This window comes from Demequina sp. TMPB413, from assembly GCF_020447105.2.
Taxonomy (GTDB): Bacteria; Actinomycetota; Actinomycetes; order Actinomycetales; family Demequinaceae; genus Demequina.
On the sequence record NZ_CP096184.1, the window covers coordinates 2437443 to 2495113 of the forward strand.

The 57671-nt window shown below is 65.2% G+C and carries 50 protein-coding genes, 2 tRNA genes and 1 pseudogene (2 of these 53 cut by a window edge); 17 read left to right on the top strand and 36 right to left on the bottom strand.

What is annotated here, in order from left to right; genetic code table 11:
- Positions 1 to 536, bottom strand: partial view of a rhomboid family intramembrane serine protease gene (locus LGT36_RS11795; RefSeq protein ID WP_226096228.1) — the 5' portion only. Its footprint begins 85 nt before the window's first position; only the first 536 of its 621 coding nucleotides appear in the window; it begins with the start codon at positions 534 to 536; its stop codon lies beyond the left edge, outside the window.
- Positions 537 to 699: 163 nt separating this feature from the next.
- A complete protein-coding gene (locus tag LGT36_RS11800; RefSeq protein WP_226096230.1) occupies positions 700 to 1239 on the bottom strand; it encodes a peptidylprolyl isomerase in 540 nt (179 codons plus the stop codon).
- A 141-nt stretch (positions 1240 to 1380) separates the two neighbouring features.
- Between LGT36_RS11800 and LGT36_RS11805 the strand changes: the two genes are divergently transcribed.
- The gene (locus tag LGT36_RS11805; protein WP_226096232.1) at positions 1381 to 2424 is read left to right on the top strand and encodes a hypothetical protein; all 1044 of its coding nucleotides are present in this window, start codon (positions 1381 to 1383) and stop codon (positions 2422 to 2424) included.
- A 60-nt stretch (positions 2425 to 2484) separates the two neighbouring features.
- Here the strand turns inward: LGT36_RS11805 and LGT36_RS11810 are convergent, their stop codons facing one another.
- The 3 genes from LGT36_RS11810 to LGT36_RS11820 all read right to left on the bottom strand — a co-directional run bounded on the left by LGT36_RS11810 (position 2485) and on the right by LGT36_RS11820 (position 5170).
- The gene (locus LGT36_RS11810) at positions 2485 to 3096 is read right to left on the bottom strand and encodes a manganese efflux pump MntP family protein (RefSeq protein WP_226096234.1); all 612 of its coding nucleotides are present in this window, start codon (positions 3094 to 3096) and stop codon (positions 2485 to 2487) included.
- 268 nt (positions 3097 to 3364) lie between these two features.
- The gene (locus LGT36_RS11815; protein WP_226096236.1) at positions 3365 to 4297 is read right to left on the bottom strand and encodes an aldo/keto reductase family oxidoreductase; all 933 of its coding nucleotides are present in this window, start codon (positions 4295 to 4297) and stop codon (positions 3365 to 3367) included.
- Between the two features lie 3 nt (positions 4298 to 4300).
- Positions 4301 to 5170 carry an aldo/keto reductase gene (locus LGT36_RS11820; protein ID WP_226096238.1) on the bottom strand — a complete coding sequence of 290 codons (870 nt, stop codon included), beginning with the start codon at positions 5168 to 5170 and terminating at the stop codon, positions 4301 to 4303.
- 103 nt (positions 5171 to 5273) lie between these two features.
- Between LGT36_RS11820 and LGT36_RS11825 the strand changes: the two genes are divergently transcribed.
- Both LGT36_RS11825 and LGT36_RS11830 read left to right on the top strand, forming a co-directional pair.
- Positions 5274 to 6272, top strand: coding sequence for a LysR family transcriptional regulator (locus LGT36_RS11825; RefSeq protein ID WP_226096240.1), 999 nt, complete (start codon positions 5274 to 5276; stop codon positions 6270 to 6272).
- A gap of 87 nt (positions 6273 to 6359) precedes the next feature.
- Entirely contained in the window at positions 6360 to 9365 is a 3006-nt protein-coding gene (locus tag LGT36_RS11830) for an EAL domain-containing protein (protein ID WP_226096241.1), read from the top strand.
- 72 nt (positions 9366 to 9437) lie between these two features.
- Here the strand turns inward: LGT36_RS11830 and LGT36_RS11835 are convergent, their stop codons facing one another.
- Together LGT36_RS11835 and LGT36_RS11840 are read right to left on the bottom strand one after the other, a co-directional pair.
- Positions 9438 to 9704: a DUF6458 family protein gene (locus LGT36_RS11835; RefSeq protein WP_226096242.1), complete on the bottom strand. Its 267-nt coding sequence runs from the start codon at positions 9702 to 9704 to the stop codon at positions 9438 to 9440.
- Positions 9705 to 9799: 95 nt separating this feature from the next.
- Positions 9800 to 9955: a DUF6131 family protein gene (locus LGT36_RS11840; protein WP_226094904.1), complete on the bottom strand. Its 156-nt coding sequence runs from the start codon at positions 9953 to 9955 to the stop codon at positions 9800 to 9802.
- Positions 9956 to 10143: 188 nt separating this feature from the next.
- Between LGT36_RS11840 and LGT36_RS11845 the strand changes: the two genes are divergently transcribed.
- Complete coding sequence (locus LGT36_RS11845; protein WP_226094903.1) at positions 10144 to 10851, top strand: TetR/AcrR family transcriptional regulator C-terminal domain-containing protein; 708 nt, start codon at positions 10144 to 10146, stop codon at positions 10849 to 10851.
- 46 nt (positions 10852 to 10897) lie between these two features.
- Here LGT36_RS11845 and LGT36_RS11850 read toward each other — a convergent pair.
- The 3 genes from LGT36_RS11850 to LGT36_RS11860 all read right to left on the bottom strand — a co-directional run bounded on the left by LGT36_RS11850 (position 10898) and on the right by LGT36_RS11860 (position 12041).
- A tRNA-Ala gene (locus tag LGT36_RS11850) sits at positions 10898 to 10970 on the bottom strand.
- A gap of 65 nt (positions 10971 to 11035) precedes the next feature.
- Positions 11036 to 11112: transfer RNA gene (locus LGT36_RS11855), tRNA-Ile, on the bottom strand.
- Positions 11113 to 11183: 71 nt separating this feature from the next.
- Entirely contained in the window at positions 11184 to 12041 is an 858-nt protein-coding gene (locus LGT36_RS11860) for a DUF3566 domain-containing protein (RefSeq protein ID WP_226094901.1), read from the bottom strand.
- Positions 12042 to 12279: 238 nt separating this feature from the next.
- On the opposite strand from LGT36_RS11860, the gene LGT36_RS14175 reads away from it, so the two are divergent.
- Positions 12280 to 12777, top strand: a complete 498-nt coding sequence (locus tag LGT36_RS14175) for an FAD/NAD(P)-binding oxidoreductase (RefSeq protein WP_255633237.1) — start codon at positions 12280 to 12282, stop codon at positions 12775 to 12777.
- A complete protein-coding gene (locus LGT36_RS14180) occupies positions 12747 to 14729 on the top strand; it encodes a DsrE/DsrF/DrsH-like family protein (RefSeq protein ID WP_255633238.1) in 1983 nt (660 codons plus the stop codon). The genes LGT36_RS14175 and LGT36_RS14180 overlap by 31 nt, the downstream gene beginning before the upstream one ends.
- 365 nt (positions 14730 to 15094) lie before the next feature.
- On the opposite strand, the gene LGT36_RS11875 is transcribed toward LGT36_RS14180, so the two are convergent.
- The 4 genes from LGT36_RS11875 to LGT36_RS11890 all read right to left on the bottom strand — a co-directional run bounded on the left by LGT36_RS11875 (position 15095) and on the right by LGT36_RS11890 (position 20242).
- Entirely contained in the window at positions 15095 to 16537 is a 1443-nt protein-coding gene (locus LGT36_RS11875; protein ID WP_226094735.1) for a SulP family inorganic anion transporter, read from the bottom strand.
- A gap of 614 nt (positions 16538 to 17151) precedes the next feature.
- Positions 17152 to 18663, bottom strand: a complete 1512-nt coding sequence (locus tag LGT36_RS11880; protein WP_226094755.1) for an alpha-N-arabinofuranosidase — start codon at positions 18661 to 18663, stop codon at positions 17152 to 17154.
- Positions 18664 to 18692: 29 nt separating this feature from the next.
- Complete coding sequence (locus LGT36_RS11885; protein WP_226094754.1) at positions 18693 to 19607, bottom strand: carbohydrate ABC transporter permease; 915 nt, start codon at positions 19605 to 19607, stop codon at positions 18693 to 18695.
- On the bottom strand, positions 19604 to 20242 hold the full coding sequence (locus tag LGT36_RS11890) for a carbohydrate ABC transporter permease (RefSeq protein ID WP_226264382.1): 639 nt from the start codon (positions 20240 to 20242) through the stop codon (positions 19604 to 19606). The genes LGT36_RS11885 and LGT36_RS11890 overlap by 4 nt, the downstream gene beginning before the upstream one ends.
- 81 nt (positions 20243 to 20323) lie before the next feature.
- Here LGT36_RS11890 and LGT36_RS11895 point away from each other — a divergent pair.
- A pseudogene (locus LGT36_RS11895) lies at positions 20324 to 21495 on the top strand (IS3 family transposase).
- Between the two features lie 9 nt (positions 21496 to 21504).
- Here the strand turns inward: LGT36_RS11895 and LGT36_RS11900 are convergent.
- The 9 genes from LGT36_RS11900 to dnaA form a co-directional block, all read right to left on the bottom strand.
- Complete coding sequence (locus LGT36_RS11900; RefSeq protein WP_226095003.1) at positions 21505 to 21843, bottom strand: hypothetical protein; 339 nt, start codon at positions 21841 to 21843, stop codon at positions 21505 to 21507.
- A gap of 72 nt (positions 21844 to 21915) precedes the next feature.
- Positions 21916 to 23304, bottom strand: a complete 1389-nt coding sequence (locus LGT36_RS11905; RefSeq protein WP_226095002.1) for an ABC transporter substrate-binding protein — start codon at positions 23302 to 23304, stop codon at positions 21916 to 21918.
- Between the two features lie 264 nt (positions 23305 to 23568).
- The gene (locus LGT36_RS11910; RefSeq protein ID WP_226095001.1) at positions 23569 to 24582 is read right to left on the bottom strand and encodes a LacI family DNA-binding transcriptional regulator; all 1014 of its coding nucleotides are present in this window, start codon (positions 24580 to 24582) and stop codon (positions 23569 to 23571) included.
- 148 nt (positions 24583 to 24730) lie between these two features.
- Entirely contained in the window at positions 24731 to 27337 is a 2607-nt protein-coding gene (gyrA, locus tag LGT36_RS11915; RefSeq protein WP_370634296.1) for a DNA gyrase subunit A, read from the bottom strand.
- Entirely contained in the window at positions 27327 to 29321 is a 1995-nt protein-coding gene (gyrB, locus tag LGT36_RS11920; protein ID WP_226096536.1) for a DNA topoisomerase (ATP-hydrolyzing) subunit B, read from the bottom strand. Before gyrB ends, gyrA begins: the two co-directional genes overlap by 11 nt.
- A gap of 228 nt (positions 29322 to 29549) precedes the next feature.
- Positions 29550 to 30140 carry a DUF721 domain-containing protein gene (locus LGT36_RS11925; RefSeq protein WP_226096535.1) on the bottom strand — a complete coding sequence of 197 codons (591 nt, stop codon included), beginning with the start codon at positions 30138 to 30140 and terminating at the stop codon, positions 29550 to 29552.
- On the bottom strand, positions 30133 to 31332 hold the full coding sequence (gene recF, locus LGT36_RS11930) for a DNA replication/repair protein RecF (protein ID WP_226096534.1): 1200 nt from the start codon (positions 31330 to 31332) through the stop codon (positions 30133 to 30135). The genes LGT36_RS11925 and recF overlap by 8 nt, the downstream gene beginning before the upstream one ends.
- 6 nt (positions 31333 to 31338) lie before the next feature.
- Positions 31339 to 32466: a DNA polymerase III subunit beta gene (gene dnaN, locus LGT36_RS11935; RefSeq protein WP_226096533.1), complete on the bottom strand. Its 1128-nt coding sequence runs from the start codon at positions 32464 to 32466 to the stop codon at positions 31339 to 31341.
- Between the two features lie 383 nt (positions 32467 to 32849).
- The gene (gene dnaA / locus LGT36_RS11940) at positions 32850 to 34241 is read right to left on the bottom strand and encodes a chromosomal replication initiator protein DnaA (protein WP_370634297.1); all 1392 of its coding nucleotides are present in this window, start codon (positions 34239 to 34241) and stop codon (positions 32850 to 32852) included.
- A gap of 226 nt (positions 34242 to 34467) precedes the next feature.
- Between dnaA and rpmH the strand changes: the two genes are divergently transcribed.
- The 8 genes from rpmH to LGT36_RS11980 all read left to right on the top strand — a co-directional run bounded on the left by rpmH (position 34468) and on the right by LGT36_RS11980 (position 40183).
- Positions 34468 to 34605 (top strand): 50S ribosomal protein L34, encoded by a 138-nt coding sequence (gene rpmH, locus LGT36_RS11945; protein ID WP_226096532.1) that lies wholly within the window; start codon positions 34468 to 34470, stop codon positions 34603 to 34605.
- Positions 34605 to 34949, top strand: coding sequence for a ribonuclease P protein component (rnpA, locus tag LGT36_RS11950; RefSeq protein WP_226096531.1), 345 nt, complete (start codon positions 34605 to 34607; stop codon positions 34947 to 34949). Before rpmH ends, rnpA begins: the two co-directional genes overlap by 1 nt.
- Positions 34946 to 35239, top strand: a complete 294-nt coding sequence (gene yidD, locus LGT36_RS11955; protein ID WP_226096530.1) for a membrane protein insertion efficiency factor YidD — start codon at positions 34946 to 34948, stop codon at positions 35237 to 35239. The genes rnpA and yidD overlap by 4 nt, the downstream gene beginning before the upstream one ends.
- A gap of 10 nt (positions 35240 to 35249) precedes the next feature.
- A complete protein-coding gene (yidC, locus tag LGT36_RS11960) occupies positions 35250 to 36305 on the top strand; it encodes a membrane protein insertase YidC (protein ID WP_226096529.1) in 1056 nt (351 codons plus the stop codon).
- Positions 36306 to 36348: 43 nt separating this feature from the next.
- On the top strand, positions 36349 to 36834 hold the full coding sequence (locus LGT36_RS11965) for a R3H domain-containing nucleic acid-binding protein (RefSeq protein ID WP_226096528.1): 486 nt from the start codon (positions 36349 to 36351) through the stop codon (positions 36832 to 36834).
- Between the two features lie 312 nt (positions 36835 to 37146).
- Positions 37147 to 37848 carry a 16S rRNA (guanine(527)-N(7))-methyltransferase RsmG gene (gene rsmG / locus LGT36_RS11970; protein WP_226096527.1) on the top strand — a complete coding sequence of 234 codons (702 nt, stop codon included), beginning with the start codon at positions 37147 to 37149 and terminating at the stop codon, positions 37846 to 37848.
- A 209-nt stretch (positions 37849 to 38057) separates the two neighbouring features.
- Complete coding sequence (locus tag LGT36_RS11975) at positions 38058 to 39143, top strand: ParA family protein (RefSeq protein WP_305881760.1); 1086 nt, start codon at positions 38058 to 38060, stop codon at positions 39141 to 39143.
- The gene (locus LGT36_RS11980; protein WP_226096526.1) at positions 39140 to 40183 is read left to right on the top strand and encodes a ParB/RepB/Spo0J family partition protein; all 1044 of its coding nucleotides are present in this window, start codon (positions 39140 to 39142) and stop codon (positions 40181 to 40183) included. The genes LGT36_RS11975 and LGT36_RS11980 overlap by 4 nt, the downstream gene beginning before the upstream one ends.
- Here the strand turns inward: LGT36_RS11980 and LGT36_RS11985 are convergent.
- The 12 genes from LGT36_RS11985 to LGT36_RS12040 all read right to left on the bottom strand — a co-directional run bounded on the left by LGT36_RS11985 (position 40180) and on the right by LGT36_RS12040 (position 54465).
- A complete protein-coding gene (locus LGT36_RS11985; RefSeq protein WP_226096525.1) occupies positions 40180 to 41112 on the bottom strand; it encodes a D-alanine--D-alanine ligase in 933 nt (310 codons plus the stop codon). The two genes, LGT36_RS11980 and LGT36_RS11985, sit on opposite strands and share 4 nt — an antisense overlap.
- 31 nt (positions 41113 to 41143) lie before the next feature.
- Positions 41144 to 42445 carry a PLP-dependent aminotransferase family protein gene (locus LGT36_RS11990; protein WP_226096524.1) on the bottom strand — a complete coding sequence of 434 codons (1302 nt, stop codon included), beginning with the start codon at positions 42443 to 42445 and terminating at the stop codon, positions 41144 to 41146.
- A 96-nt stretch (positions 42446 to 42541) separates the two neighbouring features.
- Positions 42542 to 43759 carry an ABC transporter permease gene (locus tag LGT36_RS11995; protein ID WP_226096523.1) on the bottom strand — a complete coding sequence of 406 codons (1218 nt, stop codon included), beginning with the start codon at positions 43757 to 43759 and terminating at the stop codon, positions 42542 to 42544.
- 2 nt (positions 43760 to 43761) lie between these two features.
- Positions 43762 to 44535, bottom strand: a complete 774-nt coding sequence (locus LGT36_RS12000; protein ID WP_226096522.1) for an ABC transporter ATP-binding protein — start codon at positions 44533 to 44535, stop codon at positions 43762 to 43764.
- 1 nt (position 44536) lies between these two features.
- A complete protein-coding gene (locus tag LGT36_RS12005; protein ID WP_226096521.1) occupies positions 44537 to 46231 on the bottom strand; it encodes a hypothetical protein in 1695 nt (564 codons plus the stop codon).
- Entirely contained in the window at positions 46228 to 47313 is a 1086-nt protein-coding gene (locus LGT36_RS12010) for a hypothetical protein (RefSeq protein ID WP_226096520.1), read from the bottom strand. Before LGT36_RS12010 ends, LGT36_RS12005 begins: the two co-directional genes overlap by 4 nt.
- A gap of 181 nt (positions 47314 to 47494) precedes the next feature.
- Positions 47495 to 47821 carry a thioredoxin gene (gene trxA, locus LGT36_RS12015; RefSeq protein ID WP_226094565.1) on the bottom strand — a complete coding sequence of 109 codons (327 nt, stop codon included), beginning with the start codon at positions 47819 to 47821 and terminating at the stop codon, positions 47495 to 47497.
- Positions 47818 to 48801, bottom strand: a complete 984-nt coding sequence (trxB, locus tag LGT36_RS12020) for a thioredoxin-disulfide reductase (protein ID WP_226264572.1) — start codon at positions 48799 to 48801, stop codon at positions 47818 to 47820. The genes trxA and trxB overlap by 4 nt, the downstream gene beginning before the upstream one ends.
- An 85-nt stretch (positions 48802 to 48886) precedes the next feature.
- The gene (locus tag LGT36_RS12025; RefSeq protein WP_226095845.1) at positions 48887 to 50215 is read right to left on the bottom strand and encodes a hypothetical protein; all 1329 of its coding nucleotides are present in this window, start codon (positions 50213 to 50215) and stop codon (positions 48887 to 48889) included.
- Positions 50216 to 50241: 26 nt separating this feature from the next.
- On the bottom strand, positions 50242 to 51969 hold the full coding sequence (gene murJ / locus LGT36_RS12030) for a murein biosynthesis integral membrane protein MurJ (protein ID WP_226095847.1): 1728 nt from the start codon (positions 51967 to 51969) through the stop codon (positions 50242 to 50244).
- 22 nt (positions 51970 to 51991) lie between these two features.
- Positions 51992 to 53929, bottom strand: a complete 1938-nt coding sequence (locus tag LGT36_RS12035) for a DUF6049 family protein (protein WP_226095849.1) — start codon at positions 53927 to 53929, stop codon at positions 51992 to 51994.
- On the bottom strand, positions 53926 to 54465 hold the full coding sequence (locus LGT36_RS12040; RefSeq protein ID WP_370634324.1) for an NUDIX hydrolase: 540 nt from the start codon (positions 54463 to 54465) through the stop codon (positions 53926 to 53928). Before LGT36_RS12040 ends, LGT36_RS12035 begins: the two co-directional genes overlap by 4 nt.
- Positions 54466 to 54555: 90 nt before the next feature.
- Between LGT36_RS12040 and LGT36_RS12045 the strand changes: the two genes are divergently transcribed.
- Positions 54556 to 56016, top strand: a complete 1461-nt coding sequence (locus tag LGT36_RS12045) for a CCA tRNA nucleotidyltransferase (RefSeq protein ID WP_226095851.1) — start codon at positions 54556 to 54558, stop codon at positions 56014 to 56016.
- 178 nt (positions 56017 to 56194) lie between these two features.
- Positions 56195 to 57124: a hypothetical protein gene (locus LGT36_RS12050; protein ID WP_226095852.1), complete on the top strand. Its 930-nt coding sequence runs from the start codon at positions 56195 to 56197 to the stop codon at positions 57122 to 57124.
- Positions 57125 to 57234: 110 nt separating this feature from the next.
- On the opposite strand, the gene ald is transcribed toward LGT36_RS12050, so the two are convergent.
- Positions 57235 to 57671, bottom strand: the final stretch of a protein-coding gene (gene ald / locus LGT36_RS12055) for an alanine dehydrogenase (protein WP_226095853.1). It continues 655 nt past the right edge of the window; 437 of the gene's 1092 nt are visible here — the last part of the coding sequence; the start codon falls outside the window, past its right edge; it ends in the stop codon at positions 57235 to 57237.

A 57671-nucleotide genomic window follows, 5' to 3' on the forward strand; every position in this document is an offset into this window, starting at 1 on the left:
ATGTGCCCTTCCCACGAAATGCTGGGCAGGAAGAAGCCGACGGCGAGCCAGATGCCCGCTGTCGCCGCCATGCTCTGCCATGGCAGCTTCAGCTTGTAGAGCAGCAGGCCGTAGGCCCCAAAGAGCCCGAAGACCGCGCCGGACGCTCCCACGTGGAGCGAGTTGGGAGAGGCCAACAGCTGGATTGCCGCTGACCCTCCGAGCAGGGACACCCCGTAAAGGACCCCGAATCGGAGGCGCCCCATCACTTGCTCCAGTTGGCTGCCGAACTGGTAGAGCACGAACATATTCAGGCCGATGTGCCACAGGCTGCCGTGCACAAAGCCGGAGGTCACCCACCGCCACGGCTCTTGTCCGGCCATCGCTGGCCAGAGTCCATACGTCGCTTGCCAACTGAACAGTCCGGCGCCCATGCCATAGACATAGAACGCGACGTTCGCGGCAATGATGCTGATGGTGACGTAGGGGCGTCCCAACGCGCGGGGGAACCCCAGACCGGTGCGCGCGCCACGCGCCGCCTGATTGGCGGCGCGCACGCAATCGACACACATGACGCCGACGGGCGCCGGCACCTGACATTGCGGGCACGTAGGGCGCTCGCAGCGCTGGCACCGCACATAACTGACTCTGTCAGGATGCCGAGGGCACACGGGGGGTGCCGCCTCCGGCGCCCCCTGCGTCGGCTCGCTCACGCGGTGGCTACTCCTCGATCGAGACGCCCGTGATCATCACGTCGTCCTGGGGGCGGTCGCCACGGCCAACGGGCGTGGTGGCGATCTTGTCGACCACTGCGCGCGACTCGTCGTCGATGACCTTGCCAAAGATGGTGTGCGCGCCGGTCAGGTGCGGGGTGGGGCCCACCGTGATGAAGAACTGTGAGCCGTTGGTGCCGCCGGGCTTGCCGGTAATCGGGTTGAGGCGCTTTCCCGCATTCGCCATCGCGAGCAGGTACGGCTCGTTGAAGGCGAGTTCTGGGTGGATCTCGTCGTCAAAGGTGTAGCCGGGGCCGCCGGTACCGGTGCCGAGCGGGCAACCGCCCTGGATCATGAAGCCGTCGATGACGCGGTGGAACACGAGGCCGTCATAGAACGGCTCGTTGCTCGCCTCTCCCGTGGCCGGGTCCTTCCACTCCTTGGCGCCCGTCGCGAGTCCCGTGAAGTTCGCGACAGTGACGGGGGCGTGGTTCGGGAACAGTTCGAGGCGAATGTCACCGGCGGTGGTCTGCAAGGTAGCGATCATGCCGCCATTGTGTCATGCCGACCGCAGCGCATCAGGGCTGGTGCCGTGGTGTTCGCTGGTGGCGCAGGGAACATCCGAGCCTCGCACATCCTTCACCTAAGTGGCAGGATGGAAAGCAGCACCACGACCAAGGAGGCCGCAATGCAGAGACGTTGGGACGAAATCGACGTGGACAAGTACCGCAAGCAAGCATTCGAGGCGGCTGAGTCGGCGCGCGAGGCAGCCGAGCATGCAGCCGACGCCGCGAGCAAGGCCGCCCGGACGGCCAAGCAGTGGGCCGGGCCCCGCGCAGAGCGCGCCAAGGACTGGGCTGCACCCCGCGTGGGAGACGCCAAAGACTGGGCCGCGCCACGAGCGGAGAAGGCCAAGCGCGCCGCTGCTCGCAAGGCAAGCCCCTATGTACACAAGGCGGGCGACACCGCTGGCCACTGGGTGGACGTCGCACGGGGCGCGATCGTTGGAGCTGCGATCCCCGCGGTGGTTTCCGCGATCGACCGTGCTGGCGAAGAGGAGCCCCAGAAGCACGGTGGCGGCGCGTGGGGCAAGGTGCTCGTCCCCGTGCTGGTCGCTGGCGCAGCAGGCGCAGCGCTCGTCATGTGGGCGCGTCGTGATCGCGGTAGGGACGACTGGGCCGGCGACGATGACTGGGAGTTCGCTGGCGACGAAGGCGACTTTCAGGCCAAGCTCCGGCGCGACGTGAACCGGGCTGCCGACTCTGCGGCCGCTGCCGCAAAGAAGGCGGCCACCGCGGTCGCCGCGGCGGCAGGCACCGTGAGCGAGAAGGCGGGTCCCGCCTACGAGAAGGCGCGTGAGACGGCGACGGCAGAGGCGAAGAAGTTCGCCGAGCAGAGCCAGCCTTACGTTGACAAGGCGAAGGACACCGCGGCGAAGGCTCGCGACGCGGCTCAGCCCGTGATCGACAAGGCCAAGGACGCCGCGACTCCTGTGGTGGACCGCGCGAGGTCGACCGCGTCGGCCGAGGCTCAGCGCGTGCGCGACGGTGTCATTACCGCCCGCTCTCGTGCCGCCTCCGGTCTGGCGGACACTCTTGACGACGCCGAAGACGTCTGGGAGGACGACGGGGCGGACGACGCTCCGGCCAAGAAGGCTCCGGCGCGGCGGACCACTACGGCAAAGAAGTCGCCGGCCAAGCCCGCTGTCGCAAAGAAGACAGACACCAAGTAGTTCTTAAGGCGCGGGGAGCGATTCCGATGGGATCGCTCCCCGCGCTTTGTCATGTGTGGCTCATGCGCCGACGAGGTGCTCGATCAGGATCTTCACCCCGATGCCGATCAACACCAGGCCGCCGAAGAGTTCGGCCCACGCGCCGAGATGCCGTCCGGCGTGGTGTCCCAGGCGCACGCCCGCGAGCGAAAGCGCGGCGGTGATCACGGCGATCACCACCGCTGCCTGAGCGATGTTGACGTCGAGCACGGCGAGCGAGATCCCCACCGCAAGAGCGTCAATGCTCGTGGCGACCCCGAGCGTCAGCAGTTCTCGTTTGCGCAGGACGAGCGTGGACGCCTCGGGCCTGGCCGAGTCGGGTGTCGAGGCCTCCGGCGCCGACTGCGCCTCTTCCCGCGAACCCACGCGGGCCTCCCACACCATCTTCGCGCCGATCGCCGTCAGCAGGCCGAAGGCGAGCCAGTGATCGAAGGCCGCGATGGGCCCGGAGAAAGCGGATCCAAGCGCCCAGCCCATCACGGGCATGAGCCCCTGGAAGAGCCCGAACGTCAGCGCGATCGCGAGAGAAGGCGCCCATCGGAAGTGCCGCATCTGGAGGCCCTTGCTGACGGACACCGCAAAGGCGTCGGCCGCGAGGCCCACGGCGGTGAGCAGCAGGATGATGAATGACATGGGTCTCGCCTTCGGTGTCCGGTGGACCGTGCCGAGGCGGGGGTGACGTGGGGTCGCTTCGGCACGGCGTCGTGCCGAAGGTCTCGCTCACCCGGATGAACCGGGAAGCACGCCGGGCGCTATTGAGGCGCCAGTATGTCGACGTACTTCGGGCCCTTGCGGGCCGCCAGGAGCTACTCCCCTTCGTTGGCAGTCATTGTGGCACACGTGCAGTTGAGCAGGCGAGGCCTTTGGGCCCCGCCCGCTCAACCGTCCACGAGAGAGCCGCCTACGGAACGGTGTAACCGGCCGCCCTGAACATCTCGTACCACTCGGCGCGGGTGAGCTCCACGCCTGAGCCCCTGGCGGCGGCGGCCACGCGCTGAGGCGTGGTGGTACCCAGCACCACTTGCCACTTCGCCGGGTGACGCAGGATCCACGCGGTCGCGATCGCGATGGGCTCCACTCCGTACTGTGCCGCGAGGCGGTCGATGACCTCGTTGAGTTGCGCGTACTCGGGGTTGCCCAAGAACACGCCCGTGAAGAATCCCGCCTGGAACGGCGACCAGGCCTGCAGCGCGATGTCGTGCAGGTGGCAGTAGTCGACCGTGCCGTTGTCGCGCGCGATGGACTGATCAAGAGCCTGCATGTTGTTCGCCACGCCGTGCGCCACCGCCGGGGCGTGGGTCACGGACATCTGGATCTGGTTGGCCACGATCGGCACGTTCAGGTGCTTGCGGAGTAAGTCCATCTGGCCAGGCGTCTGGTTGGAGACACCGAAGTGGCGCACCTTGCCTGACGCCTTGAGGTCGTCGAAGGCACGCGCGACCTCCGCAGGCTCCATGAGGGCGTCTGGGCGGTGCAGCAACAGGATGTCGATGTAGTCAGTGCCGAGAGCCTCGAGCGAGCCCTCCACCTGGCCAATGAGCCTTTCGTAGGAGAAGTCGAAGGACGGGTTCTCCTTGACGATGCCGGCCTTGGTCTGGATGACCAGCTGCTCGCGCTGCGAGGAGGTGAGCTGCATCGCCTCAGCAAATCGACGTTCGCAACCGTGATAGCCGTCGCCGTAAACGTCGGCATGGTCCATGAAGGTGATGCCCGCGTCGAGCGCGGTGCCGACCAGTTCGCGGACTTCATCGTCAGTCTTCTCTTGGATGCGCATGAGCCCGAGAATCACCTCGGGCACCACCAGGTCGGTGCCGGGAAGAGTGAATGTCTTCATGCCTTAGGCCTCCAGCACCTTCGACAGCAGAGCAACCTCATCGGCCGTGAGCTCGAGCTCTGGCGCCTGCGCCGAATCGGTGATGGACGCCGGCTTGGAGGCTCCAGGAATCGGGATGACGACGTCGGCGAGTGCCAACTCCCAGGCTAAGGTGAGGCGCTGAGGGGAGACGCCATGAGCGTCGGCGATGTCTTGGAAGGCCTGGTGGCGCTGGCCAACCTCACCGGCGCGGGAGATGCCGCCGAGCGGGCTCCACGGCAGGAACGCGATGTTCATCTCGGCGCACACCTCGAGCTCGGGGTAGCTGGAGACGAACGCGGGAGAGAACTGGTTCTGGACGCTCACCAGGCGGCCGCCCAGCAGGTCGTTTGCCTGGCGGATCTGCTCGGGGTTCGCGTTGGAGATGCCTGCCATCTCGATGACGCCCTCGTCGAGCAACTCCACCACTGCGCCGATCGAGTCCACGTAAGGAACCTTGGGGTCTGGCCGGTGGAACTGGAACAGGCCGATGGCCTCAACGCCGAGTCGCTGGGCGGAGGCCTTCGCGGCGAGCTTCACGTAGTCGGGGTCGCCGTTCTGGGTCCACGTGCCGTCGCCTGGCCGCAAGTGACCAGCCTTGGTGGCGACCAAGATGTGGGAGGTGTCGGAGCCGTATGCGCGCAGCGCCTCGGCGATGAGCGACTCGTTGTGGCCCACCTCGCCCGCCTTCAGGTGGTAGCTGTCGGCGGTGTCGATGAAGGTGACGCCGGCCTCGAGCGCGGCGTGGATCGTGGCGATGGACTGCTCCCTGCCGGGGCGGCCCTCGATGGACATAGGCATTCCGCCAAGGCCAATGGCAGAGACGGAACGATTGCCGATGGTGCGCTCGCGCACGGTGACCTCCAAGAGTGGGATATGGGTTCCCTTTCAGCATAGGAAGCGGTAACTTAGAAGTCCAACGATTGCAATCGATGACTTCCACAACCTGGAGTGCTTAATGGAATTGCGGCAGATGGAGTACCTCGTCACTCTCGCCGACGAGCGCCACTTCACCCGTGCCGCCCAGCTCATGGGGGTGTCGCAGTCCGGCCTGTCTGCGGGAATCCGCGGGCTCGAACAAGAGCTGGGAGCCTCGCTGTTTACGCGGACCACACGCCGCGTCGAACCCACCGACGCCGCGCTCGCCTTGCTTCCCCACGCCCGCGCGCTCCTTAACCAGGCGCGCGCCGCCCGCGACGCCGTCGTCCACGCAACCCACCAGGTCTCGGGGACCCTGCGCGTCGGCACCGAGCAATGCTTGGGCGTGATCGACGCGACCGCGCTGATCGACCGCTTTCACCGCCGCCACCCCCAGGTGGAAATCCAGTTCAGGCAAGCGGGCTCGCACGAGCTCATCGACTCGCTGCGCGCCGACGCCCTAGACGTCGCCTTCGTGGCGGCCGCCGCGCACCTCGGTACCCTGCCCCACCACGCACTTGGCCACGAGGACCTTGTGCTCGTGTGCCCGCCAGAGCACCCGCTTGCCGACGCCGCTGTCGCCTCGTGGGAGCAGCTCGCCGTCGAGGACCACGCCGATTTCGACCCCACGTGGGGGGTGCGGCCGCTCACGGATGCGGCCTTCGAATCGCGCGGGCTCATGCGCCGGGTGCGCTTTCAGGTCAGCGACGTGCACACGCTGCTGGACTTCGTCGACCGTGGCCTTGGTGTCGCGATCGTGCCGCGACACGTGTCCAACAAGCCCCAAGCCGCGCGGCTTGCCGTGGTGGCCATGCCGCACGACTCTCCCCGCTGGGAGGTCTCCGTTGTTCAGTCTCAGCGCGCGGGAGTCGACTCCGCGGCGCCCTACTTACTGGAACTCGTCGCCGACGCGCCTGCGTGCCGGGGAGCGGTCACCGCCGGGGACGAGGCGATCGAAGTGGTACTGCCATATGGCCATGCGGCTCCTCTTCACGACACTCGTTCGCTGTCCCAGGCGGCGGCGCAACCTACGGCATAGTTGACTGCGGGCGCAATGACCAGCGCCGCGTCGGTGGGGGCGAAGGGATGACATGCACGGCCTGACCACGACATCGAGCGCGAGCAGATGACGCGCGCGCTGACCGCCCTTGTCCTCACCCCGAGCCTCGGTGGCGACTTCTTTGGCGACATCCTCACTGGCCTCGCCCGCGCGGTCGTCGGCGCCGGCGGCCGCCTCGTTGTGGTCGAGACGCTTCAGGCGCACGCCCCGCGCGACGAGGCGGGCCTGCCTGGCATGTTTGGCACCCAGGTCGCGTGGTCGCAAGTGGACGGCGTGGTCTCCATTACCACCGCCGTCGGCGCGGACTACCTCGATCGCCTCGAGCGCGCTGGCAAGCCGGTAGTACTGCTGTCGAGTACCCAACTGGCTGACGTCGACGTGCCTGTCGCTCGACCGGACAACCACAGGGGAACCGTCGCCGCCGTTGAGCATCTCATCGAGCACGGCCACACACGCATCGGTTTTGTCGGCAACATCGCTCAACGCGACGTCAAGGACCGCCTCGAGGCTTACACCAGCACGCTCACGGCCCACGGGCTGGCCGCCGACCCTGCCTTGCTATTCCCCACCCCAGACAATGGTGAGACGGGAGGGGCATCGGTGGCAGAGCGCCTCCTGGCCTCCGCGAACCGTCCCACTGCCGTGATGGCCGGCACCGATCGCAATGCGATCGGCCTCATGGGCGCCGTGGCCAAGGCAGGCCTTGAGGTTCCGCGGGACCTGGCGGTCATGTCTTTCGACAACATTGCGGCTGGCGCGTTCGGAACGCCTGCGCTATCCAGCGTCGACCCGCGATTCGACGAGGTCGGCGCGCTCGCCGGTCGCTTGATCCTGGCGAAGATGCGCGGGGACGGGACATCACACATGACCGTCACGCCAGACTCGACCACGCTCGAATTGCGCGAATCGTGCGGCTGCGCCGCGGATGCTCACCGCACCATCTCGCTACGCGACGATCCCCTTGACCCTACGTCTCCCGAGGGCGCGCGCGCCGTGCTCCACCACGTGCTTGCGCGCGAACTCCGGACGGGAAGCGGGGCCGCTGATCGACGCAGCGCGGAGGCGATCTCCGCCATCGTCGACGAGGCCATGGTGGTGCTTGAGGCGGGAGATGCCGCGACCGCGCGGCAGATCTCCACGCTCGCCTCCTCGCTGCGGAACCTCACGTCGCGGCCCAGCACGCTCAGACGCTTCACTGACGCGATGTCGTCGGCGATGCACAACCCTCGCCTTGGCGATGGCGACGGACGCGACGCATCTGCGCCGACAAGGGCCAGCATCGCTGCTGCCCTCTGGAAGGCCCAGGCAGGCGCGTTCCTCCACCAAGCCGAACTGACCGAGGCCGCGATTGCGGAGCAGTACGTCATCGATGCGGGGCTGCTCGCCACAGGCGGAGCAGACCCGCGCACGCTGCGGTGGCTGACCAACACCCACGTGAAGGCCGGCGCCCTCGCCCTGTGGGAAGGCGACCCTGCCGATCGTCGCCTCAGCATCGTCGGCGAGTACCACCGCGACGACGACGCGGCCGCTCTCGTCGGCACCTCGCTGATGAGCGACGAGTTCCCGCCACGGACGCTGATCGTGGAGGCCTCCGCAGCCGGCCGCGAGGTGTGCGTCGTGATGCCAGTGAGCACGCGGGACAGGGACTGGGGACTGCTCGCTCTCGTGGCGGAGATTGACCCCACCACGGCACGCGAGACGTATCAGCACTGGACTGCTCTGCTGTGCGCCGCGCTCGAGTCGCAACGCAGGCAAGAAGAGGTGCGCAGGAGTGCTCTGTTCGATGCTCTCACTGGATTGCCCAATCGTCGGTTGTTCGTCCAACGGCTCGAGCACGCACTGGCGCTGAGGGAGCGCTCCGGGACTCCCTTCGCCGTGCTCTTTCTCGACGTCGACGGCTTCAAGCTGATCAACGACTCACTGGGACACCAGATGGGTGACCGCGTGCTCAAGAGCGTCGCGACCGACATCACCGGCGCCCTACGCGACGTGGACACCGCGGCCCGATTCGGAGGCGACGAGTTTGTGATTCTGCTGCCCGACACCGAGCCCCTTGATGCCGAGGTGGCGGCCAAGCGGGTGCAAGCGGCGTTGGCCACGGCACACGATTTCGATGGCCACAAGATCACCACGCGGGTGAGCATCGGCATCGCCTCAACGGCCGTCGACTACGCGTCTGCCGAGGACGTCTTGAGGGACGCCGATACTGCGATGTATCGCGCGAAGACCACCGAGCCAGGCACTGTCGCCTTCTTTGATGAGGCCATGCATGACACCGCCGTGCGGCGGGCCTCGATGGCGCGCGCCGTGCTGTTGGGCCTTCAGGAGAACCAGTTTGAGGTGCACTATCAACCGATCGTGAACCTCACCACCGGTCGTACTGATCGTTTCGAAGCGCTCTTGCGTTGGCGCCATCCGGAGCGCGGCCTGCTCCACCCAGAGGAGTTCCTTGGCGCGATCGAGGAGACGGCCGACATCATCCAGGTGGGCCACTGGGTGCTGAACGAGGTGTGCCGCAAACTTGCCGCCTGGGGGCCAGGCGTCGACAACGTAAGCATCAACATCTCTGACAAAGAGTTCTGGAGTCAAGATCTGTTGGCCCATGTGATGTCGACCTTGCGCCGCCACAAGCTCGACCCGCATCTGATCACTCTGGAGATCACAGAGGGTGTGCTGATGCGCCGCCCGGAGATGGCCTTGCGGATCATGCACCGGCTCCATGAGGCGGGGCTCAGACTCCACATCGACGACTTCGGGACGGGTTACTCATCGCTGGAGACCCTCCATCGCTTCCCCGTCGAGGCCTTCAAGATTGATCGGTCGTTTATCCAGAGCCTCACCGAGGGCGGCAACAGCGCGGCACTGATCTCGTCACTGGTGCAACTGGGCCAGGCGCTTGGCCTCTCGGTGCTCGCGGAAGGAGTCGAGACCGAGGAGCAACTCGCCTTCCTGCAGAGCCTTGGCTGCGCGACTGGCCAGGGCTACTTGTTCATGCCTGCGGTCACCGCCGACCGGGTCGCCGAGTTGCTGGGACGCGACTTGCACGCTGAGAACTCGCGCATCACTCCGTAGGCCACGACGGGCGGTTGTCAGACGAAAGCGCGCCACCCCGATCGGGTCGGGATGGCGCGCGGCGGGTCCTGGTCAGACGACCGGGGGGGCCGTGGTGTCTTCGGTCACGACGCGAGACGATTGCGAGTCCTGCGCGACCGGTTGACCGCTCCGGGTCTCAGTGACCGTGCGGCGGCGCCGTGGGGCGAACACCAGCAGGGTAAGCGCGAGGCCCACCACACCGGCGATCATCAGGATGATGCCGACCACCTGAATGTCCAGGCCTGCGACCGTCGCATCGACGGCGAAGGCAAGAATGGCGCCTACAGCTAAGAGAAAGATGCTAGATCCGATACCCATGATGTTCCTTTCGTGGGGGAAGCGTTCTCCCGCGGTTACTCATTGAGTGATGGGGAACCGCTCGGACCGTGGGGACCGAGAACGGTGTCGCAGGCCTACCAGTAGTGGCGTCGCCCTCCGACTGCGCGGCCAGTCCCGCCAAGGATCGCCAAGATCAGGCCGACAACGATGAGGATGACGCCGAGGGTCTGCAGCAAGGGGATGGGGGCGATGAGTCCGATGATGAGTAGGACGAGTCCGAGGAGAATCATGCTGACTCCATTCTGTAATGGGGTGGTAGCGCTGCGGCGAGTAGGGGTTGCCCGACACAGTAGGACTACGCTGTAGATTCCATTAGAACCCCGGCGTCGGCCGTTGTCAACACGTAGCGCTACGGCGTGGGTATACGCTGTATTGGAGAACGACCTAGCGCGCATCGAAGAAGCCGGAGGACGACCACATGGCACGCCGCACCGCTCCCGCCGCGACTAGGGCGGCGAGCAAGGGCCGCCAAGAGGTCTTGCGTGCCGCCTTGGAGATCATCGATCAAGACGGCATCGAGGGGCTGTCGATGCGAAGGCTTGGCCGCGCGATCGGTCGGGACCCCATGTCGCTCTATCGACATGCGACCACCAAGGCAGAACTACTCGACGGGGTCGCGGAGCTAGTACTCGCTGATCTGTCCGTCGTGACCACCGATGACGACTGGCCGGCACAGTTGCGAGCCTTTGCGCGAGAGTTCCGGGAGGTCGCCTTGTCGCACCCGAATGCGATCCCACTGCTCGTGACGCGGCCCCTCGCCACGCCGATCGCCCTACGACCGGTGGGCACGTTGCGTCCGCTCGAAGCCATCCTCGAGTTGCTCACCCATGCGGGGTTCTCGCCCGTTGACGCGCTCCACGTGTACCGGTCGTTCTACGGCTTCGTCCAAGGGCACATCCTGAACGAGTTGCAAGAGCTGGTCGAGAATCCAGAGGAGACGGACGACCTGCTGCGCCTTGGCCTACACCGCCTGCCGTTGCGTGACTTCCCGCGGCTACGCAGTCTCGCACCCGCGCTGATGGCGTACGACGGTGCTGCGGAGATGGAACGTGGCCTCGACATGTTGCTCACGGGTCTCAAGGCGCAATTGCATCCGGACGTGCCGCCGATAGAGCTGGAGTTGTGAATGACCGCTGAGGCGGCTGACGGGGCGCTGCCTTTGCGGCAGGGAGTGGAGCCTAGGGGAATCGAACCCCTGACCTCCTGCTTGCAAAGCAGGCGCTCTACCAATTGAGCTAAGGCCCCGGACGGCTGTTGGCCGGGCAATCTGTCACCGCCGCGCCGCCGGCATCGTTGCCAACGCCACGGGGTGGTGGGCCCAGGAGGACTTGAACCTCCGACCTCTTCGTTATCAGCGAAGCGCTCTAACCGCCTGAGCTATGGGCCCGTAACGGCCGAGGCCGCGACGAACAAAGATACCCCACCCACGGGCGGGGATCAAAACGCGCGGACTGGGTCCTAGTCGTCGGTGAGCGTGAGGTACACGCCGCCGACCATGCGCGACACCATGTTGTACAGGAATGCGGCGATCACTGACAGGCCCGAAATCAGCACGACGTTGGTGACGGCCACCAGGAGCGTCGCCGAAATGACCTTCTGGTAGGCAACAAACTGGAGGATGTCGACCTCTTGGTCCTGCGTGAAGAGCTTGAGCACCCACTCTTGCATGAGGTCGAACGTTCCCATGGCGTTGAGCGTCTGCCACAACACGTGAACGGCGACCACGAGCATGATGCCAGCGGCGATCGACAACAAGAAGCCGATCTTGAGCGCCGACCACGGGTCAACGCGCGACAACAGCACGCGCACCTTGCGGGGCGCGCCTGGCGCGACGGGTCCCGACTTGGCATCATCGCTCGACGTGACCTTGTCCTTAGCGGACTTGGTCAGGCGGCCGAGGCCGGCCGTCGCGGACCTCACCTTGTCTTGAGCCGCGCCGACGACGCCGTGGCTGTCCTCTTCCGTTGACTGCGGGGCGCCGGTGTGGGGAGTACCAGTCTGAGGCGTACCCGTCTGGGGGGTGCCGGTCTGAGGCGCGTACGAAGGTCGCGCTGGTGCACCTTCCTGGCGCGGCGCCGCCGGTGCCGTTCCTGGTGGGGCGTAGGACGAAGCCGGACGAGACGGTGCCGTGGTGGAGTGCTGCGACGTGGACGGCTGTCCCGTCGGCTGCGTCCCGGTGACGGGCCGGAAGGCGGTGCGTTGAGGCACCGATCCGCTCGCGGGCATCACGCCTGCTCGTCGCACAGGGGTCTGAGCCGAAACGGGCGGCGCCGAAGGCTGGCCGCCGTTGTTCGGGTTGCGGTCATCCGCGTTCATGCAATCTCCTCCTGGCCCTACGGGCCCACGTCTGACCAAGAGTAACCGAGCAATGCCTCCGGGTCACGCCTAGCCAACGCGCCTGGGGTGTTCTGCGCTCCCGGCGACCATGTCGGGTCCCGGGTGGAGCCGGCCTTTCACGGGGTGAGGAGGGTCCCGGGCAGTGGCAAACGTCCCGCGCGCAGGGCCGCGTCGCTCCTTACTGTGAAGGGGAACCGATACCCCTGGAGGCATTGCCATGAAGCTCGTAGTCGTCGGAGGCGTGGCAGCAGGAGCTTCCACTGCCGCACGCGCCAGAAGGCTCGATGAGTTTGCCGAAATCGTTGTGTTTGAGCGCGGTCACCACGTGTCCTTCGCGAACTGCGGTCTGCCTTACCACGTGGGTGGCGTCATCGCCGATCGTGACCGCCTGTTGCTCCAAACCCCTGAGAGCCTTCGCGAGTCGCTCAACATCGACGTGCGCATCGCGTCAGAGGTGGTCGCGATCGACCGCGAGGCCAAAACGGTCACCGTGCGCGAGGTGGACGGGGACCGCGAGTACACCGAGTCCTACGACAAACTCGCCCTGTGCATGGGCGCCGAGGCTCTGCGCCCCCCTCTGCCGGGAATCGACCACCCTGCCGTCGCCGTCTTGAGGCGCAAAAGGACGGCAAGCGCGGCGTCGTCAGGGCCGTGGTTGTTGGCGCCGGGTACATCGGCCTGGAGATGGCCGAGAACCTTCACCACCGGGGCGTGAAGGTCGACGTGGTCGAGCTATCCGACCAGATCCTTCCCCCCGTCGATCACGAGATCGCCGCCCCCGTCGAGCAGCACCTCACCGCGCGCGGCATCGGCCTCCACTTGTCGACGGCCGCCGCGGCCTTCCAGCCCCTGTCGGACTCCGACGGCGCCGAGCGAGTGACCGTCGAACTCAACTCTGGCGTCAACATTCTTGCCGACCTGGTGATCCTGGCCGCGGGCGTGCGGCCGTCGGTGGGTCTCGCGAAGGACGCCGGGCTTGAGTTGGGCGAACGCGGCGGCATCAAGGTCGACACCCACATGTGCACCTCGGACCCCGACATCTACGCGGCCGGCGACGCCGTCGAAACGCCGCACCCCGTGCTCCCCGGCGCCTACCTCGCTCCTCTTGCAGGGCCTGCCAACCGCGAGGCGCGCGTGGCCGCAGAGAACATCTGTGGGCGCTCCACCGAGTACAAGTCGACTCAAGGCACCAGCATCGTCAAGGTGTTCGACATGGTCGCGGGAGGAACCGGAGCGACCGCCCGGCAACTCGACGCTACTGGCATGGCGTATCGCGTGGTGCACGTGCACCCCAGTGGCCACGCCGGGTACTACCCCGGCACCGCCATGATGCACATCAAGGTGCTGTTCTCCCCGGACGACGGCAGGGTGCTTGGCGCTCAGGCGTGCGGCTTTGACGGCGTGGACAAGCGACTCGATCTGTTCGCGATGGCGATCCGCGCTGGTCTGACGGTGTACGACCTCGAGGAGCAGGAGCTCGCCTACGCGCCCCCCTTCGGTTCGGCCAAAGACCCCGTCAACATGGCCGGTTTTGTCGCCTCGAACGTGCTGCGGGGCGACCTGACGCTCTGGTACTCGCAAGACTTCCCTGCCGCTGTTGATGGCGCCAGGCTCGTAGACGTGCGCACCACCGATGAGTACGACATCTGGCACCTGCCCGGTGCCGAGTGCGTCCCCCTCGCGACGTTCCGTGATGCGATCAAGGATTGGGACCGCTCCGTGCCGGTGCGGCTGTACTGCGCAGTTGGCTTCCGGTCCTACCTGGCGCACAGGATTCTGGTGCAGAACGGCTTCGCCGACGTCGCGACGCTCTCGGGCGGATCGACCACCTTCAAGCACGTCCACGACACGGAGAAGGACGAGTACGAGGCCCAGCCGCCGATGGAGAACTACGCGGAGAAGATCTCGGTGGCTTCGGCCGTTGCGGCGGCCACCGGGCAGTTGACCGACCTCGACTGCACAGGACTCGCATGCCCTGGCCCGATCATGCGACTTGCCGGCGCGATGAAGGCCGCCAGCGTCGGCGACGACATCAGGGTGACCGTGTCCGACCCCGGCTTCGCTCTCGATGCCCCCGCGTGGGCTTCGAAGAACGGCCACTCGCTGGTGGCGATGGAACCCAAGGGCCCCGGCTACGTGGCGACGTTCCGCAAGGGCGGCGTGCACCCCATGTCGATGGGTGGCGGCAAGCCCGCGAGCAACAAGCTGTCGATGGTGGTGTTCTCCGGAGACCTCGACAAGCAGATCGCGGCGTTCATCATCGCGAACGGTGCCCTCGCGATGGGCCAAGAGGTGTCGATGTTCTTCACCTTCTGGGGACTGAACGGCCTGCGGAAGTCCGACCCGCCCAAGCGTCAGAAGAAGATGATGGAGAAGATGTTCGGCGCCATGATGCCGCGCGGGGCCAACAAGCTCACCCTGTCGCAGATGCACATGATGGGCGCTGGCACCGCGATGATCAGAAACGTCATGAAGCAGCACGACGTGCAGACGCTTCCTGAACTGATCGCCGCCGCTCAAGAGGGCGGGGCGCGATTGCTGGGCTGCACCATGACGATGGATCTGCTGGGCATGGCGCAGTCCGACTTGCTCGACGGTGTCGAGTTGGCCGGTGTGGCGACCTTCCTTGGCGACGCCCAAGAGTCAGGGACGTCTTTGTTCATCTAGCGTCAGCGCGGCCTCGGGGAGGGGCCGCCTTCTCGGGGGGTCGGAGCCCCGCGATGGAGGGGGTCGCGGGGCTCCGTCACGTCCTGCGCCCGCCTCGCGTCCGCCCCACCACCCCCCGGTAGTGGCTTGATTTGTACCGCGACACGCCGTGTTGGCGGCCGTGGTGGCTTGATCTGTACCAGCGCCGGTACAAAATTAGCCACACGGCGCTGATTCGGCCGCGCAGCGGTACGAATCAAGCCACTTCGCGGGGCCGGCTGCAGCCTTGGCCTGGCGCGAACGCGGAGCCCACCGCCGCGTCGACCCGGCGCGAACGCGGAGTCCACCGCCGCGTCGACCCGGCCCCGGCGTCGGCCGTGCAAGGGCTAGTGCCCCGCGCCCAGATTCCCCGACATCTTGTCGTGGAAGGCGAGCGAGGCGTCGTTAAGGCCCTCGATGCTCACCGCGGTGCCGTGGCGCTCGTACTTGTAGACGATGCTGTCGAGCGTCGCCACTGTCGAGGCATCCCAGACGTGCGAGTCGGACATGTCGATGATCACGTTCGCCGGGTCGCCCGAGTAGTCAAACTGACTGAACAGGTCGTTGGAGCTCGCGAAGAACAGCTCGCCGGTGACTTTGTACACGCGGGTGTCCCCCTCGATGGGCCCGCCCGTCACGTTCGCGAGGTGAGCCACGCGCCGCGCAAACAACACCGACGCCAACACCACGCCGGCCACCACCCCGTAGGCAAGGTTGTGCGTGAACACCACGACGCCGACGGTGGTGAGCATGACGCTCGTCTCCGACTTCGGCATGCGCTTCAGCGTCGACAACTGGATCGAGTGCCAGTCGAAAGTCGCCCAAGACACGTAGATCATCACCGCGACGAGCGCCGCCATGGGGATGGTCGCCACCACATCGCCGAGGGCGAGGATGAGGACCAGGAGGAAGGCCCCCGCCATGAAGGTCGAGAGCCGTGTGCGTGCCCGTCCGGCCTTCACGTTGATCATGGTTTGGCCGATCATCGCGCAGCCGCCCATGCCGCCAAAGAAGCCGGTGATGATGTTCGCCGCGCCCTGACCCCACGCCTCGCGGGTCTTATCGGAGTGGCTATCGGTGATGTCGTCCACCAGCTTGGCGGTCATGAGCGATTCAAGTAGCCCCACCAACACGACCCCCACGGCGAACGGGAACACAATCTGCAACGTCTCCCATGTGAACGGCACTCCTGGCCACAGCAGCGCAGGCAGTCCTTCCGGCAACTCGCCTTCGTCGCCGACGGTGGGGACGGCCAGCGCGAAGGCGGTCGTGATGACGGTGAGGAGCACGATCGCGACGAGAGGCGCCGGCACGGCACCGGTCAGGCGGGGGAAGAAGGTGATGATCGCGAGCGCCGCCACGACGAGCGGGACCACCATCCACGACACGCCCGTCAGGTGGGGAATCTGCGCCATGAAGATGAGGATGGCGAGTGAGTTCACGAACCCGACCATCACCGAGCGCGGAATGAAGCGCATCAGCGTGGCGACGCCCAGCACCGCGAGCACCACCTGGAGGATGCCGCCGAGGATGATTGCCGCGATCAGGTAGTCGAGCCCGTACTCGCGGGAAAGCGGGGCCACCACCAGCGCGATCGCCGCGGTCGCGGCGCTAATCATGGCGGGCCGGCCACCGAGGAAGGCGATGCTGATCGCCATGGTGAAGCTTGCGAACAGTCCCACCCTCGGGTCAACTCCCGCAATGATCGAGAAGGAGATGGCCTCGGGGATCAGTGCCAACGCCACCACGAGACCCGACAGGATCTCCGTGCGCGCGATCCGAGGGCTCATCCACGCTTGACGCTTCCAGGTGCTTGGGGCCCAGAACTTGCCGTAGGCGTTGGTCACCTCGGGCACGCCGGTGGGGGTGCGCTCCTCGATGCCTGCTGTCACGAGCGCATTGATATCGGCTTCTTGGGCACGGGTGGTGGGAGTCAAGGAGTTCCTTACTGTGGGCGGCGGGGCGCCCGATGGGACGGCAGGCAAGCGCGAGTAGTGCGTCAAAGCGCCAACGCCGGGGCAGAGATCGGGGCGACACACCGCGTGCGGTGGCTCATGGGCAGGGGACAGTGGCGCAGGGGTGACCCGCGCGAAGTTCAGAGGGGAGTCGGCCGACGGTGGCCAGGACTAAGGGTAGCGGACGACGCTGTTGCCGCCCTGGGCCTACCGTGCTCACCGATCGCCGTGGCTGAGTGTGTGCCGTGGCAGGCCACCGCGTGACCCGGTGGCGGCTCAATCTGTACCGGCCCCTGCGCAAGGCGGTACAGATTGAGCCACGACGCGGGAAGTGGTGGCCAAAACCGGTACGAAATAGACCACTTCTGGGGGCGTCGTGATCCGCCGAGGTCAGTGCCGCGCCGACAGTGACGGCGTCAACAATCGCGGTGCGGACAACGACCGCGCCGTCACCCCAGCGCGAGCACCGTCCACGACACGGGCGGAAGCGTGATTGTCACCAGGCCATCGTCCACGACCACGGATTCGTTGTCGGCCAGCCCCACCCGCTCCCGGTCTGTGAGCGTGTTCTTGGCGTAGAAGTCTTCGTCGCTCAGGGTGCGCGCAGAGGAGACCTTCACGTCTCCGAGGCCACGCGCGTCGATCGTGACCTCGGTGCTCGAGTCCTGGCTCCTGTTCACCAAGAACACGGCCGAACTGCCGGACTCCGCGTCGTGGGTCGCGACTGCATCGACCACGTTGACGGTGCCGTAGTCCTTGGTTTCGTACGTGTCGGACGTGAGCTTCAGCGTGAGTGCATCACCCCGCGCCAGACGGGATGTCTCGGCGAATGGGAAGAAGGTCGTCTGACGCCACGCCGGGCCGTTCGGCTCGGTCATGATGGGTGCGATGACGTTGACGAGTTGCGCAAGGCTCGCCGAGGTCACGCGGTCCGCGTGACGCAAAAGCGAGATCATCAAGTTGCCGAAAACCACCGCGTCCGCCACTGAGTAGACGTCCTCGAGGATGCGCGGCGCCTCTGGCCACTCATCGCGGTCGGTCACTTTGTCGGTCGCGTGATAGCGGTCGATGTACCACACGTTCCATTCGTCGAACGAGATATTGATGGTCTTGTCGCTGCCGCGCACTGCCTTCACGTGGTCCGCCGTCGCCACGACGGACTCGATGAAACCGTCCATGTTGACGGCCGACGCCAAAAAGCTGTCGAGGTCGCCGTTCTTCTCCTCGTAGTACGCGTGGCACGAAATGTAGTCCACGTCGTCGTAGGTGTGTTCGAGAACGGTGCGTTCCCACGACCCAAAGGTCGGCATTTGCGCGCTTGAGCTGCCACACACCACGAGTTCGAGGTCCGCGTCGACCTGGCGCATCGCCTTGGCGGTCTGTGACGCAAGTTTGCCGTAGTCATCGGCGGAACTGTGGCCCAACTGCCAGGGGCCATCCATCTCGTTGCCGAGGCACCACATGGAGATCCGGTGCGGTTCAGCGTGACCATTCGCCACCCGCCAGTCCGACAGGCGGGTGCCCGAGGGGATGTTCGCGTACTCGAGAACGTCGAGAGCCTCTTGCACGCCTCGAGTACCCAGGTTGACGGCGTACATGAGCTCGCTGCCAACCTTCTTGACCCACACCGCGAACTCGTCCAGCCCCACCTGATTGGTCTCGGTGGAGTGCCACGCGAGGTCGAGCCTCCGCGGCCGCTGGTCACGCGGTCCGACGCCATCCTCCCAGCGGTAACCCGACACGAAGTTGCCGCCTGGGTACCGGATCGCTGAGACGCCCAACTCCTTCACCAGCGCGATCACATCTTCGCGGAAGCCGTCCTCGTCAGCGTTCGGGTGGCCCGGCTCATAGATTCCGTCGTAGATACACCTCCCGAGGTGCTCGGCGAAGGAGCCGAACAGCCTTCGGTCGATGGGCCCCACAGTGAAGTGGGGGTCAAGGGTCAGGTGCGCTTGCAACATGGTTCGCTTTCAGAGTCTGGTGGAAGGATCTACTTGAGGCTGCCGATGGACAGGCCGCCCTGCCAGTACCGCTGGAGCGACAGGAACGCGATCACCAACGGGATGATAGAGATGAGCGAGCCCATGATGATGATGCTCCACAGCGATGTTCCGCCACCGTTGTTGGCTGACGCAAGGCTCTGCCACAGGCCGATGCCGACCGTGACCGGGTAGAGCTTGGTGTCGGAGAGCATCGCCAGCGGCAGGAAGTAGTTGTTCCAGGTGGCGACAAGCGACAGCAGCAGCACCGTCACCACAGCCGGACGCATGAGCGGTAGCGCCACTTGGAGGAAGGTGCGGAACTCGCCCGCACCGTCGATGGCGGCCGCATCGAGCAGCTCATCCGGCACCACATCGCGGGTAAATACCGTCATGAGGTACACGCCGAAGGGGCTGAGCAGCGACGGCAGGATCACCGCCCAGATCGTGTTGGTCAGCTCGAGTCGCGACAGCATGATGAAGGTCGGGATGACGAGCGCGGTGAGCGGCACCATGACGGTGCCGAGCAGCATGGAGAACGCCAGGCGGCGGCCCTTGAACTTGTACTTGGCGAAGCCGTAGCCCGCGAGTACGCACAGGATCGTCGCGCCGCCGCCGCCTACGACCGCATAGAGCGCCGAGTTGAACAGCCAGCGGGCATAGATGCCTTCGTTGAACGAGAACAGCTGCTGAAGGTTGTTCACGTAGTCGACGTCTTCCGCAAACCACAGGGCGCTTCCACCACTGAAGAGACCAGCGGCGCTCTTGGAGCTGTTCACGACGATCCACCAGAAGGGGATCACGAAGTAGATCAGCAGCGCACCGAGGAAGAAGTGTGGTGCCAAACTGCGGCGGGGGCGACCCTTGCTCGACTTGGCGAAAGGGTCTGCCTTGGTTCCGGCGCGGCGAGAGGTGAGATCGGTCATGACAGGAAGTTCCCTCGCTTACGTGTGAAGAATAGGAAGAGGTAGACGCACACGAACACCACGAACCCAAGCGCGAAGGAAATCGCCGATCCGTAGTTCACGTTGCCCAGCGCGAACGCCTGTTGGAACGCGTACATGTTGGGCGTGAAGTCCTGCCCGATGGAGCCCGCAGCGAGGAACTGCAGCACCTTCGGTTCGGTGAAGAATTGGAGTGTTCCGATCAGAGCAAACACGAGGATCAGCAGCAACGAGTTCGTGATGAGCGGCACCTTGACACGCAGAGTGATCTGGAACGCGCTCGCCCCGTCGATGCGGGCGGCCTCGTACAGCGTCGGGTCGATGCCCTGGAGCGCCGCGAAGATGATGATCATGTAATAGCCGGCCCACTGCCATGTCACGAGATTGAGCAGGCCAAAGAAGATGAGGTCCTTGCTGAGCAGGTCGGGCGGAGTGGCGCCAAAGAGGCCCCATATCTCCGCCATCGGCCCAAAGTTCTTGCTGTAGAGAAAGCCCCACATGATGGTGCCGATGACCACGGGGATGGAGTACGGCAGGAAGATCATGAGCCGCGCGAAGCGGGTGAACTTGTTGACCACGGCATCGAGCACGAGCGCCATCACGAGCGATATGAACATCTGCAACGGAAGGGGCTGGTGCAGTGATTGGTGACAACTGACTTCTGGGATCCGGGCGGGTCCTGGTGGAAGGATGTTGTCATGTCTAGAGCTTTTCCTGAGGAGTTTCGCCGTGACGTGGTCGCGGTCGCGCGGCGCCGTGAGGCGCCGCAGAAACAGATCGCCGAGGACTTCGGGATCTCTCATGCGACGTTGTCGAACTGGTTGCGTCAAGCCGATGTCGAAGACGGTGAGAAGCCAGGGGTGACCCGTGAGCAGGCGCAAGAGGTGCGGGAGCTGCGTCGGCGGAACCGGCTTCTCGAGCAAGAGAATGAGGTGTTGCGTCGTGCGGCAGCGTACTTGTCGCAGGCCAACCTCAGGCTCGGTGGCCACCCAAAATGATCTACCCGCTCGTCCGCGAGTTGGCCGTGGACGGCGTGCCCGTCACGGTGACGTGCCGGGTGCTCAAGATCGCACGTCAACCGTACTACCGGTGGCTCAGTGACCCGGTGACAGCGCTGGAGTGGGTGCAGGCGCATCGGATGAATGCGCTCGTTGATGCTCACCGCGAGGACCCTGAGTTTGGTTACCGGTTCCTTGGCGACGAGGCCGAGGTCGCGGGGTGGCCGATGGCGCGCAGAACCGCGTGGTCACTGTCCGCTCAGGCGGGCCTGGTGTCGGCCACACAGCGACGCAAACGGGGCAAGGCCACCAAGGCCGGCCCGCCCGTGTTCGACGACTTCGTGAGGCGCATCTTCAGGGCCGACCGCCCGAACCAGGTGTGGCTCACGGACATCACGGAACACCAAACGGGTGAAGGCAAGCTCTACCTTTGCGCGGTCAAAGACCTGTATTCCAACCGCATCGTGGGCTACTCGATCGGTGACCGCATGCCAGCCCAGTTGGCCGTGAGCGCCCTGAACAACGCCGTCGCTTCCCGCGGCGACGTCACCGGATGCGTCCTGCATGCCGACCGTGGATCCCAATTCAGGTCCCGGAAGATGGGCCACGCACTGAACCGTCACCACATGGTCGGATCCATGGGTCGCGTCGGCGCTGCCGGGGATAACGCCGCAATGGAATCGTTCTTCAGCCTGCTCCAAAAGAACGTGCTGAACAGGCAACGGTGGGACACCCGCCAAGAGCTCCGCATCGCGATCGTGACCTGGATCGAACGGACCTACCACCGGCGCCGCCGCCAAGACCGGCTCGGACGCTTGACCCCCATCGAGTACGAGACCATCATGAACACACCACTGGCCCTCGCGGCCTAAACCGAACTGTCACCAGTTCCTGCACCAGCCCCGAATGAGCACGAGCGAGAACGTGAGTACGAACTGGACGCCGGACTGGAAGTTTGGATCGGTGAACGCCTTCTCGTAGTTCTCGAACCAGACGAAGCTCGTGCCGCCGATGAGGGCGGAACGGAACAGGCTCAAGTAGAAGGCGTACGCGAGGGGCGCGACCAGGAAGACGAGAAAGACGATGGCGAACGGTGCGACGAAGAGCCAGCCGACGATGCTGTGTCGACGCCTCGCCTGCTTGCGGGTGCGCGCGCGGCGCAGGTTGGGGGCTTTGAGGGCGCGGGAGTCCGTGCCGACGCCTGGTGCTGCGGTACTCATAGCAAGAAGTGTCCTTCGCGATCAAGGGAGGCGTACCGGCCCGGTTTCGGGCCGGTACGCCTCCATTGCCATTTAGTCGGTGATGACGGTGAAGCCCTGCTCCTCCGCGTAGGCGACAGCGGACGCCTGCAGAGCATCAGCAGCCTCATCGCCGGTCATCTCACCAGCGTTGATCGCTCCCAGCACCTCGGTGAACTCCGCGTAGTAGTACGAAGCGAAGGGGCTGTAGGTGAATCCCTCGTAGGCGTTGGCCGCAGGAATGTAGACCTCCTTGTTCGCCTGCTGGCCGGCGAAGAAGCCAACCTCGGCGTTGAGGAACTCATCCGACGTGAGGACGTCCTTGTTGAGCGGGAAGATGATCTGCTCAGTCCATCCCTGCTCAAGCGACTCCGGGTCAGCGTAGATGCCGAAGGCTACCTTGGCGGCCAGCTCGACGTTCTCTGCCTGCTCGGTCACGGAGAATGCGGAACCACCCCAGTTGATAGCGACAGGGTTGTTCGGGTCCCACTGGGGCAGGGGAGCGACGGCGAACAGGCCCTCGTCCTCACCCTGGCCGACACCAGCACCAGTGAGGTAACCGGGCGCCCATGCTGCCGAGAGGTAGGTGGCGTAGTCGCCGCCCACCACACCGGAGATGTACTCAGGCGTGAACTGGTCCTGCGTTCCCACGAGTCCCTGCTCGACGAGGCTGGCCCAGTAGTTGAGCACCTCCTTCGATGCCTGGTCATTGAGGTTGATGGTGATCTCCTCTGGAACCAGCGGGTCGTACTCGAACGGCGTCGCACCATTCTGGATCTGGAGCGCCATCATCGGCGCGGGAACGTTGGCACCCAGGTCACCGAACAATGGGCCGCCAGCGTCCTTGACCTTCTTGGCGGCAGCTTCGTACTCCTCCCAGGTGGTCGGGATCTCGATGTCGTACTCTTCGAAGACGTCCGTGCGGTAGATCATGGCCATCGGGCCACCGTCGACGGGTGCGCCAAACACTGCGTCGCCCACCGAGACATCCTTCCAGGCGCCGACGCTGAAGTTGTCCTTCACGTCCTCGTAGCCGTACTCGCTGATGTCAACCAGGGCGCCTTGCACCACATAGTTCGGGATGCGGTCAGCCTCGAGCATGATGACGTCAGGAGCACCACTTCCGGCGGTAATCGCGGTCTGGAACTTGTCGTACTCCTCGTTGCCCTGGCCGACGTTGGTCCAGCAGATCTGGACGTCGTCGTTCAGGCCGTTGAAGTTGTCGACCACGTCGCCCATGTTCGGGTACCAGCCCCACACGGACACTGTGGGAGCGTCGGGCTTGGGGATGGTGTTGTCGCAGGTGGACGAACCGCCGCCGCCCCCTCCGTCAGTGGCCACTGGGCCGTCGGTGGTGTCTTCGGAGACGGATCCGCTGCACGCTGTGAGCAGCAATGCGACGGCGGCTGACGCAACCGCAGTTGAGACGAGTTGTTTCTTCACGTTGAGTGTTCCCTTCGATGATGCGTTGGACTTCGTTGTCTCTTGAGGGCTAGATGGGGACGCGATTCCCGAGCGCGAGCAGGCACCGCATTGGTGAAGGAACGATGAGCGATCCGGTCAGGCGAGGCGGGGGCCTCCTCCACGACGAATCGCCATTGATCCGACAGCCAGACTGATTGGCTTTTGCAACGTTGTAATTTTGGTGTTACAGGTAGCATCTTGCAGGCAAGGGGAGGGCTTGTCAAGCGTTCCCGTGGCCCGGCTCTAACCAGCAGTGGACTCGCGCACCACGACGCGAAAGGCCGACAACAGCTCGCGCGGTGCAGGGCCCGCTTTGCCTTTCTGCCCGATTCGTTCCATGAGGACATCGATGGCCGTTTCCGCAATCTCGCCTCTACCTGGATCGATGGTTGACAGGCTGGGGATGGAGTAGCGCCCCTCGTCAATGTCGTCGAAACCCACCACGGCGACGTCTTTGGGAATGGCGAGACCTGCTTCCTGCAGCATGCGCATCGCCCCAAGGGCGAGCTCATCATTCATCGCGAACAGGCCGTCAAACTGCGTTCCGGCGTCGAGGAGTCGCTTCATCCCCTCGGCGCCGTTTGCCCTGTGCCACAGGCCCACGTGGACAACGAGTGCCTCATCGAAGGGGATGTCCGCACCAGCGAGCGCCTGTCGGTAGCCCGTATAGCGCAACCCAGCAGAGCCGATCACTTCCCCTTCGTGCGCTCCGATCACGGCGATTCGCCGTCGACCCAGTTCGATCAGGTGCTCAGTCGCCGCTTGCGCGGCTTCGACGTTGCGCATGGTGACGTGGTCGGCAGGGCCGTTGAAGATCCGCTCGCCCAGGAGGACAAGAGGTGTATCGATATCGACAAGCGCAGCGTCGTCGATACCCAACCCCAGCGGGCTGAACAGAAGTCCGTCAATGAGTTGCAACCGCGGCCCCCGCAGTACCTCCAGCTCGCGGTCCCGGTTGCCGCCCGTCTGCTCAATGAGTACTACGAGGCCGCGCTTCTCTGCCGCTTGAATGACCTCGTCCGCAAGTTGGGCGAAGTACGCGAGGCTCAGTTCTGGCACGGCCAGCCCGATGAGTCCCGACCTTCCCGATCGCAGATGACGCGCCGACACGTTCGGCCGATATCCGAGCTCGTCGATCGCGGCCTGGACCCGTATGCGCGTCGGTTCGCTGACGTGTGGGTGGTCGTTGACGACGTTGGACACGGTTTTGAAGGACACGCCCGCCACCTTGGCGACGTCGTGCAAGGTAATGGCCACTCCGCGATCCTCCCTGTTGCGCTGAGACTACAACCTCACCCAACGCCGCAATCCACCGGCGGCGCCGATTGCTGCTGGTACGGATTCAGCCACCAGACGCCGTTTGCGGCGAGATTCGGTACGAATCAAGCCATTTCTTGGGCGCGGTCTAGCTCTCCTCCGGTGCAGCATCGTCGTCGAGCGCGGTGCCGGATTCAACTATTTCGTCCTCAACCACCACGTCCGTATCAACCACGGCGTCGGGGTCAACAGCCTCGTCACCGTCGAGGTGACGCTCCACGTTGCGCGCGACCCCGATGATGCGGTCACCCTTGCCAGGCTTGGCGAAGATCACGCCCATGGTGTCGCGGCCCTTTGCAGGAACCTCATTCACCAAAGACCGCACCACCTTGCCGCCGCTCATGATGACTAGGACCTCGTCGGTCTCTTCGACCAACAGCGCTCCGACCAAGTCCCCGCGCTCCTCTTGGAGTTTGGCCACCTTGATGCCGAGGCCTCCGCGGCCCTGGACGCGATACTCATCGACAGCGGTGCGCTTGGCGTAGCCGCCCTCTGTCACCACAAAGGAGAACGCCCCCTCGGTGACCACGTCGAGTGACAGCAATTCGTCCTCATCGCGGAACTTCATGCCCTTGACGCCGGACGTCGCGCGCCCCATGGGGCGCAGCGCCTCGTCGGTCGCCTCGAACGTGAGCGACAGGCCCTTGCGACTCACCAGCATGAGCTTGTCATCAGGAGCGACCAGCCTCGCGGCCACCAACTCGTCGGGCCGCAACTGGCCGTCGTCACCCTCGACGTCGCGCAGGTTGATGGCGATGAGGCCGCCGCTACGGTTCGAGTCGTAGGAGGTCAGGTCCGTCTTCTTGACCAGGCCGCGCTTGGTCGCGAGCACCAGGTACGGCTTGTCCTCGTACGTGCGCAGGTCCATGACCTGGGCGATCTCTTCGCCCGGCTGGAACGCGAGCATGTTGGCCACGTGCTGGCCCTTGGAGTCGCGTCCGCCCTCTGGCAACTCATATGCCTTGGCGCGGTAGACCCTGCCGAGGTTGGTGAAGAACAGCAACCAGTGGTGGGTGGTCGTGACAAAGAAGTGGTCGACCAGGTCGTCCGTGCGCAGGGTTGCGCCCCGCACGCCCTTGCCGCCGCGGCGCTGAGCCCTGTACTGGTCGGAGCGCGTGCGCTTGGCGTAGCCGCCGCGGGTGATGGTGACCACCACCTCTTCCTCGGCGATGAGGTCCTCCATCGACACCTCGCCGTCGAACGGAGAGATCTCGGTACGCCGGGCGTCGCCGTACTTCCGCACGATCTCGCCGAGCTCCTCGGAGATGATGGTGCGCTGGCGCGACTCCGACGCGAGAATGCCCTGGAGATCGGTGATCTCGGCCATGAGCGCGTTGTAGTCGTCAGTGATCTTCTGGCGCTCGAGGGCAGCGAGACGACGCAGTTGCAGGTTGAGGATTGCCGTCGCCTGGACCTCGTCCACATCGAGCAGTTCCATCAGGCCCGTGCGCGCGGTTTCGACATCTGGCGAGCGACGGATGAGGGCGATGACCTCGTCGAGCGCGTCGAGCGCCTTGAGGTAACCCTGCAAGATGTGGGCTTCGCGCTCGGCCTCTCGCAGGCGGAAAGCGGTACGACGCTGGATCACCTCGACCTGGTGCGTCACCCAGTGGCGCACAAAGCCGTCGAGCGGCAACGTGCGGGGCACGCCGTCGACGATCGCGAGCATGTTGCAACCGAAGGTGTCTTGAAGCTGCGTGTGCTTGTAAAGGTTGTTGAGCACCACCTTCGCGACGGCGTCGCGCTTGAGCACAATCTCGAGGCGCTGGCCCGTGCGACCGGACGACTGGTCGCGGATGTCGGCGATGCCTGCGACCTTGCCGTCCTTGACCAAGTCGGCAATCTTGATCGCGAGGTTATCGGGGTTCACCTGGTACGGAAGTTCGGTGATGACCAGGCACATGCGGCCCTGGACTTCCTCGATATTGACCACGGCGCGCATCGTGATGGAGCCGCGGCCGGTGCGGTATGCCTCTTCGATGCCGCGGCGGCCAAGGATGGTCGCGCCGGTGGGGAAGTCGGGCCCTGGGATGCGCTCCATGAGCGCGTCAAGGAGTTCCTCGCGCGTCGCCTCGGGGTTGTCGAGGTGCCACTGCACGCCCTCGGCTACCTCGCGCAGGTTGTGCGGAGGAATGTTGGTCGCCATGCCGACGGCGATGCCAGCGCTGCCGTTAACCAGCAGGTTGGGGAATCGCGCGGGAAGGATGATCGGCTCTTGTTCGCGGCCGTCGTAGTTATCTTCGAAAGCGACAGTGTCCTTGTCGATGTCGCGGACCATCTCCATGGCCAACGGCGCCATCTTGCACTCGGTGTACCTGGAGGCGGCAGCACCGTCGTTGCCAGGGGAACCGAAGTTTCCCTGACCCTGAATCAGCGGGTAGCGCAGGGACCACGGCTGAACCAAGCGCACCATGGTGTCGTAGATCGCGGAGTCGCCGTGTGGGTGGTACTTACCCATGACGTCGCCGACGACGCGGCTGCACTTCGAAAACGCGCGGTCGGGGCGGTAGCCGCCGTCGAACATCGCGTACAGGACACGGCGGTGGACGGGCTTCAGTCCGTCGCGCACGTCGGGAAGGGCGCGGCCGACGATGACCGACATCGCGTAGTCCATGTAGGACCGCTGCATCTCGGTATTGAGGTCGACGGCCTCGATGCGGCCGTGGTTGATGAGCTCTGGGCTATCAGATGTCAAGGAAACGCACATCCTTCGCATTGCGCTGAATGAAGTTACGGCGGGACTCGACGTCTTCGCCCATCAGGACCGAGAACACTTCGTCGGCCATCGCGGCGTCGTCCATCGTCACCTTGAGCAGGGTGCGAGTCGCGGGGTCCATCGTGGTGACGCGCAGCTCCTCGTGGTCCATCTCGCCCAGACCCTTGTAGCGTTGGATCCCGTTCTCTTTGGGGATCTTCTTGCCCGTTTTGAGACCCTCGGCCAGGAGAACGTCGCGCTCCTTGTCGGTGTACACGTACTCGTGCGGCGAGTTGGACCACTTGATCTTGAACAGCGGCGGCTGTGCCAAGTACACGTAGCCGGCGTCGATCAGCGGGCGCATGTACCTGAACAGCAGCGTGAGCAACAGAGTGCGGATGTGCTGCCCGTCGACATCGGCATCGGCCATCAGCACAATCTTGTGATAGCGCGCCTTGTCGATGTTGAAGTCTTCGCCCATGCCGGCGCCGAACGCCGTGATGAGTCCCTGGACCTCCATGTTGGCGAGCGCCCTGTCCAGGCGCACCCGCTCCACGTTGAGTATCTTGCCGCGAATCGGCATGATCGCCTGGTTGTACGGCTCGCGGCCCTGTTTGGCCGAGCCGCCTGCGGAGTCTCCCTCGACGATGAAGATCTCGCACTCGTCGGGGTTGCGGCTCTGGCAGTCGGACAGTTTTCCTGGCATGCCGCCCGATTCGAGCAGCCCCTTGCGACGGGTTGCCTCGCGGGCCTTGCGTGCCGCCATGCGCGCGGCCGACGCCTGGATCGCCTTGCGGATGACGTCCCTTCCCTCGTTCGGGTGGGAGTCGAACCAGTCGGTGAGCCGCTCGTTGACCGCCTTCTGGACGAACGTCTTGGCGATCGTGTTGCCGAGCTTGGTCTTGGTTTGGCCCTCGAACTGTGGCTCTCCCAGCTTCACGGAGATGACCGCGGTGAGACCCTCGCGCACGTCGTCGCCCGTGAGGTTCTCGTCCTTGTCCTTGAGGATTCCCTTGTCGCGCGCATACCTGTTGACCAAGGAGGTCATGGCGGCACGGAACCCTTCCTCGTGCGCACCGCCCTCGGTGGTAGCGATCGTGTTCGCGTACGTGAAGATCGACTCCGAGTAGGCGTTCGTCCACTGCAACGCCAACTCGACAGAGATCTTGTTCTCGAGGTCTTCCGTTTCGATGCTGATGACCTCTGGGTGCACCAGCTCTGCCTTTTTGGCGTCGTTGAGGTGCTTGACGTAGTCGACCAGGCCGCCGTCGTACTTGTAGGTGACCGTGCGAGAGGTCGGAGCCTCTTCGTCGTCCTCGCCTGCGATGTGCTCCGGGCGCTCGTCCGTGATCGTGATACTCAGGCCCTTGTTGAGGAAGGCCATCTGCTGGAAGCGGGCGCGCAGTGTCTCAAAGTCGAACTCCACCGTCTCGAAGATCTCGGGGTCAGGCCAGAAGGTCTGGGTGGTGCCCGTCTCGGTGGTCGCCTCGCCCTGGACGATAGAGCCCTGGGGCTTGCCGCCGTCGGCGAAGGTCTGGCGCCACACGTGGCCCTGCCGCTTGACCTCGGTCTCGACCTTGCGTGACAAGGCGTTGACCACGGAAATGCCGACGCCGTGGAGACCACCGGACACCGCATAGCCGCTGCCGCCGAACTTTCCACCAGCGTGAAGGATCGTCATGACCACTTCGAGCGTTGGTCGCCCCTCGACGGGGTGCATGTCGACGGGGATGCCGCGCCCGTTGTCGGTCGTGCGCACGCCGCCGTCTTGAAGCAACGTGACGGTAATGGTGTCGCAGTGACCGCCGAGCGCCTCGTCAACGGAGTTGTCGACCACCTCGTAGACGAGGTGGTGCAAACCGCGCTCCCCCGTGGAGCCGATGTACATGCCGGGGCGCTTGCGCACGGCCTCGAGTCCCTCGAGAACCGTGATGTCACTAGCGCCGTATTCAGGCTGAGTCGCCCCTACGTCGGTGTTGGCCACAGATTGCCTTTCCAAGCCCCTCACGCGGCCCGATGTGGCTCGCGTCCTACCTCGGTCCATTCTACGCGCTCTGAGCGGCTTTCAAGGGCGATTCAGGGGGATTCTGGGGAAAGCGGGCCGACGCGCGTTTTTGGGCGTGAGTTCCGGTGGTGGCACTGAGCGGCCCTCAAGTGCCTCGGCACGGGACCTTTCGGCCTTCGCATCGGCTATTGGCGCCGATCGGCCGCCTTAGCCGTACGTGTCGCGTGGGCCGCGGCCCTTCACTCGGCGAGGCCCCTTGACCCAGTGCCGGTCGCTGGGCCCGATGAATCGCAGCTCCTTCACGACCTCGCGGCCGAACTCCTCATTGAGGCGATGCCTCACTTGGCCGGACATCAGTTGCATTTGGGTGGCCCATGCGCTCGAGGAGGCGCGCAGCAGCAGCACGCCGTCTTCGAAGCTGACCGGATCGCAATGGTCAGCGATCTGGTCGCCGATGACCTCGCGCCACCGAGCCGTCACTGCAGCCACCTCGATGTGCTCGGTCCAGCCCATGCGCCGCAGCAGTGCGGTGACGTTGTCGCTCATGGCGCGCGGGTCGCGGCCAGCGCCGAAGGGCATAGGCGAGCCGCCGTCCGCCGCCTCCTTCTTAGCCTCCTTGCGCCGGCGTGCCGCTTGGGGAGAGACCCGTGCGGCGCCCCTCTCGCGGGCGGAAGCCCGCGCGCGCTCCATCGCCTCCCTCGCTTGGGCCGCCGCATCCTTGCGAGGCATTGAGGCGCCCGGCTCATCAGACGGCTGCTCCTGCGGGGCCCTAAGACCCTCGTCTTCCTTGTCACTCATCGCTCACGCTCCCAGGAGTGACGTGAAGCACCCTGTGGCCGCCTGGGTGCTCGCGCAACTGCTCCGGAACGTCTTGCTCGACCGCGGCGGTGATCAACACCTGGCCGGCGCCGGCGACGCGGCCCGCGAGGGCCGCGCGGCGGCCGGAATCCAATTCCGCAAAAACGTCGTCCAGTATCAGCACCGGCTCGCCATCCTCGCCGTCGTCCGAGAGCAATGCGAATGAGCCGAGTCGCAGCGCAAGAGCGCATGACCAGCTCTCGCCGTGACTTGCGTAGCCCTTGGCCGGCAGGTCTCCGATTTTGATGTCAACGTCATCGCGATGAGGGCCCACGAGGCACACGCCGCGCTCGATTTCTTGAGCGCGCCGCTCGGTCATGGCCGCCAGGAGTGCCGCGCCGATGTCAGCGGTAGGAGTGGCGGCAGTAGGCGCGGCGGCTGTTGGCGCGGCGGCCGGCGTTGGAGAAAGGTCCTCTTCCGAGTCTTCTTGCCTGGTAGCAATCTGGGTAGCTGTCGAGTACGCGATCGCACAGTCGCCTTCGCCTGGCGCGACATCCTCGTAGGCTCTACTGACGTGCGGTGCAAGGGCCTCGAGCGCTGCTAGCCGCGCGTGCACGATGCGCGCCCCGAGGTCTGCGAGCTTCTCGTCCCAGATGTCGAGGGTGGACTCGTCAAAGCGCGGCTTGCCGCGCGCTGACTTCAATAGGGAAGAGCGCTGGCGCAACACCCTGTCGTAGTCGGCGAGGTCACCGGCTAGTGGAGGTTGGATGGCGACGCACAGCTCGTCCATGAAGGCGCGCCGTGTGCTGGGATCTCCCTTGACGAGTGCGAGGTCTTCTGGAGCAAACACGACGGTGCGCAGAATGCCGACGACGTCGCGCGGCTTGGCGTTGCCACGGTTCAGTCGGGCCTGGTTCGCCTTCCCAGGAATCATCGTGATCTCGATGGTCAAGGCTCGCTCGCCGCGTTGAACTCTCCCCGAGATGACAGCCCTGGAGGCCCCTGACCTCAGCATCGGCGCATCCGTAGCGACTCGATGTGAAGACAGTGTCGAGAGGTATCGCACCGCTTCGATCACATTGGTCTTGCCGTGTCCGTTGCGCCCTACGAGCGTCGTGACGCCTGGACCGAGCTCGATCTGCGCGGTTTCGTAGGAGCGGAAGTCCGTGAGGTGAAGATGTGTGATGCGCATCGATCGCTAGCCAGCGATACGAATGGGCACCAAGAGATAGCGGAACTCGGAGGCAACTGTGCCTCCTGGCTTGTCGAGTCCGACAAAGTCCACCGGCTTGGTGTCTTGCGTGAAACCGAGCCGCACGTAGGGCGCCCCGAGAGCGCTCAGACCGTCAAGCAAGTACGTGGGATTGAACGCAACGGTGATGTCTCCACCCTCGACCGTCGCTTCGATCGCCTCGGAAGCCTGGGCGTCGTCGCTGTGTCCCGCATCAAGCACTACTTCGCCTTCAGAGAAGGCGAGGCGAACGGCGGCGTTGCGCTCCGCCACGAGTGCAACGCGGCGGGTCGCCTCGATGAGCTCGGTGGTCGAGACGATGGCCGTGATTGCCGAGGAGTCGGGAAAGAGCCTGCGGACCTGGGGATACTCGCCGTCCATGAGCAAGGAGGTGGTGACCAAACCGCCGGCACTGAAACCGATGAGGTCGACCCCTTGACCGGAACTCAGCGCGAGTTGGACCTCGCCTGTGCCGAGCGACTTAGCGGTGTCGGTAAGGGTCTTGGCGCGCACGAGCGCGATCGCTGAAATGTCGGGTGAGCCCGGCTTCCAGGTCAGTTCGCGAAGCGCCAAGCGGTAGCGGTCCGTGGCGAGCAAGGAAATCCGTTCGCCTTCGATCTCCATGCGCACGCCAGTGAGGATCGGGAGGGTCTCGTCCCGTGACGCGGCAGACTGAACCTGCTGGGCGGCAGCGAGCAGCGCCGCGCCATCCACGGTGCCAGACGTATCGGGCATGGTGGGCAGAGCGGGGTACTGATCAACCGGCATGGTGGCGAGCGAGAAGCGCGAGGCGCCGCACGTGACGGAGACCTTGGAGCCCTCGAGTTCGAACTTGACCGGCTTGTGAGGCAAGGCGTTGGAGATCTCACGCAACAGCCGCCCGGATACCAGGACGGCGCCGCCGTCCTCGACGTCGGCCGCGAACTCGCCGCGAGCTGAGACCTCGTAGTCGAAACTGGACAGCTTGACGGTGCCTGCGCCATCGGCCTCGATGAGCACACCAGCCAGCACGGGGACAGGGGGACGATGCGGCACGGCGCGCGCGGTCCACGCAACAGCGTCGTTAAGCACATCCCGATCCACGGAAAACTTCATCGATATCCCCTTTCGGGTCACAGACTACGCCACAGGACCGACGCGTCCAGTCCCGTGGAGATGAGCCTTGGCCTGGCCTCATGAAGGCCCTTGTGTACAAGTAATAGAGAGAGATAGGTAGTAGTCATAGGTGACCCTGAAACTGTGGAGAAATCACAATCTTCCTGCTACGGCAGGTGATGTGACCGTGTATGGGACGTTGAGAGATGTCCACGTTGGTGCTGATGGGCTGTGAACGAACGAGATTGACTCACAAGAACTTGTCGTTCGTACACAGGCTGTCCCTTGTGGATGAGAAGGCGTCCCGAGGATATGCACAGGGTTATCCACATGTGTGAGTCATAGTTTGGGGGGCGGCTAAAACGGACAAATGCCGCTTCGGCTCAGCCGCGTGACTGCTGCTTGATCCGCGCGTGGATTTCGTTGACCTGGTTGTACATCTGACGACGCTGCGCGATCTGGTCTTCGACCTTCTTCACTGCGTACATGACCGTCGTGTGGTCCTTGCCGCCAAAGTGTTCGCCGATCTTGGGTAGCGAGAGATCAGTGAGCTGGCGACACAGGTACATCGCGATCTGACGAGCCGTCACAAATACACGTGATCGCGATGTGCCGGTGAGCTCTTCCATCGTGATCCCGAAGTACTCGGCGGTCTTCCCGATGATGCTCGACGCGGTGATCTCCGAGTCGTCATCGCTGATGAGGTCCTTGAGCACAACCTGAGCGAGGGAGAGATCCACCTGCTGCTTGTTGAGCGCTGCAAAAGCCGTGACCCTGATGAGCGCGCCTTCAAGCTCCCGGATGTTACTCGTGATGTTGGAGGCGATGTACTCGAGCACGTCTGGCGGAGCCTGAACGTCGTCGGCTTGTGCCTTCTTTCGAAGAATGGCGATACGCGTCTCAAGGTCCGGTGGCTGGACGTCCGTCATCAGGCCCCACTCGAAGCGGGTGCGCATGCGCTCCTCGATGCCGTTCAAGTTGCGTGGCGAGACGTCGGACGTGATGACCACGTGCTTGCCAGCGTTGTGCAAGGCATTGAAGGTATGGAAGAACTCCTCAAGAGTCTGTTCCTTGCCTTGCAGAAACTGGATGTCGTCTACGAGCAGTACGTCAACCTCGCGGTACGTGCGCTTGAAGCTGAGCGAACGATCGTCGCGAATCGAGTTAATGAAATCGTTGGTGAACTCCTCTGAGTTCACGTACCTGACCCTGGTCTGAGGCTTGATCTGGCGCGTGTAGTGGCCGATCGCGTGCAGCAAGTGAGTCTTGCCAAGTCCGGAGTCGCCATAGATGAAGAGCGGGTTGTACGTCTTGCCGGGGCTCTCGGCGACCGCCAGGGCCGCGGCGTGGGCGAAGCGATTGGATGATCCAGGAACAAAGGTGTCGAAGGTGTAGCGAGGATTCAGATGAGGGTCTTCCACCGCAGGCGCCACAGGCGCTGCCGATGGCCTTCGCTCACGGGACGGCTGAGCGGGCTCTTCGTCGGGAAGGGCCGGCGGCGTGATGGACGAGTCGACCGTAACGGCAATGCGGATATCGAGGTCGAGAACTTCGCTGAGAGCCTCAGTGATGGGCGCCCGCAGTGTCGACTCGATGTAGCTCTTGGTGAACTCTTCCGACACGGCGAGGAAGACATTGTCCTCAACCACGGCGAGCGGCTTGATCAGGCGCAAGAAAGATCGCTGTTGCGCGGTGGTGGAATCATCGGAGTACAGTCGGCTGACGGCGCGAGACCAGACATCTTCAATGCTGTTCACGGACTCGTCCTTTGCCACGCGGTACCCCCCTTTCCACAGTCTTGTACACAGCCGGTGAGGACCGCGTTACCCAATCGTCATTTTGGTGCTGCGGCGTGTCGCTCCGCGGCAACCTGTGCTGATGAGGGAGCCTATACCGTTTGGGCCGATGGTCCAACGGCCCGGTGGAGATTTGACCGGTGGGCCGCCAGCGCGTAACGTAAGTGCGCTATTTGACCTTCCCTAACAGTCGTGGAGTTTCCCCGTGAGCAAGCGGACTTTTCAGCCGAACAACCGCAAGCGTGCCAAGACGCACGGCTTCCGCCTGCGCATGCGCACCCGTGCCGGGCGTGCGATCTTGAAGGCCCGTCGTCGTAGGGGTCGCGACGCCCTGTCGGCGTAGTGCTCTCGGCCGGTCAGCGGCTTCGGCGCGCGGAGGAGTTTCGCCTCACGATGCGCCAAGGAGCGAAGGCCGGCACCCGTACTGCGGTGGTTTACCTAGTGAGAACCGGTGATGCGAACAGCATGGCCGGTTTCGCTGTTTCTCGTGCGGTAGGAGGCGCTGTGGTGCGCAATCGAGTCACCCGCCGCTTTCGCGCGATCATGTCGGGCGAATTGACCCGCCTCCCGCAAGGTACGAAGGTGGTGGTTCGCGCGCTTCCCGACGCTGCGTCGGCATCGTTCGATGAGCTCCGATCCGATGTATCGAACGCCGTCGGCCGCGCGCTGACGAAGGCGGCCGTATGAGCGTCGTGACCGCAGTGGTGCGGCTACCCGCGCTCGTGCTGATGGGCGCCATTCGTCTCTATCAACTCGTTGTCTCGCCGTTGATCGGCCCCACCTGCAAGTACTACCCCTCGTGTTCGCACTACGGCTTGGAAGCTGTGAGCCGGCACGGCGCATTGCGCGGTACGGTGCTGGCAGCGTGGAGGGTGCTTCGCTGTAACCCGTGGAGCAACGGCGGGGTCGACGAAGTGCCGCCGGTTGGCGAGCCGCTGTTCAGGCACCACCACCAGACTTCATCAGTAGCTACGTAAGGAATCCTCTGTGGACGCGCTCTTATCCCTGTTGATGCCCATCGAGTGGGTGGTTGCCAACATCATGGTGTTGGTGCACCAAGGGCTTGAGTTCTTGGGTATGGACCCCGCCTCGGGTCTGACCTGGGCCCTGTCTATTGTGGGTCTCACCGCGGTGATTCGCATGGCGCTCATCCCGGTGTTTGTGCGCCAGATCAAGGCGCAACGGTCGATGCAGGTCATCGCCCCCGATCTGCGCAAGATCCAAGACAAGTACAAGGGCAAGAAGGATCAGGCCTCGCGAGAGGCGATGACCAAAGAGACCATGGCCTTGTACTCGGAGCACAAGACCAATCCTTTCGCGTCGTGCCTGCCGCTGCTGCTTCAGATGCCGATCTTCTTCTCGCTCTTCCGTGTGCTCAATAATCGGTTGAAAGAGGACGGGGAGTCCATTGGACTGCTGTCTGACACGCTCCGTCAACAGGCGATGGATGCGACGCTCTTCGGAGCGAAACTCTCCGACACCTTCCTTGGCGCTGACACGTCGGCCACGCGCTGGATCGCGGCCGTGCTCATCGTGACGATGGTGGCGACCACGTTCTTCAGCCAGCGCCAGCTGACGTTCAAGAACATGCCGGCCTCAGCGCTTGAGGGCCCCATGGCTCAGCAGCAGAAGATTCTGCTGTACGCGTTGCCGTTCATCTTTGTGCTCTCTGGCCCCAACTTCCCTATCGGTGTGCTGATCTACTGGACCATTTCCAACGCGTGGTCGATGGGTCAGCAGTTCTACGTGATCCGCCGCAACCCCACTCCAGGCTCGGAGGCCGAGAAGGCGCTCATTGCCCGAAAGACGGAAAAGGCCGCGCGCAAGGGACTCACCATTGACGGGCGCACGCTGGAAGAGGCTCGTGCCGAGGAGGAGGCCGCCGCGGCCGCCGCCGAGGAGGAGCGCCGTAACCGGCAGCGCCAGCAGCCCAAGCGCAAGAAGGGCAAGAAGGGGCCGGCGAAGGCGACGCAAGCCGGCGCTGCTTCGAAGCCAGCAGAAGCGGCGGACGCGTCGCCCGACGCGGACTCTGATTCCCAATAGTCGTAGGCCGCCGTACGGGTGGCCCCATCGAGCAAGGACCATGATGACTGACGAAACTCGCAAGGCCCTCGAGAACGAGGGCGACATCGCCGCCGACTTCCTCGAGGAACTGCTCGACATCCTGGACATGGATGGTGACATCGACATCTCTGTCGAGGCGGGGCGGCCCAAGGTTGCCGTCGTGGCCGACGGACCCAATCAGGACATGAAGCGGCTCGTTGGGCCTGACGGCGAGGTCCTTGAGGCGCTCCAGGATCTCGCGCGCTTGGCGGTGCAGTCGGAGACGGGGAACATGAGCCGCCTCATGCTCGACATCGCCGACTTCCGGGCCGGGCGCAAGGAGCAATTGGCGGAGAAGGCCAGGGCTGCGATCGCCGAGGTCCGCGAGAAGGGCACTGCCGTCGCGATGGCACCCATGAACGCATTTGAGCGCAAGGTGGTTCACGACGTCGTCCTGGAGGCGGGGCTCGTTTCGGAGTCCGACGGTGAGGACCCCCACCGGCACGTGGTGATCAAGCCAGCGGAGTAGAGCAACAGATGATGTTTCACGTGAAACATCAGCAAGAACGATCGCCTCGCGAGGTGTGCCTCAGTAGTAGCCCGCTGAGAGTCCCACTTCACGGGGCTTTCGTGTTTCGGAAGTAGGCGCCGAGGCCGATGGGCATGCGCCTCGATGTCAGCTTGGACCGCAAACGCGCGCGGTGTGCCGTCAGTAGGTTTCACGTGAAACACTCTTCTCAAGCGACGCGAGGGGACATGTTTCACGTGAAACATCTGCGCGGCGGCAAGGAGAATCAGCGACGAGGCGGGATGCCACGGACACGATAGGGGAAGTCAAGCGATGGAGCCGCAGACACCGGACACGCCGAAACCCTCGGCGTCAGGACCGAAGGACGATGTCGCGGATCGCGCCGCTCTCACAGACTTTGAGGCCCTTGGCCCCACCAAGCTGCGAGCGTTCTTTGGGGACCGATTCGACTCCGTCGAGGGCTTTGCAAAGCTGCTGGCCGATCAGGGCGAGACCCGTGGGCTCATCGGACCGCGGGAACTCGATCGCCTCTGGGAGAGACACATCCTGAACTCCGCGGCGGTAGTGCCCTTCCTTGGTGCGGGGCGGATCGTGGACGTCGGTTCAGGGGCCGGTTTACCCGGTCTGGTGATAGCGGCGATGCTTCCTGACCGAGAGGTGACCCTGGTCGAGCCAATGGAGCGCCGGGTTGCCTGGCTCGAGGAGGCCGCCGCTGACGTCGGGCTCGAGAATGTCGCGGTGGTCAGGGGGCGAGCCGAAGAGGTGAGCGCAACGGTGACGGCGGACTTTCTGACGGCGCGTGCCGTCGCCTCGCTCGACAAGCTCATCAAGTGGTGCCTCCCTCTCGTGGCTCCGAACGGTGAGATGGCGCTTCTCAAGGGCCGCAGTGTCGGCGCGGAGATAGAGCGCGCCAAGTACGCATTAAGGAAGGCGCGACTCACCGCGAAGATCGAGTCCGCACCGACCCTCGAGGGGCTCGAGCCAACGACGGTGGTCCGCTTGATGCGCGAGTAGAGAAATCTCCGAGAGTTTTCTTTCCCCAGGTTATCCACAGCCGCGCTGATCGAGTTGGGCTGGCCTGGACGGGGCTTGTCCACAGGCCAGACTGAGGATCCACTCGTCCCCAGGAAGAGTGTGCATAACTTGCACTCGATGCGTTTGCGATGGTGGTGTTTCACGTGAAACATTGGCCCTTGCCCCGACCAGAACACAAGGAGTACCGCGTGACCGAACCCGCTCAGGAGCCGACGTCTCCGACGACGCCGACCCTCGGTCACTCCGATCTTGACGGCAGTAACCACGGCGCGCTCGGGGGCTCCGGGAGCAGAGCACACGTGCCCCCGTATGCGCCGATGGGGGAGCAGCACACCGCTCCTGCTCCCGTCGCGAACCGCGACAATGATCCCTTCAGTGGAATCGAGGCAGACCTCGACTCGCCTCTGGCCGCGGAGCTGCTTGAGACCGAGCGGCTCCGGCGCTCGCTTGAAGCCACGGACTTCCCGAGGCCCCCTCGCACTCGCGTGATTGCCGTCTCCAACCAGAAGGGCGGCGTCGGAAAAACGACCACGTCGGTGAACATGGCTGCGGCCCTCGCCAGCAAGGGCGCGAACGTGCTAGTGATCGACGCCGATCCACAAGGAAATGCCTCGACGGCTCTGGGAGTTGAGCATCGTGCGGGCACCCCATCGATCTACGAGGCGCTGCTCGACGACGCCCCGCTCGCCTCCGTCGCCCAGCGATGCCCCGACCTTCCCACACTGTGGTGCGTGCCGGCGACCATCGACCTCGCCGGGGCCGACATCGAATTGGTGTCTGCGGTGCGCAGGGAGTACCGCCTCCACGGAGCGGTCGCCGAACTCCTCGAGCGCGAGGGCAGACAACTCGACTACGTGTTCATCGACTGCCCTCCCTCGCTCGGACTGCTGACGCTCAACGCCATGGTGGTGGCAACCGAGGTCCTCATCCCGATCCAGTGTGAGTACTACGCGTTGGAGGGTCTGACGCAACTCATGAAGACCATCGAGATGGTTAAGAAGCACTTGAACCCCGCGATCCATGTGTCGAGCATCGTGTTGACGATGTTCGATCAGCGCACCAACCTGGCGCGCGAGGTTGCTCATGAGGTCCGGAGCCACTTCCCTGGCGAGACCTTTCCCCAGACAATTCCCCGTTCGGTCAGGGTCTCCGAGGCGCCAAGCTTCGGCAAGACAGTGATCACCCACGACCCCCACTCCCCAGGCGCTGTGGCGTATCTCGCCGCAGCGAAGGAGTTGGCCGAGCGCGGCGTCGCCGCAGGAGGTACGCAGTGAGCAACCCGAAGCGAGGCCTCGGCCGCGGCCTGGGCGCGTTGATTCCCACGGAGCCAGAAGCGACAGAAGGCGCCGAATCGCCTCGCCAAGGTGCCCGACCGCGCGACGTCTTCTTCTCGGACACGGCGGCGATTCCGCGCGTGCCGGAAGAGGCCATCGAACCGGCATCGGCCGTCGCGCTCACGCCCGCTGAAGCGCAAGACGACGATGCGCTGCGCCCCGTACCCGGCGCCAGGTTCGCCTACATTGACCCCGCGACGGTCGTGCCGAATCCACGGCAGCCCCGACAGATCTTCGACTCGGAGGCCCTCGCCGAACTGGTGGGCTCGATCAAAGAGATCGGCGTCCTTCAGCCGATCGTGGTGCGGCCCAACCCGGAAGGGGAGGGCTTCGAGCTCATCATGGGTGAGCGCCGGTTGCGGGCCACCCGCGAGGCAGGCCTTTCTGAGATCCCGGCGATCGTACGCAGCACCGACGACGTGGACCTGCTCCGTGACGCGCTCGTGGAGAACCTGCACCGCTCCCAGCTCAACCCACTAGAAGAAGCCGCCGCCTACCAGCAGCTCCTCGACGACTTCGGGATCACGCATGAGCAGCTCGCCGAGCGCATCAGCCGATCGCGTCCGCAGATCACGAATACCTTGCGCCTGTTGAAACTGCCGCCATCTGTGCAGAAGCGGGTGGCGGCCGGGGTACTGAGCGCGGGACACGCGCGCGCTCTGCTCACCCTCGACAGCCCGCAGGCGATGGATCAGCTCGCCACCAAGATCGTCGCCGAGGGCATGTCAGTGCGCGCCACGGAGGAGGCCGTCACCTTGGGGGTCAAGGTCGCGAAGCCCAAGCAGGGTTCCGTGCGCCCAGGCGGGCGTACAGCGGCTCTCGATGACCTTTCCGCGAGGCTGGGAGACCACCTTGACACCAGGGTCAAGGTGCAACTGGGTAGCACCAAGGGGCGCATCACGGTGGAGTTCGCCACCGTGGAGGATCTCAACAGGATCGCCAAGATCATCAACCCCAAGGAGCAGGGCTTCGGCAGCTAGCGTCTGGCCGCGCCCTCGATGATCTGCGCGTAGAGTGCGCCAAGCTCCTGGCCGGAGGCCTCGACGGCTTGCGGGAACAGGGACGTCTCGGTCATTCCAGGAGCGATGTTGATGTCGATCACCTGAGCGACGCCTGCGTCGTCGACGATCATGTCGATCCGCGAGAGGTCGCGAAGGCCCATGGTGCGGTGCACGGCCAGGGCGGCCTTCTCGACTGCGGCCGCTCCGGCGGGGTCGAGGCGCGCAGGGGCGAAGTACTCAACCCGACCAGGGTTGTAGCGGGCGTCATAGTCATACGGCCCGTCGCACGCGATCTCCACGGCGGGAAGCACGGTGGCGCCGTCACCATGCCCGACGACGGAAACCGCCACCTCGGTCCCCGAGACGGCGCGCTCGATCATGGCCTGATCGCCATAGGCGAAGCACCTGACCATGGCTTGGGCGAGAGCGTCGGCCTCCGTGACGAGAGACACCCCGAGAGCAGATCCGCCGCGCGCTGGCTTCACCACGAGCGGCAGCGAGAACTTCGCGAGCAGGGCCTGAAGGACCTGGTCGGCTCCCACCTCCCTGAACAGCGATTGAGGCAGGGTGACGTAGTCGGGGGTCGAGACGCCGGCGCGTGCGAACACGGCCTTGGCGACGGGCTTCACCCAGGCGACGCGAGCTTCTCGAGAGCCGGTTCCCACGAAGGGAGCATCCACGAGTTCGAGGAGGGCCTGGAGCGAGCCATCCTCACCAGAGGCGCCGTGAAGCAATGGCCACACCACAACATCGTCAAGGCTGCGCAAATTCGGGAGCAAGGAGGTGTCGACATCCGTGACGGTGGCCTTGATGCCACGCTCTTCGAGCGCCTCCCAGACGCGACGCCCCGAACGGATCGAGACATCGCGCTCATGCGACAGCCCGCCAGCAAGAATCAGCACCTGCATGTTGTCTCCTCCCACATCACGGCCGCGTCGCTCATGCCAAGTCCGGCGACGGGAACTCAACGGTTGACGTCGCGCCGGTTGCGCTGCGCCCAAAGATCTTGACGGTCTCCATCTCCGCATCGACGACGCCGGCAAGCCGTCGGACGCCCTCCCTGATGCGCTCGGGAGTGGGGTAGCAATACGAGAGCCGCATGTGACTAGCCCCGGTACCGTCGTAGTAGAACGCAGTGCCAGGCACGTATGCGACGCGGGCGGTGACCGCGCGAGGCAGCATCGACTTCGCGTCAAGCCCCTCTGGCAACGTCACCCACACGTAGAAGCCCCCGTCAGGGACGTTCCACGAGGCCTCCGGCATGAACTCTTCAAGAGCGGAGATCATCGCGTCCCTGCGCTCTCTGTACTGCTCCCTGAACTTCTTGATCTGGCCTTGCCAGTCGTGGTGATCCAGGTAGCTCGAGATGGCCATCTGCGAGGCGTTCGAGGGGCACAGGATCGCGGCCTCCGACGCAAGTACGAGCTTCTCGCGCACGGCATGCGGTGCGACCGCCCAGCCCACGCGGAATCCCGGAGCGAAGGTCTTGGAAAAGGACCCCAGGTAGATGACGCCGTCCTCGTCCATGGACCGCAGCGCCGGCAGCGGCTCGGAGTCAAAACCCAGCAGGCCGTAAGGGTTGTCCTCCAGCACCAGCACGCCGTAGCGCTGGCAGATCTCAAGGATCAACGGCCGACGCTCGAGGGACAGGGTGACGCCGCCAGGGTTGTGGAAGTTGGGGACGGTGTAGAGAAACTTCACGGTGCGACCCTCGGCGGCCAACTGCGCCAAGGCCGACTCAAGCGCCTCTGGCACCAATCCGTCGGCGTCCATGGGCACGTGGACCACGTCCGCCTCATGGGCACGGAAGACTCCAAGGGCGCCCACGTAGGAAGGCGCCTCGGCCACGATGACGTCGCCAGGGTTGATGAAGATCTTGGTGACCAGATCGAGAGCCTGTTGCGAGCCGGTGGTGACCACCACGTCGTCGGGATGGGCGTGGATGCCTTCAAGCGCCATCACTTGGGTGATGTGCTCTCGCAGCGGCTCGTAGCCCTGCCCAGAACCGTATTGGAGGGCCATCTCGCCTTGCTCGACGATGAGGCGACGCATCATCTCGCCGATCTCCTCCAGCGGGAGCCCACCGATGAACGGCATGCCACCGGCGAGCGAGACCACCTCGGGACGTGAGGCCACGGCGAAGAGCGCGCGAATCTCGGAGGCGCGCATGTTGTGCGCGCGGGCGGCGTACGAACCCAACCAAGGGTCGAGCCTGGTGCCGCCGGTGTCCGAGTGAGTCATGGGCGCCAGTCTTCCACGACAGCGGCGCTCATCGCACGGTCCAGTCCTTGGTTGTTGGCCCCGTGTCGCAGGAGCGGCCAATGCGGCGGAAGGACCTTACGTTCCTGAACGCAGTGCTTCAACCGGCTCGAGCGAGGCCGCCCGAAGGGACGGGTACACGCCAGCGATCAACCCTGTCAGCGCGCCAAGCAGCGGAGCGCCGAAGGGAATCAGGGGAGAGAGCACGGGAGTCCAGTCGCGGGACGCGGCCAAGCCCACCACGATCAGGATGCCTGCTGTTGCTCCAATCACCCCGCCGACCAAACCCATTGCTGTCGATTCCACGAGGAACTGCGTCGCGATGTGACGGCGGCGGGCGCCGACGGCGCGGCGAAGGCCGATCTCACCCACCCTTTCGAGCACGGAGACGAGGGTCACGTTGGCGATACCAATCGCGCCTACCAGGAGCGACACCGCGCCGAGAATGAGGAAGAGCGCGTTCGCGTCGCTCTCGACCCTGTTGCGAAGCGCATCAGGAGACGGAGGTGTGCGCACGCGATAGGCGTCGGGATTGTCGGGGTTCAGCGCGATGGGCGCCTGGGCGCCAATGAGCTCTGCGGCCCCGATCTGCACATCGATCTGGACGGTCGACGCGCTCGTGTACTCGTAGTGCTTGCGCGCGGTCGCCTCCGGCATGATGATCGCACCAAGCAAGTCGCTCTGCCTGGCCACATCGGCCAAAATACCCATCACCACAAAGGGGCGATCGCCCAAGAAGACAACAGGCTGCTGATCGACCCTGTAGATGCCCAACTGAGCAGCCGCGCCGGGTCCCAGCACCACGACGTCGTCGGCGCGCTCTTCGTGGCCCGAGTCGAACCATCGACCTGTGCGCAAGGTGCCCTTGACGGCCTCAAGTAGGCCTGGAGAGGCGGCAAGCACGTCTACCTGGAACTCGTTGCGACCGGAGGGGTCGTCCAGCTTCACTGCCGAGGCAAAGTCCTCGCCGATGGGCACCGCGCCCATCACGCCGGCAGCGGTGACTCCATTGAGGCGCATGAGGCGATCCTCGACGTCCCGGGGGAACGAGACGCGCGTCCCGTCGCCACCCCAAAACCCGCCGTCATTGGAGACCTCGATGCTCGTCGCCTCGAGCTCCGAGAAGTTGCCGACGATGCGGTTGCCTGCCGTCTGGGCGATTCCCATGGTGGCGACCAGTGCGGCGATGCCAAGCACGGTTCCCAGCACAGTAAGGAGGGTGCGAGCAGGGCGAGAAGCGAGACCAGCGATCGCCTCGGTAGCGAGGTCTCGCCACGCCATCTTGGTGGGCTTCACGACTAGTCTCCGATCTGCGCGACGGCGCGTGCCATGTCGGCGGAGTCGACCTCGGTGAGCCTGCCGTCCCTGATGCGCACCGCGCGGTCAGCACGTGAGGCGACAGAGGCGTCGTGCGTAATCATCACGATGGTGAGACCGCGCGCCCGCAACTCGTCAAAGAGCGCGAGCACGGCGTCGGAGGTATGAGAGTCGAGGTTTCCTGTGGGCTCGTCCGCGAGGAGCAGCGCCGGCTCGGCGACGATTGCCCGCGCGACGGCCACGCGCTGACGCTCGCCGCCGGACAGTCGGGTGGGGGTGAACCCCGCTCGGTGGCTCAGTCCCACTGACTCAAGGGCCGCGTTGGCCCGCTCGACTCGCTCGGCTGGCCCGACGCCGGTGTACAGCATCGATAACGTGACGTTCTCGAGCACCGTCCGGTGGGACAGCAGGTGGAACGACTGAAAGACAAAGCCGATGCGCCTGCCCCTGACGGCGGTGCGCGCGGCCTCGTCAAGATCGGCCACCTCGAGCCCCTCGAAGCGGTACGAGCCGGAACTGGGCCTATCAAGCAACCCCAAGACGTTCAGGAGCGTCGACTTCCCCGAACCGGAGGGACCCACGACCGACACGTACTCCCCGCGATGCACGGTCAGGTCCACGTCCGTCAAGGCGGAAACCTCGACATCGCCCGTGGCATACGTGCGGCCGATGCCGTCGAGGACGAGCACGGGGGCATCGCCCGTCACGACAGACAGTTCGCCCTCGTAGTCCTCGGCGGCGCCAGTGAGCGCCACGTCAACCCGCCTGAGTCTCTTCGGTCGAGGGCTCGTCCGACACCTGGTCTGAGCCCTCGTCTTCGCCCTCATCGCCGTCCGCCGGTACGCCACCGATGTCGGCCTGGCCAACGACGACCCTGTCTCCCTTGACGAGCTTGCCTTCGACCGCGCGCACCTCGACCACGCCGTCCGTGGCAAGGCCGGTGACGACGGTGACGTAGCGGGTGGTACCGGGAGCGTTGGGCTCTTCGACTTCGACCCGCGTATCGCCATTTGCCACCGCGGAGAGGGCTGCGGCTGGCACCACGAGCACTTCGCCGGACGTGGACTCAACGGGAATGATGACGCGCACGTTGGCGCCCAACAGCGTCTCAGGAACCGTGTCCAGGAGCACCGTGACCTGAACGCGACCGGAACTCCCTGCCTCGGGGATCTCGGACACGGTGGCCTCGATCGTCTCCTCGAGCAGGTCTGGCTCGTCGATGATGACGGTGTCGCCGACGCTCAGGCGCATCGCTTCTGACTCGCTCAGGCCGATCGTCATCGCGATGTCTGAGCCCGACACGGTCATGAAGGTGGTCGAGACTTCATCGCCGCGCTCCACCTCGGTGCGCGCGACCTGCACTGGCACGCGCTTGAGGAAGATGAGTTCGCCCGCAGGAATCCAGGTGCCCACAGTCGATTCGATTCTGACGAGGGCCTCCGTAGCGTCTGCGACCTGGCGCCGTGCATCGTCGCGAGCCCTGTTCAGCGCGGTGACATCTCCTGGGTTCCGCGCCTCTGCCAACCGCGCTTTGGCGATGTCGAGTTGACGCTGAGTGGCGGCCACGGCGGCGTCTTGCTCGACCTTCACCAGCGCCAGTGCGTTGTTCGCGTCGTCAATCGCCGCCTCGAGCGCCACGTAGTCTGCACTGCCGGCCGCCGGGGTACCGGCGTTGTCCGCGTCGGCGAGCGCTTGCACCGCCACGCTGACCGCGCCATTCGCGGCGCCAACGCTCGACGTCCTCGTGTTTTGGGCGATGGTCAGACTGCCTTGAGCATCAGCCACGGCTGCTTGCGCCTCCAGCAGGCTGGAACCGCTCGCACCCCCTGCCTCCGAGATCGCACGCTGCGCGTCCTGGAGGGCCTCGTTTGCCGCGCGTACTTGGTCTCGCGCCGCGTCGAGTTGGGCTTTGTCGTCGCTTGAGGCGGCGTTCGCCGTATGTCCGACGCGGGCGTACAGGGCCTGAACGCCCGCGCCGGTGGCGTTGTCCCACGTGGAGTCGGCCGCCTTCATGAGCCCGAGGCGCACGAGCGACTGCTCGAGCTGCAAGACGTCATCGCCCTTTGAGCCGGGCCGCAAGTCACGGTAGACGGGCAGCTCGCCTTGCAAAAGGATGACGGGCCTGCCGGAGACCTCTAGTGCCACAGCGCCCTCAGCAAGTTCGGCGCCAACCTCAGGGACCATCGTGACGATCTGCTTGGACTCCGTGTCGCCGATCGAGCCAGACAGAGCAAGCGAAACAGGGTCATCGAAGTCGATGGTTCCTCTCGCGACGATGTCGGCTGAGAGTAGGCGCTCGTCGACGGCAACCGTGATCAGGGAGGGCTCTGGAGCCTCGGCGCGCGCCGCAGCCTCTGCTGGGGAAGAGATGCGGCTTCCTGCAAGCCACCCCAATCCACCAGCGGCGACGACCAAACCGAGCGATCCAGCGACCAGGCGGTTGCGGTTCACTTCTCGCCAGCAAGCGTTGCGGCAAGCGCCTTCAACTCGTCTTCGTGCTCGAGTGCGTACTGCTCCTCGATCTCGGCGTAGACCTTGCCCAACGTCTCTTGTTGGGGAATCGAGCACTCGTGGTTGGCCACGGCGATGCCGATTTCTTCCTCGAGGAGCGCCTCAAGCGCCGTGCGCTGTTCGGAAGTGAGCTCCGGTGGCCCGCCGAAGAGGGCGTCAATCTCCTCTTGAGTGGACTCCTCGAAGAAGGTGTTGATCTCTTCCTCCGACCAGCCCTCGAAGGGGTCCTTATAGAAGTCGTCGCCCAGGATCTCATCGTGGCGCGTCTGCAAATCCATGTAGCTGGTCTCCCAGAAGTCGTTCTGGTCCTTGTACTCGAAGCCAGCGTCGGACATGCACGAGGTCCACTTCTCGTTTGCCTCAATGATCCTGGGGTCGGCCTCGGTGCGCTCTTGAAGTTCGGTGTAGTACTTCTCCGCAGCTTCCCAGTAATCGGGGGACTGCGTGGGGTCGTCGCCTTGGACCTCTGCGTAGGCCTCGCCCTGGCAGCCGGCGCCATAGCCGTAGGAGATCGTGTATTCCTCGCCCGTCTCAGGGTCAACCTCGGTGGTGGAGTCGGCCATCTGCTCTTCTTCTGTCCCGTACAGCGACTCGTAGTACGCCTCGCGCTCGGCTTCGGTCAGCGACTCCATGTACTCCTGGTTGGGGTCGACCCAGTCTTGGTAGGGGTCGACGAAGTCGTCAGTGCCCTGGTAGAGCGTGTAATACGCGATTCCGAGCCCCTCGCGCTTGATGCGCTCAAGTTCGTCCTCTTCCGAGTACTCGTACACGCCGTCAGGTTGCTCGACGGGGATGTACTCCCAACCCTCGAGCTGCATGCACTGGGCGATCGCCTCTTGAACTTGCGCCTCTTGAGCAGCCCAGTCTGTGTCCTCGCCGGTGCTCGCGCCCAAAAGGCCAGCGATCGTGATGCTCTCGCCGTCCTCTGTTCCTTCTTCCGTGTCACCCCCGCCACAGCCTGCCAGTAGGACAACGGCCAAAGAACTGGCCGCCACGGCCGAGATAGCGTGAACGGTGCGCATGGTTCCCCCATGTTGTGACGGTGACGAACGGAACTCGACGGCACCGTCGAGCATTCACCACAATAACGATTGGGGTGGGTAAAAACGTTGGGTAGCGCGAAAAACCATGCTGGGGTATGAGACGCCGACGCGGCTTCTCGGGGGCGTCCCCTATGACCAAACGGGGACGGGGAGTGTCGCCCTAGCCGATGACCTCGTCAAATTGAGTCTGCAGCGCGGCCTTGGGACGGGCGCCCACGAGCGTCTTCACGACCTCGCCGCCCTTGAAGAAGTGCATCGTCGGGATGGAGGTGATGCCGTAGGCCATGGCGATACCAGGGTTGGCTTCCGTGTCCACCTTGACGATCTTGATCTTTCCGACGTACTCGCCGGACAACTCGTCGAGGATGGGGGCAACTGCGCGACAGGGGCCGCACCACTCCGCCCAGAAGTCGACGACGACAGGCATCGGCGACTCGAGCACTTCCGCCTTGAACGTGTCTTCCGTGGCGTTGACGATCATGCTCATCGTGCTCCTCCTTCGACCAAGGCAACTTGGTCCAAGCCCTCTTCCGGCTCTTCGAGATCCTCAAGCCACCGCTGGGCGTCAAGCGCTGCGGCGCAACCAGTACCTGCGGCCGTGATCGCCTGGCGGTACCGGCTGTCCACCAGGTCGCCTGCAGCGAACACTCCAGGGACGCTCGTGTACGTCGTGCCGCCGTCGACCTTCACGTAGCCAGCCTCGTCCACCTCGACGACGCCCTTGACCAGTTCTGAGCGAGGGTCGTGCCCGATCGCGACAAAAAGCCCCGTCGCCGCAACAGTGCGCACTTCGCCGGTGATCGTGTCGGTGAGTTCGACGCCTGAAAGCTTCTGTTCGCCTTGGAGGCCGGTCACAGCCGAGTTCCACGCGAACTCGATCTTGGGATCGGCCTTGGCACGGTCGGCCATCACCTTGGAGGCACGCAGTTCGTCGCGGCGGTGCACAATCGTCACCTTATTGGCGAAACGAGTGAGGAACGTCGCCTCCTCCATCGCGGAGTCGCCGCCGCCCACTACGACCACGTCTTGACCGCGGAAGAAGAATCCGTCACACGTGGCGCACCAGCTGACGCCATGGCCGGAGAGGCGCTTCTCGTCGGGCAGACCAATCTCGCGATAGGCGGAACCCATCGCCAGGATCACCGAGCGTGTCTCGAAGACCTTGCCCATGCCGGTCGTGATGCGCTTGATGGGGCCAACGAGGTCCAAAGCGGTGGCGTCGTCGAACAGCACCTCCGCGCCGAACTTCTCTGCCTGGCCTTGAAGCGTCTGCATCAGTTCAGGTCCCTGGATGCCTTCCACGAACCCTGGGAAGTTTTCCACCTCTGTGGTGTTCATCAGCGCACCGCCGGCGGTGATGGAGCCTGCGATCACGAGCGGGTTGAGGCCAGCCCGTGCGGCATAGATGGCGGCCGTGTAGCCGGAAGGGCCTGAGCCCACGATCACGACGTTACGAATCTCACTCACGAGTCATTCCTTTAGTTGCGGTGGTGAAGCCCCAACACGATCGTATGCCCCTCCTATTCCTCGCCTCACACGGCGCGGCGGCGGGTCACTCCGCTGGGGTGGGAGTGGGTGTCTGGCCAATCGTGAACTCCGGGTACTTCTGCGAAGGGTTATTGAAGTCACTGTCAGGAGGATCAAGCGGCTGAGTGATCATCGATGCCCCGATGACGGCCGTCACAAACACCGTCACGATGAGCAATGCGAGGACGAGAGGGCCGACGTTGAAAGGCGCGGACGTTTGCGCGCGCCGACGCGCGGCTTCCGCGAACTCGGCCAACTGGGCGGAACGTGGGAAGCGTTGATGGAGTCGCTCGAAGATTGCCTCCAACACCGATGGAGCCGGAGCGGCATTCTGCTCCAAGACGATGTCGTGAAACTCTTCGATGTCGTCGACCGCCCCACCAAAGCGGGTGCGCAGGCGGGTCGTCGTAGGATCCGGCTGCTCCACAGGGGCGACGGCCCGCCCGGTCTGCTCCGCGACCTCGGCGTCGGCGTCGGCGTCGGCGGTGAGGACGGTGACCTCAGCGGCATCGCTGGAAACGACGTCGGCATCGCCCGTCTGCTCGACCAGCGCTGCCGCCTCACTACCGGCAGGAAGAGCCTCGGCGCTGGCAAGCGGTGCTGCCGGCCACCAGAGAGTGGGAGCCTCCGCCACGACAGCTCGCAAGGCGCTGGACTTGCCGGTGCCGAGCGCGTCGGTGAGGTGCTTGAGAGTGAGGGGGCCCGATCCGCGCAGCAGATCCTCGCACAACTCGCGGGCGGGATCTGCCAGATCGGGCGGCAGGTCGTCCGACGTCAGCTCGTCGGCGTCCAAGCCCGTCACGGCCGTGACGAAGATGCGAGCCAGAGCGATGGCGTCGGCGCGTTCACTCCGGACGCGACCAAGGCCTGCCTGGCTGCCCAGTTCCCCCTCAATGCCGAGGCCAGACGTCATGACCCGTCCACGCGGAGTGATCGTGAGCGACCTTGCCCTCACCATGCCGTGGTGAATGCCTGATCGGCCCGGAATCATGAGCGTCGCGGCAGCTTCGCCGACGATGGCCGCGGCGGTATCGGGCACAAAGGCGACCTCGCCCATGAGGGCGTCGAGCCTGACGCCAGAGGGACGCTCGCTGACCACGTAGGCGAGGCGGTCAGTTCCCTGCCGCTCGAGACCGGCGGCGAGGACCCGCGTGAGGCGTCGATCGCGGATGACCTGGGCGCGACGGGCGGCGCGAATGACGGATGACGGCGCCAAGGAGGTGATGATGTGAACGGTGACGTCTTGGTGGAGGCGGACATCGCGCGCGGTGAACACGGCTGCGCCCGGAATGTCGTAGTCCTCGCTGCGCACCAGCCGAAAACGGCGCCCGATCATGTCTCCGGCTTGCACCATCACCCCTCGCCCGTCATTTCCGGCCTTCATCGTACGCGGCGCAACCGGCGCGTGACGGCGCTGACAGCGGCGCTCACCTCGGAGACCTTCAGCACCTTGCTCGCACCGGCGTAGACGGCAAACATTGCGATCCCAATCGCGGCAGACATTCCCACGCTGGTCATGACGGCTGTGACGCCTTGATCGTTCCAAGAATGTGGTCCGACGGCGAGAATCCCGACGCCGACGACGATGGCGAGGCTGGCAGCAGTCGCCGCTTTGGCGTAGGTGACGAGGATGCGTCGCAGGTCGACGCCCCCGAGGCGTCGATACAGGCCCCAGGTGCGCAAGACGACGGCGACAACATTGGTCGCGACAAGGCCAAGCGCTGCGCCCCTGACCCACCAGACGGGGTCCATCAAGCCCTTGACCGAGTAGGCCACCGCAAGCCAGGCGAGGGTCATCGGGATGTGGATGAGGAAGACGGTGCGCCCGTCCTCGAGCGCGAAGTACGCCTGCTTGACGATGACGGAGGCGCCGAGGGGTACGAGCGCGAGGCTCATGATCGCGAGCACCCAGGCGACCGCAGCGACCGACTCGACCGACGCAGACAGCGCCAGCACTCGCACCAAGTGCGGCGAAGCGACCACCATGATGGCTCCCGCGATCATCGTGAGAACGCCGATGTTGCGCACGCCCTCGCTGATCACGTCCCGCAAGCGCGCCATGTTCGCGTTCGAGGCGTGACGTGCCATCTGCGTGAACAGCACGGTCATGAGCGAAACGGAAATCAATGAGTGGGGCATGAGGAAGATGCCGAGCGCGAAGTCGTAGCCAAAGACGCCAGCGACTGTCGGGTCCTTGGGCGCGGCGTCCGACGCCGCAGACGCGATGTTCGTAATGGCGGCGACTCCCACCTGCTCAACTACCACCGCCGCCAGCGCCCAACTCGCGACCCTCGTGACCGTTCTCAACTCGCCCTTGGGTCCGCGCCACACCCAGCGCCAGCGGTAGCCGCCGCGGATCATTGGCGGGATCAGGATCAATGCTTGGGCAGCGATACCGAGCGTGGCGACGCCTGCGACCAGCACGATCTTTGTCGTCGTCCATTGGCCAACGATGGCGCTCACGGAGGCGTTCTCGTCGAGCATGTAGCGACCAAAAAGGGCCAAGTACGCGACAAGTCCCGCTATGGCCACCACGTTGTTTGCCACGGGCGCCCACATGAACCACCCAAACTGCTCGCGCGCATTGAGCACCTGGCCGAACAGCGTGTAGAGACCGTAGAAGAGCAACTGCGGGATGCACCAGAACGCGAAAGCGGTGGCCAGTGCCGTCTGATCAGCGTCCCAGTTGGAGTAGAGCCTGACCCACAATCCGGCAGTGACCGTGAGGAGCGTCGTCACCGCCAGGATGCCGACGCCCCCGAGAGTCAGGATGCGGTGCACTGTGCGGACGCGGTCCGCCTGGAAGGACTTCACGATTTGCGGCACGAGCGCGGAGTTGAGGACGCCCGCCGCTAGCACCGCAAACATCACGTTCGGCAACTTGTTGGCGACGGCGTAGGCATCGGCCGCTACCGAGCCGGTGAGACCGATGGCGATTACCAGCAACGTGGACCGCACCATACCGAGCGCTCGCGACACGAGCGTTCCCGACGCCATCACCAAGGCGTGTCTTCCGACCTGCCCAGATGACGCGGTGGCGCCGCCTCCCGCCGCGCCAGGCCCTGCCGGATCTATCGGCGGCGTCGCGTCACTGCCTTCGGTAGTCATGCGAGTCATTGTCCCCGGTTGCTCACGCGTCGGCGTCGGACGCGCCTGCGACGTCGTCCGCGCTCGTCGGCCGCACCCTGGTGTCCTTGCGTCCACGGCGAGCTGTGCGAACGATGCCAGCGATCAAGAGGACGGCGAGGCCTGCGGTAAAGATGCCCGTCGCAGCGTTTCCCCATTGCGCACGCACCCTCACACGAAGCGTCTCCGCGACGGCGACCGTCTGGCCTTCCTCGTTGCGCAGAGCGACTGTCACCTTCACGTCGCCGTTGGACACGGCGTTGACAGGGACGAGCACGGTGGCTTCCGTGCCGGCATCGACGGTGGCCGTGGGTTGCGCCTTGGTGAGCAGGATAGGCGACCGTGACATCATCGCGACCCTCAGGGTGACGGGTACGTCAAGATCGTTGCGCACGGTGACGGGCACCTGGCCAGATGACGACACCAGATTGAGCGAGGTGCCCGACGTGACGGTGACAGCCTTGATGACGGCTTCCGCCTGCGCCATCGCCTCGTCGAACTCGGCCCTTCTACGTTCAGGGTCGGCGCGGTCCGGCAGCGACATGGATGACCACACGGCGCGTTGCGCATCTGCCACCATCTTGGAGGGCGCGTCGGCGGCAGTCGCCATGACGCTCAAGCGGTCGAGTGCCGAGACGGCGCCGACGGCCAACTCCGAACCGGCATCCGCTTCGCTAGCGAGCGACTCGGGGAGGTCCACCGCGGGCCTGTCGGGGGCGGAGAGCGCCGCAGTGAGGGGCGTCGCGGTGACAAAGGGCGCATCGAGAAGAGCGTCGATCGCCTGGGATGGCCGCGTTCCGTCGACCACCCAACTATCCCCTGGCGCGATGACGACCGATGTGTTGCCTTGGCCGGCATTCAGGGCGGCCAGCGCCAGGACGGTCGCGTTAGTCGCCGGGTGCGACGGTGGCTGAGACGCGAGCGCGAGCGAGAGGTCGAGGTGGGGCAGGACGACGGGGGCGAGAGCCACTTCGCCCACCGGCTCGGCTGTCACGACGGATGCGGTGGAGGGCTGCGCGCCTGCCCACTTGGCATCGGCGAGGATCGCGACGGCGCCCGCGTTGGTCGTGAGTGCCGCGGTGGCGTCATCGGCCGCTGCCGCCACTGCGATCCATGACAGAGAGGAGAGCTCGCGCGACTCGGCAACGGCCGCATCGAGCAGGGCTGGTGCTCCCGCGTGGGCCACGCTCGTCACATCGAGATTTCCGATAGGCAGCGTGTAGGCCTCCCTGTCATTGAGGTCGAGACGCTGCCGCACCGTGAGGGCTGACGGATCGACGAGCAGAGTGACGCGCTCATCGCTGGCAGCGGCCAGGAGTGCGTCCACGCGCTCGGGAGGACCTGAGATCGAGGCGAGGACCGTGACGTCGAGCGGAGGAACCAGGTCGGGCTGCCACGTCACGGGAGAGGCTTGAGACCACACGACCTTGCCATCCACCGCGACGGAGACCGTGAGTCCGTAAACGCCCCAGTCTGGCGTTGGCAGGCCGAGCCCGCCTGGCGTGACCGAGAGGCCGACGGTGGCGGTTGTGCCCACCGGCAGGGCGCCAGGCGGCGAGGGCGAGGACGTGGATGAGGCGGTGACGGGCGCGGTGGCGACCGCACGACTAGCGACCCCTGTGGGATCTTCCATGAATCCGTTGATCGCCGCGGCGGAGGTCAACGGCGCCTCCGTGACGGTGAGCGTCGCAGAGACATTCGAGAGGTCGGTCAGGGGTGCCCGCACGGAGACGTAAGTGCCGAGGCGAGTGAGCGGGTCGGCGGACACGGGCATGCTGCCGACAACGGAGGCGTCCACTGCGGCCTCCACTTGCTGCGCCGTCTGGGCCGCTCCACCTTGTGCCATCGAGGCACCGGCGGCGCCCGCGACCGCGAGGCCACAGATGACTGCTACCGCCGCCGCCCTGGCGAGCCGTCCTAGGTGAGCTGACGCTGTCTTCATGCCCGCGCGGTGAGCAACTCGGCGGCGGTCTGGGCCATCTTGCGCTCATTGGGAAAGGCCAGTTTGGTGCGCAACTCGTCGATCGGCACCCATGCGGCAACTTCAGCTTCTTGGTCGGGGTCGTTCTCCGTGGTGATGGTGCCGCTGATCGCCTCGAGAAGGAAGTGATAGACCTTCTTGTGGACTCGGCGGTCGTCTCCCGTGAACCAGTAGTCGATCACGCCGAGGGGCTGAACAACCTCAGCCGAGATCCCCGTCTCTTCCGCCACCTCGCGGACGGCGGCCTCTTCCGGCGTTTCCACCCCTTCGATGTGTCCCTTCGGGAGGCACCACTCCAGCCTGCCTGCCCTGTTGCGGCGGCCGATGCACGCGACGTAGGCGACGCCGTCCTCGATCTTCACCGTCACCCCGCCGGCGGACACCTCGCGCGACACCGGCAACTGACCCGCGACCCGCTGAGCCCTGCGGCGGCGAATCATGGCGCCCGCCGGGGCCCGCGGCATGCGGCTAGGTCGAGGAATCGGCGAGTCCGGCATGGCCCAACTCTAACCGGGGGTCGGCCTGTCGCCGGGCAGGGGCGACCGGCCACGACGTCGTCCGCGCCAGGCTCTGGGATGCTGGTACCCATGACGCTTCAGGCCGCTCCTTCCGTTCCGCCCCGTGACGTCCTTGCGGCGAGGGCTGGCGCGTTGGGTGCAGCGGTGCCACAAGAGGTTGCCGCGCTGGCGGCGCTCTTCGACGACGCTGGCTACGAGTTCGCACTCGTCGGGGGGCCGGTGCGCGACGCCTTCTTGGGCCGGTCGAGCGCCGATCTTGACTTCACCACGTCGGCTAGGCCTGACGAGACCGAGCGGCTCCTCAAGCAGTGGACCCGCGCGACGTGGGACATGGGGAGGGACTTTGGCACCATTGGCGGGCGCAGGGGCGACCTCGTGGTGGAGATCACGACGTTCAGGGCCGACGAGTATGACGGCGCCTCCCGTAAGCCGGTGGTGGCCTTCGGCGACTCGCTCGAAGGCGACCTCGCCAGGCGCGACTTCACCATCAATGCGATGGCGGTGCGGTTGCCGAGTGGGGACTTCGTTGACCCCTTTGGTGGACTGGAGGACCTCGCCGGGGGCTTGCTCCGGACCCCGATCGAACCGGCGCTGTCCTTTGGCGACGATCCCTTGCGCATGATGCGTGCGGCGCGCTTTGCGTCCCAACTTGGCTTCGAGATTGAGCCGGCGACGTTCGCGGCCATGCATGCGATGGCCGACCGCATCGAGATTGTCTCGGCGGAGCGCGTGCGAGATGAGCTCACCAAACTGCTCATGGGTGCGCGTGTGCGTGATGGCCTCACGGCGCTGGTCGACTCGGGGATCGCCGAGCACGTGCTTCCTGAACTGCCAGCCCTCCAGCTTGAGGTCGATGAGCACCACCATCACAAGGACGTCTATCAGCACACGCTGACCGTGGTCGAGCAGGCCATCGACCTCGAGACCGGTCCAGACGGCCCTGTGCCCGGGCCCGACCTGGTGTTGCGCTTGGCCGCCCTCATGCACGACATCGGCAAGCCCGCCACTCGGCGGCTCGAGCCGGGAGGCGGCGTGTCCTTCCATCACCACGAGTTGGTGGGCGCCAAGCTCACCGGCAAGCGGCTCAAGGCTCTGCGCTTTGATAAGGACACGATCAAGGCTGTCGCGCGATTGGTCGAGTTGCATTTGCGGTTCCACGGCTACGGCGAGGCCCGGTGGTCTGACTCGGCCGTGAGGCGCTACGTGACCGACGCGGGCGATCAGTTGGAGAGGCTGCACCGGTTGACCCGTGCCGACGTGACGACTCGCAATCGACGCAAGGCCGAGCGTCTCGCGTTCGCCTATGACGACCTAGAGAACCGCATCACTGAGTTGCGTGCCCGCGAAGAGGTCGACGCGATTCGTCCCGATCTCGACGGAACACAGATCATGGCCGAGCTTGGCATCGGGCCCGGCCGCGACGTCGGCCTGGCCTACAAGCACCTTTTGGAGTTGCGCATGGAGCACGGGCCGCTGGGGGACGAGCGCGCCCGCGCCGAACTTCGGGCGTGGTGGGCTGGGCGCGCCTAACCCCCCCGCCCGCCAGCGTCCCGCGCCGCGAACGCCCCACCCCTCGCTCGTGCGGGGCACTCACGCACCGTGTCTGCGCCCCTCTCTTCTGCTGCGGGGCACTCAGGCAGCGTCAAGGTTTTCCACAGCCTGCCCGGCCGCTCGACCCAGCACCTGCATGATCGACTAGACCGGGCGCATGACCATGAAATCTCTCCGCCAGCGACTCCTGTCGCAAGCACGCCCCTTCTCGTACTCCACCATGTGTGCGGAGGCCAGCCGCCAGGGAGTCGACGGTGCGATCCGGCGGGGCGAAATTGTCCGGGTGCTCCCGGGCTTCTATGCGGCCGCGGTCTATGCCGAGTCATGGGCGGTGCGTGCTCGGGCGGCGGTCTCCTGGGCGGGACCCGCGGCTGTGATCGCGGGCACATCGGCGCTCTTCGCGTGGGAGGCGACCGGCAGGGTCCCCGACACCGTCGACCTTGTCCTTCCACACGGATCACACCGGCGGCCGCCTCGGTGGCTGCGCATTGCGACCGTCACCTACGCGGTTCCTCATGGCCTGTGGCAAGGTGACCTCCCGGTGGCGCTACCGGCATACGCCGTGGCACAGGCTTATGGCCGCGCCCGTCCTGGCGATCGCGCGGACATCGTGTTTGCGGCCTTCCGATCAGGCAAGGTGTCGGCGGCGTCGATGGGACAGGCGCTCGCGCGCATGCCACGCGTGCGAGCGCGTGCGAGCCTGGTGGCGAGGGTGGCGTACGCGGCCGACGGTGTCGAGAGTTACCTCGAAGAGCGCGGCTTGCGCGATGTCTTCGCAGGGTCGACTTTTGACCACCTACTCCGCCAGCACCGTTTGGTCGTCGAGGGCAGACGCTTTCGAGTGGATGTGTTCGACCCGGTCACGTCAACCGCGTTCGAGCTTGATGGTGCAGTTGCTCATGGCTCCCTGGAGCAGCGCCAGGCCGATGTCGAGCGCGATGGACTGCTCGCGGGGTTGGGGATCCTGACCGTGAGATTCACGTACCGCGACGTAATGGACAGGCCAGCGTGGTGCCGGGTCCTGGCGCTCAGGGTCTTGGCCGAGAGGGGCGGCGCGCAGGTGGTCACGCGTGCGGAGGGTGCGTGAGTGCCCCGCGGGTTGGAGATGCGCGTGCGGAGGGTGCGTGAGTGCCCCGCAGGTTGGAGATGCGGGTGCGGAGGGTGCGTGAGTGCCCCGCAGGGTGGAGAGCGGAAGGCTCAAGCTGCGGGGAGGTCCGGAAAGGCCGCCGCGGTGGGCGCGTTGCGGATGCGCCCGCCTGAGACGGCCAGCCCCTTCGCGAGTGCCGGGTCGGCGGCCGACGCTTCGTCCCAGCCGCTTGCCGCCATCGCGAGCACATACGGCAGCGTCGCATTGGTCAGGGCGATGGTCGACGTGTTCCCCACGGCCCCTGGCATGTTCGCGACGCAATAGAACGTGGACTCCGCCACACGGTACGTGGGCTCCGCGTGCGTGGTGGGCCGCGAGTCCTCGAAGCAGCCGCCCTGGTCAATAGCCACATCGACCAGCACGGAGCCGGGCTTCATCCTGGAGACGAGCTCGCGCGAGACCAAGCGCGGCGCCCTCGCCCCCGGCACGAGCACGGCGCCGATGACGAGGTCGGCTTCGAGTACGGTCCGTTCCACTTCGTAGGCGT

What these genes read in the sequence shown, in the direction of transcription:
- LGT36_RS11800 (WP_226096230.1), bottom strand. Translation starts at nt 1,239, where the DNA reads ATGATCGCTACCTTGCAGACCACCGCCGGTGACATTCGCCTCGAACTG.
- LGT36_RS11805 (WP_226096232.1), top strand. Translation starts at nt 1,381, where the DNA reads ATGCAGAGACGTTGGGACGAAATCGACGTGGACAAGTACCGCAAGCAA.
- LGT36_RS11810 (WP_226096234.1), bottom strand. Translation starts at nt 3,096, where the DNA reads ATGTCATTCATCATCCTGCTGCTCACCGCCGTGGGCCTCGCGGCCGAC.
- LGT36_RS11815 (WP_226096236.1), bottom strand. Translation starts at nt 4,297, where the DNA reads ATGAAGACATTCACTCTTCCCGGCACCGACCTGGTGGTGCCCGAGGTG.
- LGT36_RS11825 (WP_226096240.1), top strand. Translation starts at nt 5,274, where the DNA reads ATGGAATTGCGGCAGATGGAGTACCTCGTCACTCTCGCCGACGAGCGC.
- LGT36_RS11830 (WP_226096241.1), top strand. Translation starts at nt 6,360, where the DNA reads ATGACGCGCGCGCTGACCGCCCTTGTCCTCACCCCGAGCCTCGGTGGC.
- LGT36_RS11835 (WP_226096242.1), bottom strand. Translation starts at nt 9,704, where the DNA reads ATGGGTATCGGATCTAGCATCTTTCTCTTAGCTGTAGGCGCCATTCTT.
- LGT36_RS11840 (WP_226094904.1), bottom strand. Translation starts at nt 9,955, where the DNA reads ATGATTCTCCTCGGACTCGTCCTACTCATCATCGGACTCATCGCCCCC.
- LGT36_RS11845 (WP_226094903.1), top strand. Translation starts at nt 10,144, where the DNA reads ATGGCACGCCGCACCGCTCCCGCCGCGACTAGGGCGGCGAGCAAGGGC.
- LGT36_RS11860 (WP_226094901.1), bottom strand. Translation starts at nt 12,041, where the DNA reads ATGAACGCGGATGACCGCAACCCGAACAACGGCGGCCAGCCTTCGGCG.
- LGT36_RS14175 (WP_255633237.1), top strand. Translation starts at nt 12,280, where the DNA reads ATGAAGCTCGTAGTCGTCGGAGGCGTGGCAGCAGGAGCTTCCACTGCC.
- LGT36_RS14180 (WP_255633238.1), top strand. Translation starts at nt 12,747, where the DNA reads ATGGCCGAGAACCTTCACCACCGGGGCGTGAAGGTCGACGTGGTCGAG.
- LGT36_RS11875 (WP_226094735.1), bottom strand. Translation starts at nt 16,537, where the DNA reads ATGAGCCCTCGGATCGCGCGCACGGAGATCCTGTCGGGTCTCGTGGTG.
- LGT36_RS11880 (WP_226094755.1), bottom strand. Translation starts at nt 18,663, where the DNA reads ATGTTGCAAGCGCACCTGACCCTTGACCCCCACTTCACTGTGGGGCCC.
- LGT36_RS11885 (WP_226094754.1), bottom strand. Translation starts at nt 19,607, where the DNA reads ATGACCGATCTCACCTCTCGCCGCGCCGGAACCAAGGCAGACCCTTTC.
- LGT36_RS11890 (WP_226264382.1), bottom strand. Translation starts at nt 20,242, where the DNA reads ATGTTCATATCGCTCGTGATGGCGCTCGTGCTCGATGCCGTGGTCAAC.
- LGT36_RS11900 (WP_226095003.1), bottom strand. Translation starts at nt 21,843, where the DNA reads ATGAGTACCGCAGCACCAGGCGTCGGCACGGACTCCCGCGCCCTCAAA.
- LGT36_RS11925 (WP_226096535.1), bottom strand. Translation starts at nt 30,140, where the DNA reads ATGAGTGACAAGGAAGACGAGGGTCTTAGGGCCCCGCAGGAGCAGCCG.
- recF (WP_226096534.1), bottom strand. Translation starts at nt 31,332, where the DNA reads ATGCGCATCACACATCTTCACCTCACGGACTTCCGCTCCTACGAAACC.
- dnaN (WP_226096533.1), bottom strand. Translation starts at nt 32,466, where the DNA reads ATGAAGTTTTCCGTGGATCGGGATGTGCTTAACGACGCTGTTGCGTGG.
- yidD (WP_226096530.1), top strand. Translation starts at nt 34,946, where the DNA reads ATGAGCGTCGTGACCGCAGTGGTGCGGCTACCCGCGCTCGTGCTGATG.
- LGT36_RS11965 (WP_226096528.1), top strand. Translation starts at nt 36,349, where the DNA reads ATGACTGACGAAACTCGCAAGGCCCTCGAGAACGAGGGCGACATCGCC.
- rsmG (WP_226096527.1), top strand. Translation starts at nt 37,147, where the DNA reads ATGGAGCCGCAGACACCGGACACGCCGAAACCCTCGGCGTCAGGACCG.
- LGT36_RS11985 (WP_226096525.1), bottom strand. Translation starts at nt 41,112, where the DNA reads ATGCAGGTGCTGATTCTTGCTGGCGGGCTGTCGCATGAGCGCGATGTC.
- LGT36_RS11990 (WP_226096524.1), bottom strand. Translation starts at nt 42,445, where the DNA reads ATGACTCACTCGGACACCGGCGGCACCAGGCTCGACCCTTGGTTGGGT.
- LGT36_RS12010 (WP_226096520.1), bottom strand. Translation starts at nt 47,313, where the DNA reads ATGCGCACCGTTCACGCTATCTCGGCCGTGGCGGCCAGTTCTTTGGCC.
- trxA (WP_226094565.1), bottom strand. Translation starts at nt 47,821, where the DNA reads ATGAGCATGATCGTCAACGCCACGGAAGACACGTTCAAGGCGGAAGTG.
- LGT36_RS12025 (WP_226095845.1), bottom strand. Translation starts at nt 50,215, where the DNA reads ATGGTGCAAGCCGGAGACATGATCGGGCGCCGTTTTCGGCTGGTGCGC.
- murJ (WP_226095847.1), bottom strand. Translation starts at nt 51,969, where the DNA reads ATGACTACCGAAGGCAGTGACGCGACGCCGCCGATAGATCCGGCAGGG.
- LGT36_RS12035 (WP_226095849.1), bottom strand. Translation starts at nt 53,929, where the DNA reads ATGAAGACAGCGTCAGCTCACCTAGGACGGCTCGCCAGGGCGGCGGCG.
- LGT36_RS12040 (WP_370634324.1), bottom strand. Translation starts at nt 54,465, where the DNA reads ATGCCGGACTCGCCGATTCCTCGACCTAGCCGCATGCCGCGGGCCCCG.
- LGT36_RS12045 (WP_226095851.1), top strand. Translation starts at nt 54,556, where the DNA reads ATGACGCTTCAGGCCGCTCCTTCCGTTCCGCCCCGTGACGTCCTTGCG.
- LGT36_RS12050 (WP_226095852.1), top strand. Translation starts at nt 56,195, where the DNA reads ATGACCATGAAATCTCTCCGCCAGCGACTCCTGTCGCAAGCACGCCCC.